At 67.2% G+C, this 57671-nt stretch carries 57 protein-coding genes (2 of these 57 running past the window's edge); 34 read left to right on the forward strand and 23 right to left on the reverse strand.

Translation table 11 applies throughout. From position 1 onward, the window contains the following. On the reverse strand, positions 1-582 hold the 5' portion of the coding sequence (cas3, locus tag M8C13_RS06905) for a CRISPR-associated helicase Cas3' (RefSeq protein ID WP_252479633.1). 1689 nt of this gene lie to the left of the window's left edge; only the first 582 of its 2271 coding nucleotides appear in the window; the start codon lies at positions 580-582; its stop codon lies off the left edge, out of view. A gap of 605 nt (positions 583-1187) precedes the next feature. Between cas3 and M8C13_RS06910 the strand changes: the two genes are divergently transcribed. The 3 genes from M8C13_RS06910 to M8C13_RS06920 all read left to right on the forward strand — a co-directional run bounded on the left by M8C13_RS06910 (position 1188) and on the right by M8C13_RS06920 (position 3317). Continuing rightward, complete coding sequence (locus M8C13_RS06910; protein ID WP_252479634.1) at positions 1188-1352, forward strand: hypothetical protein; 165 nt, start codon at positions 1188-1190, stop codon at positions 1350-1352. A gap of 228 nt (positions 1353-1580) precedes the next feature. After that, positions 1581-2105: a hypothetical protein gene (locus M8C13_RS06915; protein WP_252479635.1), complete on the forward strand. Its 525-nt coding sequence runs from the start codon at positions 1581-1583 to the stop codon at positions 2103-2105. Between the two features lie 669 nt (positions 2106-2774). Next, a complete protein-coding gene (locus M8C13_RS06920; protein WP_252479636.1) occupies positions 2775-3317 on the forward strand; it encodes a formyltransferase family protein in 543 nt (180 codons plus the stop codon). 1289 nt (positions 3318-4606) lie between these two features. Here the strand turns inward: M8C13_RS06920 and M8C13_RS06925 are convergent. Further along, entirely contained in the window at positions 4607-4807 is a 201-nt protein-coding gene (locus M8C13_RS06925; RefSeq protein ID WP_252479637.1) for a hypothetical protein, read from the reverse strand. Positions 4808-5058: 251 nt separating this feature from the next. Here M8C13_RS06925 and M8C13_RS06930 point away from each other — a divergent pair, with 251 nt between their 5' ends. Continuing rightward, entirely contained in the window at positions 5059-5451 is a 393-nt protein-coding gene (locus tag M8C13_RS06930; RefSeq protein WP_252479638.1) for a hypothetical protein, read from the forward strand. Then, positions 5438-7978, forward strand: coding sequence for a BTAD domain-containing putative transcriptional regulator (locus M8C13_RS06935; RefSeq protein ID WP_252479639.1), 2541 nt, complete (start codon positions 5438-5440; stop codon positions 7976-7978). Before M8C13_RS06930 ends, M8C13_RS06935 begins: the two co-directional genes overlap by 14 nt. A gap of 57 nt (positions 7979-8035) precedes the next feature. Here the strand turns inward: M8C13_RS06935 and M8C13_RS06940 are convergent, their stop codons facing one another. The 3 genes from M8C13_RS06940 to M8C13_RS06950 form a co-directional block, all read right to left on the reverse strand. Beyond that, on the reverse strand, positions 8036-8251 hold the full coding sequence (locus M8C13_RS06940) for a hypothetical protein (protein ID WP_252479640.1): 216 nt from the start codon (positions 8249-8251) through the stop codon (positions 8036-8038). Between the two features lie 120 nt (positions 8252-8371). Next, entirely contained in the window at positions 8372-8512 is a 141-nt protein-coding gene (locus tag M8C13_RS06945) for a hypothetical protein (protein ID WP_252479641.1), read from the reverse strand. Positions 8513-8670: 158 nt separating this feature from the next. Continuing rightward, positions 8671-9612, reverse strand: a complete 942-nt coding sequence (locus M8C13_RS06950) for a hypothetical protein (protein WP_252479642.1) — start codon at positions 9610-9612, stop codon at positions 8671-8673. Between the two features lie 9 nt (positions 9613-9621). Between M8C13_RS06950 and M8C13_RS06955 the strand changes: the two genes are divergently transcribed. After that, the gene (locus M8C13_RS06955) at positions 9622-9897 is read left to right on the forward strand and encodes a hypothetical protein (protein ID WP_252479643.1); all 276 of its coding nucleotides are present in this window, start codon (positions 9622-9624) and stop codon (positions 9895-9897) included. A gap of 86 nt (positions 9898-9983) precedes the next feature. Here M8C13_RS06955 and M8C13_RS06960 read toward each other — a convergent pair whose 3' ends face one another. Continuing rightward, a complete protein-coding gene (locus tag M8C13_RS06960; protein WP_252479644.1) occupies positions 9984-11261 on the reverse strand; it encodes a hypothetical protein in 1278 nt (425 codons plus the stop codon). Positions 11262-11413: 152 nt separating this feature from the next. Between M8C13_RS06960 and M8C13_RS06965 the strand changes: the two genes are divergently transcribed. Next, on the forward strand, positions 11414-11803 hold the full coding sequence (locus M8C13_RS06965) for an RIP homotypic interaction motif-containing protein (RefSeq protein WP_252479645.1): 390 nt from the start codon (positions 11414-11416) through the stop codon (positions 11801-11803). Between the two features lie 463 nt (positions 11804-12266). On the opposite strand, the gene M8C13_RS06970 is transcribed toward M8C13_RS06965, so the two are convergent. Beyond that, positions 12267-13007, reverse strand: coding sequence for a PP2C family serine/threonine-protein phosphatase (locus M8C13_RS06970; RefSeq protein ID WP_252479646.1), 741 nt, complete (start codon positions 13005-13007; stop codon positions 12267-12269). A 545-nt stretch (positions 13008-13552) separates the two neighbouring features. Between M8C13_RS06970 and M8C13_RS06975 the strand changes: the two genes are divergently transcribed. Further along, entirely contained in the window at positions 13553-15778 is a 2226-nt protein-coding gene (locus tag M8C13_RS06975; protein ID WP_252479647.1) for a pentapeptide repeat-containing protein, read from the forward strand. A 197-nt stretch (positions 15779-15975) separates the two neighbouring features. Here the strand turns inward: M8C13_RS06975 and M8C13_RS06980 are convergent, their stop codons facing one another. The 4 genes from M8C13_RS06980 to M8C13_RS06995 all read right to left on the reverse strand — a co-directional run bounded on the left by M8C13_RS06980 (position 15976) and on the right by M8C13_RS06995 (position 19407). Further along, positions 15976-16299 carry a hypothetical protein gene (locus M8C13_RS06980; RefSeq protein WP_252479648.1) on the reverse strand — a complete coding sequence of 108 codons (324 nt, stop codon included), beginning with the start codon at positions 16297-16299 and terminating at the stop codon, positions 15976-15978. Next, positions 16292-16753 carry a hypothetical protein gene (locus M8C13_RS06985; protein WP_252479649.1) on the reverse strand — a complete coding sequence of 154 codons (462 nt, stop codon included), beginning with the start codon at positions 16751-16753 and terminating at the stop codon, positions 16292-16294. Before M8C13_RS06985 ends, M8C13_RS06980 begins: the two co-directional genes overlap by 8 nt. A gap of 447 nt (positions 16754-17200) precedes the next feature. Then, a complete protein-coding gene (locus M8C13_RS06990) occupies positions 17201-18094 on the reverse strand; it encodes a phosphotransferase (protein ID WP_252479650.1) in 894 nt (297 codons plus the stop codon). After that, entirely contained in the window at positions 18091-19407 is a 1317-nt protein-coding gene (locus M8C13_RS06995) for an XRE family transcriptional regulator (RefSeq protein WP_252479651.1), read from the reverse strand. Before M8C13_RS06995 ends, M8C13_RS06990 begins: the two co-directional genes overlap by 4 nt. A 575-nt stretch (positions 19408-19982) precedes the next feature. Here M8C13_RS06995 and M8C13_RS07000 point away from each other — a divergent pair. The 9 genes from M8C13_RS07000 to M8C13_RS07040 all read left to right on the forward strand — a co-directional run bounded on the left by M8C13_RS07000 (position 19983) and on the right by M8C13_RS07040 (position 24590). Further along, on the forward strand, positions 19983-20195 hold the full coding sequence (locus tag M8C13_RS07000) for a hypothetical protein (protein ID WP_252479652.1): 213 nt from the start codon (positions 19983-19985) through the stop codon (positions 20193-20195). 245 nt (positions 20196-20440) lie between these two features. Continuing rightward, positions 20441-20584: a hypothetical protein gene (locus M8C13_RS07005; RefSeq protein ID WP_252479653.1), complete on the forward strand. Its 144-nt coding sequence runs from the start codon at positions 20441-20443 to the stop codon at positions 20582-20584. Positions 20585-20925: 341 nt separating this feature from the next. Further along, complete coding sequence (locus M8C13_RS07010) at positions 20926-21300, forward strand: hypothetical protein (RefSeq protein WP_252479654.1); 375 nt, start codon at positions 20926-20928, stop codon at positions 21298-21300. 20 nt (positions 21301-21320) lie between these two features. Continuing rightward, the gene (locus M8C13_RS07015; protein WP_252479655.1) at positions 21321-21755 is read left to right on the forward strand and encodes a hypothetical protein; all 435 of its coding nucleotides are present in this window, start codon (positions 21321-21323) and stop codon (positions 21753-21755) included. After that, on the forward strand, positions 21752-22108 hold the full coding sequence (locus tag M8C13_RS07020; RefSeq protein WP_252479656.1) for an RNA polymerase-binding protein RbpA: 357 nt from the start codon (positions 21752-21754) through the stop codon (positions 22106-22108). Before M8C13_RS07015 ends, M8C13_RS07020 begins: the two co-directional genes overlap by 4 nt. Next, positions 22105-22914: a hypothetical protein gene (locus M8C13_RS07025; RefSeq protein WP_252479657.1), complete on the forward strand. Its 810-nt coding sequence runs from the start codon at positions 22105-22107 to the stop codon at positions 22912-22914. The genes M8C13_RS07020 and M8C13_RS07025 overlap by 4 nt, the downstream gene beginning before the upstream one ends. Then, the gene (locus tag M8C13_RS07030) at positions 22907-23251 is read left to right on the forward strand and encodes a hypothetical protein (protein ID WP_252479658.1); all 345 of its coding nucleotides are present in this window, start codon (positions 22907-22909) and stop codon (positions 23249-23251) included. Before M8C13_RS07025 ends, M8C13_RS07030 begins: the two co-directional genes overlap by 8 nt. A gap of 56 nt (positions 23252-23307) precedes the next feature. Beyond that, on the forward strand, positions 23308-24132 hold the full coding sequence (locus tag M8C13_RS07035) for a DddA-like double-stranded DNA deaminase toxin (protein ID WP_252479659.1): 825 nt from the start codon (positions 23308-23310) through the stop codon (positions 24130-24132). Beyond that, positions 24129-24590, forward strand: a complete 462-nt coding sequence (locus M8C13_RS07040; RefSeq protein WP_252479660.1) for an Imm1 family immunity protein — start codon at positions 24129-24131, stop codon at positions 24588-24590. The genes M8C13_RS07035 and M8C13_RS07040 overlap by 4 nt, the downstream gene beginning before the upstream one ends. A gap of 360 nt (positions 24591-24950) precedes the next feature. On the opposite strand, the gene M8C13_RS07045 is transcribed toward M8C13_RS07040, so the two are convergent. From M8C13_RS07045 to M8C13_RS07060, 4 genes are all read right to left on the reverse strand, one after another. Continuing rightward, the gene (locus M8C13_RS07045) at positions 24951-25235 is read right to left on the reverse strand and encodes a hypothetical protein (protein WP_252479661.1); all 285 of its coding nucleotides are present in this window, start codon (positions 25233-25235) and stop codon (positions 24951-24953) included. A gap of 181 nt (positions 25236-25416) precedes the next feature. Continuing rightward, positions 25417-26295, reverse strand: a complete 879-nt coding sequence (locus M8C13_RS07050; RefSeq protein ID WP_252479662.1) for a hypothetical protein — start codon at positions 26293-26295, stop codon at positions 25417-25419. 330 nt (positions 26296-26625) lie between these two features. Continuing rightward, the gene (locus M8C13_RS07055) at positions 26626-27885 is read right to left on the reverse strand and encodes a helix-turn-helix transcriptional regulator (RefSeq protein WP_252479663.1); all 1260 of its coding nucleotides are present in this window, start codon (positions 27883-27885) and stop codon (positions 26626-26628) included. Next, positions 27833-28387, reverse strand: a complete 555-nt coding sequence (locus M8C13_RS07060; protein ID WP_252479664.1) for an NUDIX hydrolase — start codon at positions 28385-28387, stop codon at positions 27833-27835. The genes M8C13_RS07055 and M8C13_RS07060 overlap by 53 nt, the downstream gene beginning before the upstream one ends. Positions 28388-28898: 511 nt before the next feature. On the opposite strand from M8C13_RS07060, the gene M8C13_RS07065 reads away from it, so the two are divergent. The 11 genes from M8C13_RS07065 (at position 28899) to M8C13_RS07115 (ending at position 42474) form a co-directional block, all read left to right on the forward strand. Beyond that, complete coding sequence (locus tag M8C13_RS07065; protein WP_252479665.1) at positions 28899-29339, forward strand: phosphoribosyltransferase; 441 nt, start codon at positions 28899-28901, stop codon at positions 29337-29339. After that, positions 29336-30406 carry a hypothetical protein gene (locus M8C13_RS07070; protein ID WP_252479666.1) on the forward strand — a complete coding sequence of 357 codons (1071 nt, stop codon included), beginning with the start codon at positions 29336-29338 and terminating at the stop codon, positions 30404-30406. The genes M8C13_RS07065 and M8C13_RS07070 overlap by 4 nt, the downstream gene beginning before the upstream one ends. Positions 30407-30627: 221 nt before the next feature. Beyond that, positions 30628-31386, forward strand: coding sequence for a hypothetical protein (locus tag M8C13_RS07075; RefSeq protein ID WP_252479667.1), 759 nt, complete (start codon positions 30628-30630; stop codon positions 31384-31386). Further along, positions 31383-32732 (forward strand): hypothetical protein, encoded by a 1350-nt coding sequence (locus M8C13_RS07080; RefSeq protein ID WP_252479668.1) that lies wholly within the window; start codon positions 31383-31385, stop codon positions 32730-32732. Before M8C13_RS07075 ends, M8C13_RS07080 begins: the two co-directional genes overlap by 4 nt. Before the next feature lie 247 nt (positions 32733-32979). Continuing rightward, positions 32980-34506 (forward strand): hypothetical protein, encoded by a 1527-nt coding sequence (locus tag M8C13_RS07085; RefSeq protein WP_252479669.1) that lies wholly within the window; start codon positions 32980-32982, stop codon positions 34504-34506. A gap of 490 nt (positions 34507-34996) precedes the next feature. Further along, on the forward strand, positions 34997-35932 hold the full coding sequence (locus M8C13_RS07090) for a hypothetical protein (RefSeq protein ID WP_252479670.1): 936 nt from the start codon (positions 34997-34999) through the stop codon (positions 35930-35932). A 63-nt stretch (positions 35933-35995) separates the two neighbouring features. Beyond that, positions 35996-37471, forward strand: a complete 1476-nt coding sequence (locus M8C13_RS07095) for an APC family permease (protein ID WP_252479671.1) — start codon at positions 35996-35998, stop codon at positions 37469-37471. A gap of 66 nt (positions 37472-37537) precedes the next feature. Continuing rightward, a complete protein-coding gene (locus M8C13_RS07100) occupies positions 37538-39478 on the forward strand; it encodes a primary-amine oxidase (protein WP_252479672.1) in 1941 nt (646 codons plus the stop codon). 69 nt (positions 39479-39547) lie between these two features. Next, positions 39548-40285 carry a DUF3558 domain-containing protein gene (locus tag M8C13_RS07105; RefSeq protein WP_252479673.1) on the forward strand — a complete coding sequence of 246 codons (738 nt, stop codon included), beginning with the start codon at positions 39548-39550 and terminating at the stop codon, positions 40283-40285. Further along, on the forward strand, positions 40285-40914 hold the full coding sequence (locus M8C13_RS07110; protein ID WP_252479674.1) for a DUF3558 domain-containing protein: 630 nt from the start codon (positions 40285-40287) through the stop codon (positions 40912-40914). Before M8C13_RS07105 ends, M8C13_RS07110 begins: the two co-directional genes overlap by 1 nt. A gap of 222 nt (positions 40915-41136) precedes the next feature. Further along, positions 41137-42474 (forward strand): hypothetical protein, encoded by a 1338-nt coding sequence (locus M8C13_RS07115; protein ID WP_252479675.1) that lies wholly within the window; start codon positions 41137-41139, stop codon positions 42472-42474. Positions 42475-43247: 773 nt separating this feature from the next. Here M8C13_RS07115 and M8C13_RS07120 read toward each other — a convergent pair. After that, positions 43248-43775 carry a hypothetical protein gene (locus tag M8C13_RS07120; protein ID WP_252479676.1) on the reverse strand — a complete coding sequence of 176 codons (528 nt, stop codon included), beginning with the start codon at positions 43773-43775 and terminating at the stop codon, positions 43248-43250. A 225-nt stretch (positions 43776-44000) separates the two neighbouring features. Here M8C13_RS07120 and M8C13_RS07125 point away from each other — a divergent pair, with 225 nt between their 5' ends. Then, entirely contained in the window at positions 44001-45875 is a 1875-nt protein-coding gene (locus tag M8C13_RS07125; protein ID WP_252479677.1) for a hypothetical protein, read from the forward strand. A gap of 146 nt (positions 45876-46021) precedes the next feature. On the opposite strand, the gene M8C13_RS07130 is transcribed toward M8C13_RS07125, so the two are convergent. Beyond that, on the reverse strand, positions 46022-46255 hold the full coding sequence (locus M8C13_RS07130) for a hypothetical protein (RefSeq protein WP_252479678.1): 234 nt from the start codon (positions 46253-46255) through the stop codon (positions 46022-46024). Between the two features lie 32 nt (positions 46256-46287). Here M8C13_RS07130 and M8C13_RS07135 point away from each other — a divergent pair, with 32 nt between their 5' ends. The 4 genes from M8C13_RS07135 to M8C13_RS07150 all read left to right on the forward strand — a co-directional run bounded on the left by M8C13_RS07135 (position 46288) and on the right by M8C13_RS07150 (position 52233). Then, positions 46288-47877 carry a hypothetical protein gene (locus M8C13_RS07135; RefSeq protein WP_252479679.1) on the forward strand — a complete coding sequence of 530 codons (1590 nt, stop codon included), beginning with the start codon at positions 46288-46290 and terminating at the stop codon, positions 47875-47877. Positions 47878-47981: 104 nt separating this feature from the next. Next, positions 47982-49622: a hypothetical protein gene (locus M8C13_RS07140; RefSeq protein ID WP_252479680.1), complete on the forward strand. Its 1641-nt coding sequence runs from the start codon at positions 47982-47984 to the stop codon at positions 49620-49622. Then, positions 49619-51814, forward strand: coding sequence for an integrase (locus M8C13_RS07145; protein ID WP_252479681.1), 2196 nt, complete (start codon positions 49619-49621; stop codon positions 51812-51814). Before M8C13_RS07140 ends, M8C13_RS07145 begins: the two co-directional genes overlap by 4 nt. Continuing rightward, complete coding sequence (locus M8C13_RS07150; protein ID WP_252479682.1) at positions 51811-52233, forward strand: hypothetical protein; 423 nt, start codon at positions 51811-51813, stop codon at positions 52231-52233. Before M8C13_RS07145 ends, M8C13_RS07150 begins: the two co-directional genes overlap by 4 nt. 114 nt (positions 52234-52347) lie before the next feature. On the opposite strand, the gene M8C13_RS07155 is transcribed toward M8C13_RS07150, so the two are convergent. From M8C13_RS07155 to M8C13_RS07165, 3 genes are read right to left on the reverse strand one after another with little or no spacing between them, the layout of a single operon-like run. Further along, complete coding sequence (locus tag M8C13_RS07155; RefSeq protein WP_252479683.1) at positions 52348-53688, reverse strand: NB-ARC domain-containing protein; 1341 nt, start codon at positions 53686-53688, stop codon at positions 52348-52350. 11 nt (positions 53689-53699) lie between these two features. Then, a complete protein-coding gene (locus tag M8C13_RS07160) occupies positions 53700-54104 on the reverse strand; it encodes a PadR family transcriptional regulator (protein ID WP_252479684.1) in 405 nt (134 codons plus the stop codon). 48 nt (positions 54105-54152) lie between these two features. Beyond that, a complete protein-coding gene (locus tag M8C13_RS07165; protein WP_252479685.1) occupies positions 54153-54479 on the reverse strand; it encodes a plasmid pRiA4b ORF-3 family protein in 327 nt (108 codons plus the stop codon). Positions 54480-55151: 672 nt separating this feature from the next. On the opposite strand from M8C13_RS07165, the gene M8C13_RS07170 reads away from it, so the two are divergent. Further along, positions 55152-55682 (forward strand): hypothetical protein, encoded by a 531-nt coding sequence (locus tag M8C13_RS07170; protein ID WP_252479686.1) that lies wholly within the window; start codon positions 55152-55154, stop codon positions 55680-55682. Between the two features lie 46 nt (positions 55683-55728). Here M8C13_RS07170 and M8C13_RS07175 read toward each other — a convergent pair whose 3' ends face one another. The 3 genes in view from M8C13_RS07175 to M8C13_RS07185 are tightly spaced (each overlapping or abutting the next) and all read right to left on the reverse strand, a layout consistent with a single transcriptional unit that may run on beyond the window. Further along, the gene (locus M8C13_RS07175; RefSeq protein WP_252479687.1) at positions 55729-56448 is read right to left on the reverse strand and encodes a hypothetical protein; all 720 of its coding nucleotides are present in this window, start codon (positions 56446-56448) and stop codon (positions 55729-55731) included. Beyond that, positions 56445-57575, reverse strand: coding sequence for a hypothetical protein (locus M8C13_RS07180; RefSeq protein WP_252479688.1), 1131 nt, complete (start codon positions 57573-57575; stop codon positions 56445-56447). The genes M8C13_RS07175 and M8C13_RS07180 overlap by 4 nt, the downstream gene beginning before the upstream one ends. Then, a protein-coding gene (locus M8C13_RS07185; protein WP_252479689.1) for a S16 family serine protease crosses the window boundary here: on the reverse strand, positions 57572-57671 show its end. It continues 1094 nt past the right edge of the window; 100 of the gene's 1194 nt are visible here — the last part of the coding sequence; its start codon lies beyond the right edge, outside the window; its stop codon occupies positions 57572-57574. The genes M8C13_RS07180 and M8C13_RS07185 overlap by 4 nt, the downstream gene beginning before the upstream one ends.

Raw genomic sequence — 57671 nt, forward strand, 5'->3', positions numbered from 1 at the left:
CACCTTCCAGTCCGCTGACGGAGCGATCTGCGGGCCGCCCAGACCGCGCCGGTACGCGCCGGTGTCGAGATGATCGGCATCGACCAGCGCGGAGAACACCATCCGGATGCCCATCTCCAGCAACAGCTCCGCACCAGGGGCCAACCACGGCTCGGGGATCAGGAACGGGCCGTTGAGGACCTTGGCTGCTTCGGGCACCTCGGCGAGGAACCGCCGCGTGGTCTCGGGTTCATCCGGCTGCTCGGCCCGCTCAACCTTGTCCTGGATAGTGGTGCAGTCGCGGAGACCACCGTGGTGACCCAGAACCGCCATCGCGCACACGTCCGCGGTTTGGGCCAGCAGCCGGGCACCGAGTTCCTTATGGTCGATGCCCACCGGCCTGGACGTGCCGGCCACCAAAGCCAGCTTGGCCTGCCACGCCCGCCCAGCCTTGCCCGCGTCATGGAACAGCCCCAGCGCGTAGGCCAGGTCGCCTGCGCAGAAGCCCTCAGCGAAGCACCTGGCCCACCGCGCGGTTGAACGGAGATGGTCGGCCAGGCCATGCCAGCCACTACCCGGACTATCCGGGCTATGCGCCCACATCCGCTGCTTCTCCTACAGCTCGACCACTCTCGACGCCGGGACCGTAGAGCCAGCCCCTGACAAATCTGGATAGCTCCAGGTCAGCTGCCATCTCACCAGTCCTGGACGGCCGGTGCTTGTCCGGGAGTCTGATGGTCCGGAGGGATCGGATCTGGAGTTGCGATCCGCACCGGTTCTGGAGAGCCGGTGCTGTGACTGGCACGCGGTCGCCTCGCGGCGCTGGCTGGACGTTGCGATCCTCACTAGTTCCGAAGGGCCGGTGCGGGCCTGCGGTCGGCTGGTGATCGCAAGCCCACTCGGTGGAGAAGGGCGTCGTGGTGGCCGATGCAGCGCTGGTGGCGCAGCGGGAATCTGTGCCCACGTGTCGCTGCGGAACCCGGGCCGGGATCGCGGTCTGGCAGCTGTCACGGTCAGCGCAGTCAGACCGTGACGGATCGTCGCGGCGGCGTCCGTGACGATCTTTAGCGCCGACGCCCGCAGGCTGTGCTCCCGAGCGGCGGGCCAACGGCCGGCAGTAGGGCGCACTGAGCCATCTGACCTGGGGGCCGGTTCCCGCCTTGATCCCGCGGCCGCTGGGGGCAGCCGTGGTGCATCAGGGCGCTGGGATGTTTCGCTCGGGTGAGCGAAGAGCAGCGCAGGCAGTTGGCGTCGGCCGCGCCCGTCTGCTGGAAGAACGCGAGGGCGCTTGTGCCGTGGCTATGTCCGTCGGCATCGAGCAGGACATCGAGGTGCTCACGGTGTTCGTCGACGACGGGGTGTACCGGTCCTGACGGTGTCCGCCGCGGCCCGCCGGGACTGCGGGCGTGGCTGGTGCGGCACCGGGCGGCCGAGGCCCGGCAGTCCCGGTCCCTGCCTCCCGGCCTGACCGAAGGTGTGTCCGCCGTTGGGGACGCTGATGTGCACCTGTTCGGTAGATGAGGTATAGGTGCGCCCGTTCTGAACGCAACACCTGCTCCGCTGTGGTACCTCTTCGGGCCTTCGAGGAAGGTAAGGCGGGCGTGAACGAAAAGAAGCTGCCAAGCCAGGAGATCATGCGACGCGCGCGAGTTCAGCGTGCGCCACTCGTCGTGCGAGGCATGCCCATCCAATGCTGGCGCTGCAAAAGCGACGACATGGCGGTCGTGGTCATCCACCATGACTGCTACATCGGCACCCCAGGCTACGGGTTGGTGATCACCGACGAGGAGCTCTCCCTCGCCTATGCCCGGGAGTTGTTGCAGATCGCAGCGCATCCACAGGCTGAGACGATCAAGGTCCGGTTCAGCCGAACAGCGAGCGATAGCTACCTGTCCAACGGCTGTACCGCCTGCGACTCCCTGTTCGGGGCGTCCTTCGTTTCCGCGGACCTGAACACGCTGCTCCATGAGGACGCGATCGGCACGCTTCCTGTACTGGCGACGGTGGAACGGGAGGCCCTCGAGTGGTACGTCCTTGAAGGGCTGGCTGGGACATCAGGCAGTCTCGCCCGGTGCTTTGAGGACGATGCCTTCACCAAGGTGGCTACCGACATCTCCGCAGACTGACCTGCGCCAGCCCGAACGCGGCAGCGGTCAGCACAACAAGGTCAGCGTCGTCGAGACATCCTGCCGAGTGTGAAGCCCGAGACCTGCGTGTTGTACCGACTGTGGTCGCTGCCAAGGTCTACGTCGCCTTCGTCAACGACGAACCGGTTGCCCACCTCAGGGTTCCACCAAGAGCATGGCCATCGGCCCGCACGGCAACCGCACCTACGCCATGGAGGCCCGCGGCTCCCGACTGGTCGTCATGCCCGAATGGCAAGGTGCTGGTCTGAGCGTGCGCTTCCTCGACCACATCGCCCAGCTGCACCGGCGGCGGCGTGCTGCCCGGGGCGACGGATCACCACCCTGTTCCACAGCTCCCATCCCCAGCTGTGCACAGCGCTGCGCCGCGACCGCCGCTGGCGGCAGATCTCCGCCTCCCTCTACGGCGGCGACAAGTCGCGCAGTAACCAGACCCTGGACGACCGCGGCACCGGCCTTCGCACCGGCTACGGCGGCCACTTCCGCGCCGTACAAAGATTTCGCTACTACGGAGAGGCGGCCTGCTGAACATCTACCTCTCCGGCCGCGGCGTGTTCGGCGTCAGGGCGAAAGCAGCGGCCGCCGCCGGCCACCGCATCCCCGGCACCGCCTCACCCAACCCGCAAGCCCGGCCAGGACCCGGATAACCCGTTGCATCGGGACCGGCTGCGGTCCTGGTCCTACCCCCGCCACACCCCGTGGACACCGGCAGCCGAGCTGCGGGCCCGCCACGTTCCCGAGGACACCGCGGTCATCGTGGCCGCGCACTCCCACGCCTTCATCGGCCGCGCCACCCGGGCCCGCGCCCAGGTGGCCGCGATCCGCTACCACCCCAGCCTGCCGCCACTGCACCGCGGCCGCGACGCCATCCGCTGGACCATCCGCGACGGCGAAAAAGTCACCGGCGGCACCGTCTACCACCTCACCGACCGGGTCGACGCCGGACCGGTTGCCGCCCAGGAACACGTCTTCGTCCCGCCGGGTGCGACTGCGGAGAACCTTTGGCGCGAACAGCTGGCCTCGCTCGGGGTGGAGCTGCTGCTGCGCGTGCTGCACGATCTGGCGGCCGGGCACCGGGTTGAGGTTCCGCAGTCGGAACAGCTGGCGACGTGGGAACCCGCACTGGACGCAGCTCCACTGCTCAAACCCGAGCTACCGGAGCTACCAGCAGGCCCGCCTACTGCAAGCTCGTGATCGTCCCGCAAGAAGCCGTCTACTGCCACAGGACCTCGAGCGTCAGGACGACCCCCGCGATCGTTCCCGCAATCAACATCGCCCACTTGCAGAAGAGCCGAATGGCCGTATCCAGCTCCTTGGCCCGCTTACTGGTTCTGGCTGTCCAGGACAGCGACTCAGCCGGAGCAGGCTCAGCGCGCTCGGCCGACACCAGCCTGGCGGATGGCTTTTTTCGGGCACGACGGGATGCCATCCCGCTTACTCCTTCGCCTCGCATGAACCGCAGCTGCCACCTTGGTGGGGCACTGTTGGAGGGGGAGGGTAGAGCACGCCACTAGATGTTGTCTAATCCAGTGCATCTCAGGTTTCCAGAAGTTCGCCCCCCTCTTCCGAGTGCCTGAACGCCTCCAATCCTGAGTAACTTCGTCGACGCAAGGGCCTGGCTCACGAATGAGTCAACCGCGATCTTCAGCTGCCGGGACATGTGTACAGAAATACGTAAAGATGTATTTCGAGGTCGGTCACGACAAAGCCAATTCCGGAAAGGTTAGTAATCAGTTTTGCCGCGTAGTACCTGGTCAACTTAGCGAACAAGGTTTTCGAGGGGCGAGGGGCGCATGCCGCCTGTTCGACACTTCGCCAACCAAGGGCGTCCCCGAACTGCCCGGATGCGTTGACGTTTAAGTGACAAGTTGGCTGGGTTAAGTTTGTCCACTGGACTCACGTTCGCCCATCGAGACTCATCGGGGATGACATCGGCGCAGGTGTTGAGTTGTCAAAAACGCCCGTTTTGACGCCAGAAACTCATGGCCCATAGTGAACACTGCGTCAGGGGCTATCCGGTTTCTGTCATGTCAGAAACAGAAAGAATCATGACAGACACCAGGAAGACACTCTCACCTGCATTCGCTGATAGAGGGGCAAGTCGCCGGTAATTCTGCCGCCGGGGCGTGGCGAGTGTCTGCACGGAACGCTCGGCGCCACCCGATTGGCGCAGGCGGCGTGCGGCCGTGCTGGCTCGTGACCTCGTCTGCCGGATCTGCGCCAGCGCCCGAGCAACCGAGGTCGACCACGTTCAACCCGGCGACAACCATCAAGGGGTGTGTGCAACCTGCCATGGAGTCAAGTCGGCGACAGAGGGTGCGGCGGCGAGGGCCGTCGGCGGCTAACGCCAGCTCACGCCGCCCGCTGCCCCACACCCCGGCCTGACTGGTTGAACGCCTGCCGGTGGGGGTGACTCCCCTTCCCGGTGCATCGCTACCGGATAGTTGCTGGCGCTCGGGCCGTGTACGGGTCTGGGTTCTCGGCTACAGAACGCCCAGTTCGGCTAGCCGGTATCCGACCGCGAACACACCGCCCGCCCCGGTGGCGGTGGCCAGCATCAGCTTGAGGACGCGGTAGGCGTCGGCCCGCTTCTCCTTATCGGGGCAGAGCACCGCTACACCAGCCGCGGCACCAACCGCCGCGATCACGACCACGGCGAAGCCGCCGAGCAGCCAAGCCAACATCAGCTATCCCCTTCAACCCGAGCATCAGGTGGAGGGGGAAGGAACCCAGGAACGACAGGCAACCTGCCCGGCAGCCGTAACGTTTACGCGTAAAGTTTACGGCTCCGCTGTGTCCCCTTTCCCGATGCTGCCAGCTCATACGCACCAGCACCAGCGACCTGAGCAGTCACAGGTGGGAGGTGGTTCGTGGCCGGGATGGGTCTGCCGCCAAGCACCCCAGCAAGCGTCGTCGGCGCAACGCCACTGTGTCGATGACCCGCCTACCCGCCAGCGGCCGAACCGGGCAGGCGCCTGCCTGGCCCCTGCCGGTCAACGACGACCCCGCCTTCGCTGAGCGTGAATCCGCGCTGTGGACCACGCTCTGGCGGACCCCGCAGGCCGTGGCCTGGGAACGGTTGGACTGGCTGGTCGAGCCCGCGCTGTACGTGCGCCTGGTCGCCGCCGCCGAAGCAAAGCACCTCAAGTCCGCCGCCGAGGCCCGCCAGTGGTCCGACCGGCTCGGCCTGAGCCCGCTCGCCCTGCTCCGTCTGCGCTGGGAGATCACCGAGGACGAACCCGGCGACACCGAGCCCAGCGGGAGGGAGGCGGCGGACAGCACCGTGACCGTGATGGAGGAGCACCGCCGGATGCTTGGCGAAAGCTGACCGCGTCGCCGCTTTCCTGACCCTGCCGCGCGACCTGCCTGAGCGCACCCTCGGCTGGGCCGACGGTGACCACACCGCCGCCGAGCACGCCGCCGAGGCCGCGCTACAGCTGTGGCGCGGGCGGCCCTTGCCCGGCCTGGACAGCCCGTACTTTCACTCCCAGCGTCAGCGCTGGCTCCACAACCGCCTGCTCGCGCTGGAACTGCGCGCCGAAGCCGCGATCAACCACGGCCGTGACGCCGAGATGGTGGCCGAGCTGACCGGCCTGGTCGCCGAACATCCGCTGCGGGAACGCCTGCGTGAACTGCTCATGCTCGCCCTCTACCGCAGCGGCCGGCAGGCCGAGGCGCTGCAGCACTACCAGCAGACCCGCTCCGAGCTCATCACCCAGCTCGGGGTGGAACCGGGCCCGGGGCTGCGCACCCTGCACGAGCGCATCCTCAGCTCCGATGCCGCACTCACCACCCCCGCCCGCCCGGCGGTGCCGCCCAGCCAACTGCCCCTGCCGGTGCGCGGGTTCACCGGTCGCGGGCAGGAACTGGCCCGGCTCAGCGAGCTGGCGGGCCGCGGCGCGGTCGTGGCGGTCTGCGGGCCGGGTGGGATCGGCAAGACCTCCCTGGTCTTGCAGTGGGCCCAAGCCCACCTGCAGCAGTTCCCGGACGGGCAGTTGTATGTGGATCTGCGCGGCTACAGCCCGCTGGTTCCGCCGTTGCCTCCTGCGGCCGCGGTCACCGGGTTTCTGGCCGCACTCGGCGTGCCGCCCTCGGCGTTGCCACCGCGCGAGCAGGACCAGGCGGCGTTGCTGCGCAGCCTGCTGGCGAGGCGGCGCATGCTGCTGGTGCTCGACAACGCCCGCGACAGCGATCAGGTCGCCCCGCTGCTGCCCGGCACTCCGCACTGCACCGTCCTGATCACCAGCCGGCACAGGCTGGACGGGCTGCTGGCCACCTCCGGCGCGCAGCCCCTCGTGCTGGAGGTCTTCACCCGGGCCGAGGCGCGGGAGTTTCTGGCACTGCACGCCGGAACCGACCGCGCCCGAGCCGAAACAGAAGCCCTCGAGGCGATCGTCACCCGGTGCGCCCGGTGGCCGCTGGCTTTGGCGATCGTGGCCGCCCGCGCCGCGACCCACCCCCAGTTCTCCCTCACCGCGCTGGCCGGGGAACTCCGCGAGGACGCCGACCGGCTCGACGTGCTCGACACCGGCGAGATCACCACCAGCCTGCGCACCGTCGTGGCCGCCACCTACCAGACGCTGAGCCCAGAGGCCGCCCGCCTGGCCGGACTGCTCGCCCTCGCCCCGGGCCCGGACATCGGCCTGCCCGCCGCCGCGGTGCTCGCCGGTGCGCCCCCGCGCGCCACCCGCCACGTTCTGGGCCAGCTCAGCCGGGTGCACCTGGTCCAGGAACACCAGCCTGGCCGCTACCGGGTGCACGACCTCGTCCGCCTCGACGCCGTCGAACGCGCCGGCACCGAGCACCCGGGCGCCGACCTCGCGGCCGTGCTCCGGCAGCTGTGTGAGCACTATCTGCGCGAGGTCACCGAGAAGACGGCCACCGGTGAGGCACTGGCTTGGATGGACGCCGAGCGCTCCACCCTTATCGCGGCAGCCGAGATGGCCATCAGCCGAGGCTGGTCACCACCAGCGGCAGGGCTGGCCATCGCCATCCAGCAATACCTCGACGACCGCGGGCACTACGAACAAGCACTGGCCCTGGGCCGCAAAGCCCTGACCCTCGCAGAGTCCACGGTGGACGCGCCGGTGCTCACCCTGCTCGCCCTGAGTCTGTGGCGGCAAGGAAACTTCGCCGGCTCCATCCCCATCTACCGACGTGCCCTCCACGCCGCAGGGGAGATCGGTGATAACCGCAGCCTCGGCCGCGCCCACAACGGGCTGGGCTTCGCCTACTGGCGGCTACGCGATTTCGAGCAGGCGCTGCGGTGCTTCGAGGCAGGGCTGGATGTCGGCACGCGGATCGGGGATCACTCGATCCAGGCCTACGCCCGCACCGGCATCGGCTACATCGCCCACTGGCGCCGCCAGCCCCACAGCGGACTGGCCCACCACGAGGAAGCCGTGCTGCTGGCGCGGCTGGCCAAGGATCAGGAGGTGGAATGCCACGCGCTCAACGGAATCGGCCTGGGCGCACTCGCGGTGGGGCGAGCGGAGCAGGCCCTGGAGTACTGGCAGCGGGCACTGCATCTGGCTCGCCACACCGGCAGCCCGTTCAGCGAAGCGCGAGCCCTGGTTGGCTTGGGCTGGGGCCACCAGCACCACGGCAAGCTGGACACCGCGCTGCGCTACCACCGCGCGGGGCTGGAGGTGGCCCAGACCATCGGCGACCGCTACCAGCAGGCCCGTGCCTGCATCAGCCTCGCCGACATCCACACCACCAGCGGTGACGCCGAGGCCGCCCAGCAGTGCCACAGGCAGGCCCAGCAACACGCCGAGGCGGTCGGGGTCTCCGAGGTCGAAGTCGGACTCCGCTGGATCACCACGCCAGATGTGCCGCACGACGAGCAGGGCTGACCGTGGACCGAGCGCGGCGTGCAGCCGCAGCCAGCCGGGGCCGCAGTGGTGCTGGCGCTACTGCCTCGCTGTGGCGGCCCACATGGCCTCGACGCCGTTGTCCGGTCGGCAGTCGGCGGGGAAACGCTGTGCGGCCTCGCATCGGCCCTGCTGCTGCGTGGCCTCGGTCGCGGCGTGCAGCCGCGTCAGCACCACCGCAGGCGGATCGAGGGTGAGGGGCTGGATCACCGCGGTGCTGCGGGCGAGCTCCCGCTCAGCCACCGCCTCAGCCATGCGCAGCAGGATCAGGCTTTCGGCGCAGGGCACCGGCGCGGTGACCGCAGGTGGGCTGGAGAGCAGCCGCTCGCGCAGCTGCTGTGCCAGGTGATATCCGGTCCACAGTCGATGGGAGTCCTAGCTGGCGGTCAGCGGCGAGTACTCCAGCACCAGCGGCACCGCCGCCATCCAGTCGGCGTGTGCTGCGTGCACCAGGACGCGGTTCACGTGCAGCCGTCGTAGACGAGCCACGTCCCAGTAGCGGCGCAGCTCGTTCATGTCCAGCCGGCGGCAGTGCCCGCACAGCCGTCGGCCCGTTTCGGCCGCAGATTCCGGCGGCGTCCACGACCGACAGCTACGCACCAGCGACTGAGCGCAGCCGTCACACACCAATCCCGACGGGATGGTGCCGACCGCCGCGGTCACGCCGAGCTTCGCTACGACGACGCCACCGGACGCGGCATCTCGCGCAGGTCGTTGAGCCTTTCGGCCAGGGCGTGGATTTCGCTGATGATGCGGCCGCGGTGTGGGCCACCAGGATGCAGGTAGGCCCGCCCGTCGACACGGTACTGCTGGAGCACCTCTGGGATCCCGCGCAGCAGAGCCACGAGCAGGCACCGCCCCATCAGCTGTTCCACCTCCGGTTCAGACAGTGGCTCAGCGGGGCTCGACACCAGTGGCACCCGCCGTCCCTGATCCATGTTCTTGGAGGCCGACGTCGTGGTCCGGAAAGGTGGTGCCGCGGGATCGGCGTCGAAAGCCAGGTGGTAAGTGGCGCGGCTCGCCGCTACGTCGAACGGGCTCAGGCGCACCACGGTGGCGGGGCTGCAGTCGGCATCGTGACCTTCAGCGCGGTGATCGCGTGCACGTGACCGGGGGCTGGAAAGCGTGCCCAGGGTTTGAGCGCACTGTTCGACCGCGTCGAGGACGTCCTGCCGCATACCGCCGTGCTCGTCGTGCGGGTCGAGATAGGGGCGGCCGTCCAGCTTGAGGAACTCCAGGACTTCGTGGACGAAGTCCTGGAGAACCATGGACAAGAAGTGTGCGAACCACTCCTCCACCGATGCGGTGGGCGGCAGGCCGGGCTGCCACCAATCCGAGATGGTCATGTGCTCGCCCGTAGGATCGTAGGCGCAGGGCATCTCAGGACCGGTGAGGCAGTCCGGCAGGAACTGCCGCTCGGTGTAGTGGGTCAGGCGGAGGCGGTACTCGGCACGATCGGCTACAGCGTCGGGGATCAGCTCCTCGATGTGCTGCGGCTGGATTGCCGTGTCAGCCAGCTCGTTCGCATCGTGGGCGGTGTGGCTGTGAGGTTGCTGGGCGGCGTCCCCGTCATGGTGACTCAGTGAGGAGGCGGGCTGTTCTCCGGTGGCGGTCATGGATTCTCGATGGCGGTCAGCGTCGGGCGAAGCCAGGTTGATCCGCAGCGTATCGGTGCGGCGATCCGCAAAGCCCGTGTGGGCCGACGACTGGTATCTGTTGGCCGCCTCGCGATAGCCATGGCCGGCCGCGCCTTCGGGTCACTGCTGCTCGCCCTGGCCGCGCTGGCAACCCGGGCCCGCATCAAGTGGCAGACACCGCTGCTCGGGGACATCACCGGTGACCTGCAGCTCTGCGCACCACCCGCACACCCTCCGTATCACCAGATTCGGGCAGCCCGGTGACCTCGAGCGTCTAGCGAGCTCACGGCATCGACCACCGCCAGCAGCGTCGTCGCGGCGTTGCTCGAGGTGACCGGCGGCCTGGTTGGTCAGGTCACTTTCGGAATGACCAGAGTCTCTGGGTAGGCGACCGCGGCGGTGCCAGGCAGGCTCGTCCGCTCCGCGGTTAGCAGCGCTTTGTCGGCGAGCAACATGTCGACGCTGGGCATCGTGGTGAGGACGAGCCGGGTGCCGCCAGTTCGGCTCTTTTCCACTTCGGGATACATCATCGCGTACCCCCGACTGTCGAACTGCCAGCCCAGCTTCCCGGAACGGTCCTTCTTGTAGTTGAACAACCACTCGTACGCGAACGCACCACTTTCATCGCGCATCCGAAGGACCATTCCAGTGACGCCGGACGTCGGCGGTGTAGCAAGGTCAACGCTGACCTGGAAAACGTCGCCACCCAACAAGGCACAAACCTTTGACACAGCGGCTTCAACCTGTCCACCGCAGGCCTCTCGGGAGCCAGCCTTTGAAGCCTTGGAAAGCTTCGAATAGCGGCTCCGAAGCTCGTCCAGCTCACCAGTTCGGACCGCCGGTATCTCGAACACCTCATCGATCTTGCGGGCATTCTCTGCGATGCACTCCATCTCCTCCACCGGAGCAGTCGACAGGTTGGTCAGCCCCTCGCCCGCCTCTGTTACAACCGCCGCGGTACCGACTGGAAGAACCTTGCCATCATCCCGCACGAGCTCGACATCGCCGACGATGAGCCACGGTGTCGAGTTCGACGCCGCCTGCAATGACGGGCCGATCGTGAGGGCGAAGCGATCAACAGTTCCGCCACGCACCTCGAACCTGATGTCCTTCCTCATCTCGAACGGAACGGACGGCACATCTTCACCCGACACCGGTTCCGGCAGTCTGATCGTGTACGCGGCGGAGATCCTCGCCTCGCCGCCCATCATGCGGCAGTCCTGCAGCGTGTCGGCGTGCTTCACCTTGACGATCACGGCGGTCAGCAAGGCGGGTGCGGTGCCGTTGTTCTTCAAGGTGACGTCGATCGCCGTGGCGTCGACTTCCTTCCCCGGCGTGACCTCGCCAGTGGCCACGTTCACGCTGTCGGCGGCGACCTTGCTCGGTTTCTGGACAGCGAAGGCGGACAGTTCGAGGTCCGGGCGCGCGATGGTGCGGTTGATCAGGACGATCACACCGACAAGAACGAGAACCGTGCAGACAGCGATGATCACGAACCACTTGCGCTTGCGCGGGTCCGCGAAGAAAACCTGGAGGTTGTCGTCGCCGACCTGCACGCCGGTGGAGTTGCTGACAACCGCCCTCTCGCGTTCCATCGGATCGCCCCTCGGCAGTTGCAGAATCGACATTTCTGTTCGCTGGTCGCCACCCTCGTCGCACGATCGGCGCCTTACGTTACAACTAACGGCCTGCGTTCACCCTTCTGGCCGATCCGTGTTGGCGCCAGCGGTTTTTCTGCGTTAAACATGATGCAAATCCGCAGAGCGAAGGGCGGCACTTAATGATCGAATCTGCCGATTTGGTGATGGCGGCTCTTGCCGCCGGAGCCGCAGCAGGGGTGTCGGAAACCGCGACCACGGCGGTCAAAGACTCCTACAGCGGGCTCAAGTCATTGGCAGGAAAGGTGCTGCGGCGACACCAGCCGGACAGTGACCAAGCCACGGTCGAGGGCCAGCTGGCAGATCCGGAGACCCACCGTCACGAGCTTCTGGCCGCATTGACCGAAGCCGGCGTGGCGACGCACCCGGAGTTGCTCAACGCGGCCCGACAGGTGCTGGGACTGGTCGATCCCACGGGCACGGCGATGGGCAAATACGACGTCACTGTCACGAACTGCACCGGAGTGCAGGTCGGCGGACACAACAACATGACCATCCACGTGCCGAAGTGATCCGGCCAGGCTCAGACGAGCACGGCCGCCCGGCTCAAACGACACCGTCACGGCGATGAGGCGTTCGCCGTCGGTGTAGGTCGCGGACGGCTGCCGTAGTACCGACCCGCTTCCCGTCCACAGTGGAGTGAACGACCCGAGCATGTCAAGGATCTGCGTACGGTTGAAGTCGCGTCCGAGTTCGCTCATTAACGCGAGCGCCTGTTCGAGATGTGCTCGGGCAGCGTCCAAGGTCACGAAGCGACTTCGTGCGGCTCCTAGGCGAAGAACACCCGCACACCGTGGTAGCGGCTGATGCGTTACCAGCGTGGCGAACCGAAGCCGAGTTTGATCCCGGAATGTGACTGCCAGCAACCCTGGCTGGTGATCTTCCCCAGTACCCGCAGAGCACAGGACAGAACAGGTGCTCGAGTCAAAGAAGCGATGGTCCGCTACCCCGAGGTGCGCCCACGATCACGGCGGACTAGGGACAAGCGCCCCCCCCCGCGGGGATCACGGCCAGGGCGGTGGCGTTGTCAGCGTCCTCGCCGCTCAGCCGCACAGCCTCGGCTACGAGCTGCTCGGCGCACGCCTGCGGGTCCCGGCCATACTCGGTGAACATCCCGGCGATCATCCTGTCCTCAAGTACCTTGCCGACACCGTCGGAGACCAGCAGCAACCCGAGGAAGCCCGCGTCGGTGATGGTGATGCTGAATCCGTCGCGGCGGGCAGTGGCCACGGTCGTGGTGACGATGTGGTCGTACTTGCCGGCTTCGGCGGCCTGAACGGGGCCTCCGCTGCTGCGCATGTGCTGGCCGACCGTGTGGTCGGTGGTGAGCAGCGTCAGCCCGGCAGCGTCGTAGCGGTAGCAGCGGATGTCGCCGGTCCAGGCGATCTCTACTGCGCTCTCGCCTTGCTGGATGGCCACGGCCAGAACGCAGTCGGCTTCCGGCTTGTCCGCGCTGTCGGCGGCTAGTGCGTCGGCGGCGGCCAGCATCGCGGTTTCCGCGCTCTTGGCCGACCCTGCGGTAACTGCCGCGTGCACGGCCCGGTGGGCGGCGTCAGCGGCGTCGGGCCTGTCGCCGATGCCGTCGGCCACTGCCCAGCACCATTCCCCGGTGGCGGTGTCCTCGATGTAGCCGAAGGCATCGGCGTTGTGGTGACGAGCGCCGATGTGACTGGCCGCACCGACACGCAGAAGAAGACGGTCTGTGGGTTCGGTCATGCAGGTCCCTTCTTCAGACGGGCGAGGATCATGTTCTCGTAGTTGTGGACGCGACGAAGCCCGGCGGGTTGGCCAAGGCCTGTTCACCAGTAGCGAGCAGACGGCACCGAGCACGATCGCCACGGGCGCCCCCACCAGCCGCGTGATGGCTCAGCCGCCAAGCATGCCGAAGGCGACACCCACGCCATCGCGAATCAGTCTCGACGCCGCCGGCACTTCTGCGCCAACCGAGGCGCTGACCTTCGGACTACCGAAAGGCACAGAACGCCTGTGATGCTGCTCCAAGCAGAGAGGTTCTGCATGCGTTGCGCTCTCCCTCGTCCGCGGGATTGGTGGTCCCAGGCCGACCTTGAAGCACTTGCGGAGTCCCACATCGTCCCCGCACACGCGGGCTGACAGATCAATGGCTGTTGGCATTCCCGAACCACAGATCACTGGGCAGCTCCCGCGAAGGTCCACGCCCAGCGCTGCGCCATTGGGTGTGACTTCGGGACTCAGGGGGCGTGGCACCCCCGGTCGTGATGGTGCTGGCCTAGAACTGCCCGATGCCCGATGACACCACCAACACGAGGCCTCGTTTCACACCCGACTGGCCTACCTGCACCGAGGACGCGGGACAGTGCACCGGTCGGCGGCTTGAGGGGTTCGAACAGTGCCTTGCGCACCTGACTGCAGACGACCTTGATACCGCACTCGCCCGGTTCACTCCCGGGGCCGATGTGGACCTTCGCGGCACGGCCCTGACCCCAGGGCTTCTCCACCGCCTGTTGGCGGGCATGTCCGAGGGCGGGGGCCCGGCCCCCTCCCCTCCTCGTCTTGGCCATGCAGACTTCGGACACTGCTTCTTCTCCGGTGATGGCCCACAGCACAACGACCATGCCACGCCCAGCGACCACACTGCTACCTTCAAGTTCAGCGGCGCGAGGTTCGGCGGGGACGCTTGGTTCGGCGGCGCAGAGTTCGGCGGGGCCGCCGGGTTTGACGGCGTGACATTCGGCGGGGAGGCCGGGTTCGGCGGCGCGGAGTTCGGCGGGGAAGCCCGGTTCGACGGCGCGGAGTTCGGCCGGGCCGCCGGGTTTGACGGCGCGGAGTTCGGCGGGGAAGCCTCGTTCGACGGCGTGACATTCGGAGCGGCCGCCTGGTTCGACGGCGCAGAGTTCGGCGGGGAAGCCCGGTTCGGCGACGCGAAATTCGGCGGGGCCGCCGGGTTCGGCGACGCGAAATTCGGCCGGGCCGCCGGGTTCGGCGGCGCGGACTTCGGCCAAGCCGCTTGGTTCGGCGGCGTGACATTCGGCGGGGAAGCCGGATTCATCGACGTGACGTTCGGAGCGGCCTCCTGGTTCGGCAGCGCGGACTTCGGCCAGGCCGCTTGGTTCGGCGGCGCGACGTTCGGCGGGGAAGCCGGGTTCGGCGACGCGAAATTCGGCGGGGACGCCTCGTTCGACGGCGCAGAGTTCGGCGGGGAAGCCCGGTTCGACGGCGCGACGTTCGCCAGGGACGCCAGGTTCGGCGGCGCGACGTTCGGCGGGGAAGCCTGGTTCACCGACGCGACGTTCGGCAGCGACGCCAGGTTCGGGCCGTTGGTGGCGAACACGCTTTCGGTGGATGGCGCGTCGTTCGCGAAGCGAGTCGTTGTTGAGGCGGAGACGAACAGGCTTTCGGCCGGGCACACGCGGTTTGAAGGTGGGGTGGAGCTCCGTGTGCGGTACGCGAGGATCGATGCGCGCGGCGCATTCTTCGGCGCGCCTTCCTCGCTGAGCGGCGCGCCAGCACCATTCGAGCACGCGAGCTTGGCCGTGGCAGCGGAGCAGGAACAGATCAGCGCATGGGTCGCTGAGCGGGACGGCACCGACCCGGTGAGTGTGTCCCAGCCTCGCGGAGCTGGTCTTGAGGAGTGGGTTCCGCAGCTGCTGTCGGTGCAGGAGACCGATGTCTCGCAGCTGACGTTGGCCGATGTGGACCTGCGGTGGTGCCGCTTCGCCGGCGCCCACCAGCTGGACAAGCTCCGCCTGGAAGGTCGTAGCCCGTTCAACGAGCCACCCGGTGGCTGGCAGATCGGCCTGGCCTGGCCGCCGGTGTGGCGGTGGACCTCGCGGCGAGTGCTGGCCGAGGAACACCCGTGGCGTGCCGGGCGGCGCAAGTCCGGCGGCTGGACCAAGAACCTCCCCGATTCCCATGGTGTCGTTTTCGATGTTGCTGAGCGTCCGCCGGTGGGCCCGGAGCGGCTGGTGGTGGTGTACCGGTCGTTGCGCAAGGCCTTGGAGGATGCCAAGAACGAGGCCGGGGCCGGGGACTTCTACTACGGCGAGATGGAGGCGCGCCGTCACGCCCCCTCCACCGGGTTCCTGGAACGCGTCCTGCTCACGGTGTACTGGCTGGTCTCCGGATACGGGCAACGCGCCAGCCGCGCACTCGCGGTCCTGGCCGCCACCATCGGCGTGCTCTTCATCCTGCTAACCACCTACGGCCTGCCACAGGACACCGCGCTGCAGCAGGTCACCGGCACGATCCCAGCCGCGGTGGCCGAGCGAGGGCAGCAGATCACCCTGGAGGTCAAGCCCGCACCCGCGACGCCCCCACCGCCGGACCAGCGCTGGACCCGGGACCGGATGGACAAGGCGATCCGCATCGCGCTGGGGTCGGTGGTCTTCCGTGACGCCGACCAGCGGCTTACCCCTGCCGGGGTGTGGACGGTCATGGCCGGGCGCGCCTTCGGCCCACTGCTGCTGGCCCTAGCCGCGCTGGCGATCCGCGCCCGCGTCAAACGGTAAACACGCCACTCCGCCAGCGCGCAGAGGAGCTTCGCGCGAACTCCACCAGCTAGCCTGCTCGCCATGGCCAGCCGGGTCCGCACGCTACTTGCCGCGATGGGCCTCCGGCCGAGGCCCCGCCAACCTGTCCGATGCCCAGGATGCGGAGCCACCAGGCTCATGCTGGGTGTCGACCCGAGCGGGCATCTGGTCCCGACCTACTGCTGCCCGCGGGCAGTCCGCCGGTAGGCCACGGTGCGGGCGTCCAGCTGGGTGGAGATCCTGTAGGCCGGACTGGCAGGTGTCGGCATGCACCGGTGGTCCATGCTCAGTGCCCGGTAGCGCCAGGATAGGCGGTCCGCGGCGTCTGCCGCCGCGAACAGGGTTTCCGGTGTCGGCCGCTGTTGGGCGGCCGACACCGCGCGCTGGTAGGCCGCCAGCTCCTCACACCAGGAGCTGATGGAGGTGGGCGACTCCAGGTGCAGGCCGTCCACGACCACCACGAGCTGCTCCGGCCGGCTGGGCGTCGCATCCTCAGCCATACACATTTTTGGGGGCGTAGAGCGAGAACGACGCCAGGTACTGCGCGCGTAGCCGGTCGATGGGCTTGCCCCGGAGCTTCGCGCACACCTCCAGCGCCTGGCGCAGCGCGGTGTCCAGCGCCCAGTACACGTCGGTCGACTTCCCACGGTTACCCGGCTCGGGGGAACCGATGAAGGCCAGCACCGCGCCCCTGATGTCGACCAGGACCGTGGCCAACGACACGGCCGGGTCCTCGTCGCCCTGTTCGCGGCCGGGGCCGATCCACTCGTACTTCTCGGCGACCGCGCGGCAGGTATCCAGGATTCGAGGCACCTCGGCCACGGCCGTCTCGGGCCACCCGTCAGCGTGCCGCAGCGCCGCCAAGTGGCCGGCGAGCCCCTTCTCCAAGTCTGCGGCCGCGTCCTTCAAGGCCAAGGTTTCCTTGGTGGCCGATTCCCTGCTGGTGCTCTCCATCTGGCCCCCTGGCTCGTCCGATCGGCTCATCGATCGCGCTTGACGCTAGCTGGTTACCTGGAGTAGCGGCGAGTCGAAGGCGGCCACCGCAGCACGGATGGACGACACGCGCACGGAGGCGCAGAATCGAACGTATGAGCGAACCGCACCAACCGAACCCAGCCCTGGCGCGACTGTTCTCGACACCACAGCCCGTGTGGGTCGACGTGGAGGAGCAGTACAGGCTGGCGTTCGTCGGGGACCCAAGATCAGAGCGAGCGCTCCCGGGCGCACTGCGGCTTGTCGGCCGCGAACGCGGGTGGCTGGATGCGTGGCTCCGGACTGAGGAGGGCTACTGGGTCGGCCTAGTGCGCTACCAGCTCACCCGCACCCCGGCGGGCATGGGGCCCTTGAGCCTGCGGACCGTGGAGACACGGCGGGTGCTGCGGCCCCGCTGACGCCCCCTGTCTAGGGGACGGCGTGCCACCCGCGCCACGGCCGAGGACCGCTGTGGCCGCGGAGGCAAGCGATGCGGTGGGCGGCTTGCCGCGCGTACTGACCGGGGTCTCGTTCAGCCACTTGAACGGCCATTGTGGTCATTCGCAGCTCGCGGATGTCTCGCAGCACGGCATAGCCCTCCCAGCGCGTCACATCGTGGCCGTAGGCGTCGCAGTAGCTTTTCCATTGCTCCGCGTCCAGCCACCCGGTGCTGGTGTAGGAGACGGCGGTGGAGGTGAGATCCCACTCCGGCGGGCCGAGGGCTACGCGCTCGAAGTCCAGCAGGACGGCGTGGCCGTTACCCAGCCGGGCGATGTTGCCGCGCCATGCATCACCGTGAACGACCCGGTGTGGCAGGCCCGGGGGCAGGTTGGCATACCGCTGACGAAGCTCATCCAGCCTGTCAAGCAGCCAAGCGCGATCGTCGTCGCCGGCGCTCGTCGCAGCCTGGATGCGTTCAGCCAGCCGCACGAAGGGCGCCAGCTTCGGCAGCGCGATCGTGGGCGGGGCAAGGCGGTGGAAGGCGCGTAGCGCAACGGCAACGTCGACAACAGTGCCGGGTTCGTGCGGGGGCAGTTCCTGCCAAAACGTCACCGGGCGTCCAGCGACGTTCACCGGCTGATGCAGACCGTCGAGCACGCGGACGGCGGCCACCCCGCCGTCGGCGAGCCATCGAGCTACGCCTACCTCCTTGGCCGCTGCCGCGTCCTGGTCGTGCTGGCCGATGCGGACAACGACGCCTGCCGGGAGCCGCCACAGCGCGTTCTCTCCCAGTCGAATCAGCTCTGCGCCTTGTGCGTCGAGCCCGAAGCGGCCGGCCGCTTCCTCCAGGATGGCGCGACCACTGGCCTCCGGCGGAGTCACGCCTTGACCACCGCGCCGAGCTTGCTGGTCAGCTCCGCAACTTCGCTCTTGCGCTGGTGCGGCTCGGCCAGCGTTTGCAGCGTGCGGAGATCGTCAGCCGCGCGTCGGGATCGGACCGGGCCTGTCCAGTCCAACGCCTGCCGCCCCAGTGTGGCTGCCTCGATCGGGTCGCCGGTCGCCATGATCAGGGACGCCAGCTTGATCTGGCTGATCATGCGGGATCGTGCGTGTCGGTCGTCGTGTCCGGCCACGGCGGCAGCGAGGCGGTTGCGTGCCTCGGTGGCGAATCTCCCAGCCATGGCCGTGTCCCACAGGGCGTGTCCGGTGTCGCCGTAGTGCTGGGCGGCGTCGTAGTAGGCCATCCACGGTGGGTCGTTGTGGGGACGGGCGCGGGCGAAAGCCTCATCCGCCGCGCCGACGGCTGCTGCGGCCTCTTCGACCCGGCGAAGTTTGGCCAGCGCCCGTGCCCGCGCTGTGTGGAGCATGGCCAGCTCGGTCCCGGTCAGCCGGTCTGAGCGCACTAGCGCAAGTTCGGCTTGGGTCAGCCCGGTGTCGGGATCGCCGCACCAGATGGAATGCCGGGCCATCGACGAGAGAACTTTCGCGCGCAGGTGCCAGTCTGCGCTGTCCTCGGCACAGCGCAGCGCGAAGGTGAACATGCGTCGGGCATCGTCGTGGGCGTAGCTGTCGAAGGCCATGAAAGCGGCCACGTGGGCGAGGTAACCCACAGCGGATTGCAGTTCGTGTTCGACGGCGGGCGCGCACCGGGCGTTGAGCAGTTCGACGCAGTAGCGCAACTGGGCGACAACGGCTTCCCGGATCAACCCACTGCCGTAGGTGGCGTCCCAGTTTGCGAAGACGCCCGCGAGTTCGCGAACCTCTGCGACTTCGGCCGGCCCGACTACCGAGGGTACGGGCGCGGGTTGCGGGTTCTGGAAAAGTTCAGTGGGTCTCGACTGACCTAGGGCCACTCCGGCGGTCATCCCGACTGCGGCCCGGAGGAACTGCTGACGGTCCACAGGAGCAGTAGAACGGGTACGGCGTGGTCGATGGAACCCCAGTTCTGCGTCGGTCTCGACCTGGAGGGCAGCTCGAAAGGCCGCCCTGCGGACAGCCTCGCGCGGGCGACCGATGACACCCTGTTCCAGCTTGGCGATGGTGTCGTAGGTGACCGGCGGGGCCTTCGGGTCCAGCTTGAACAGCCGTTTATTGACGAGATCGGCCAGCTCCTGGCGCGAAAGCGCCTGGTCCGGTGCGTTGGGCGACTTCATCGCCTCGCGCCGCGTGATGAGATCGAGGTTCGGTGCTGGCACGGAGTCCTCCCTGACGTGCGGTGTCCAGTTTGGCACTTTCCGTAGCCGTCCGAAACGGGCGAGCATCCGGGAAAACATCCAGAAAAGATCCAGGCTGTCTGCCACTTGACATCCAGGCTAAGTGGTGTTCCGTGATCAACGGCACTCGGTGAGGCTGGGGTATGAACAGCGCGGCAGGCCGTGCAGGCGAGTTTCCAACCAGAAGATCCGACGAGGGTTGGCGCGGTCATCGTCCCTGTTCAGCCGAGTGAGGCAAGCCAGGCTCCATGCCTGACGGAGCATCGTCCACTCGGTCCCGGCAGACGACTGACGACCTGCGAGGAGTTCGCTATGCCTGTCGATCAGGGTGCCCCGGTAACGCCGGTCCTCCCCCCGAGGGCAAAGACGTTGCCGTGCTACGACGCCTCCGACCGGAGACGGCGCATGCACTTCATTCCGGAAGGGACCGGGGGCACGCTCCTGGTGCCGCCGGGAGAGACCGCGAGGCTCGACGCCGCGGAGTTGTCGGAGCTTGCCGACCTCATGGGCGAGCACGCCCGCACGCTCCCCGAAGTGCCCACCCCTCGGGGTGGTGCGTGATGTGGCCGGTCAAACACGCGGTCTCCGTCAGCCTGAATACCCAACTGCGGGTCTACCAGTTCGGCGAGGACGCGGCGGCACTCGACCTGGCACGCAAGGACGGCGTTCGGTCCCTCCTGGGCCTCATCGTGCTCCTGGAGAAGCACCGGCCGGACGAAGACGGGTTGTGCGAGCGGTGCGCTACGGATGACCGGCCTGTCTGGCGCTGACTGCGTCGCCACCGCGACCCGGTTCCCTGTCGTGCTTACCCGCTTGTGTTCGCTGACCTCCACGACGGCCGGCATGGGCGGCACAGCCCGCCAACCCCGAGACCGCTGGCCACCGCCGCGTGAGGTCACCGCGGTAACCCGGTCGGTGCCGCCATCCCCCGCCCGCGTCCCTCTCCCACAGCTCGACGCGGGGGCGGCACCGACCGTCTAGCACCGAGTTTCCTTGAGTACGAACAGGATTGCCCATGCAGGTCTCAACCGGCCGCTACCAGGTGCCGCTGATGCTCGGGGCACCGACGGACTTCGTCCTGGGGTGCATTGTGGTTTTGGCGAGCGCCGTCGCGCTTGCCGTGACCATCACGCTCGTTGTCCGGGAGATCGGCAAGTGACCGCTGACGCGAATCTGTTGTGGTGCAACAGCTTGCGGGACCGCGAGACGCACGCGTTCACCGGGTTCGCTAGCTACACGGACCTGCCCGACCAGGCGACGTCCTATTGCGGCAAGACGTTTGACAAGACCGAGCTTGTCCCTCGCCAGGGTGGAGCACCGTGCATGGGGTGCCTCGGTGCCGGTGTTATTTCCCGCACGATCCCAGGAATCAGTTCTACGTAAGGCTTCCCGGTCGGCCGCTGTCTTCCGCCCATACCGCGGCTGGTCGGGAAAGGGGTCGTGGGCGGCTGCACGGCGCGGGTCGCCCACGGCCCCACCCAAAACGCATGAAGGATGACCATGAACAACGAGCTGGGCCGCGCCATCGCGGTCAGCGTCTGCCTGCTGGTGCCCCGCCTGGTCGAGCCTGCGGCCCTGCGCCCCTTCGAGATCGACCCGCTCATCCGGCCCGAGTACATCCTTGGCCTGCTGCTCCACCACCCGATCAACGCCGACGCAGGCGATGCGGTCTACGGATGGAACCGCATCTTCCGGGGCCGCCGGGTGGCCTCGGCCATCCGGACGTGGCACCTGATCCACGTCCACGACTACGACCAGTCCACGATCGCCCACCTGGACAGCGTTCCGGCGTTGGACGTGGGGCGCGCGCTCACCCTGGCCCGCGAGTTCCAACCCAGCTTGCCTGACCCAGTTAGTTTGATCAACAACAGCTAGATCTTAAGGGGGACAAGCAAATGAACTTCGATGTCCTAGATGCCCTACCGGCCGACTACTGCCAAGACATGATCGACAAGGCTGTCCACAGTCTGCCGATCGAGGACTTGGAGGTCGGCCTCGCCAAGCTGGACCAGATCATCGCCATGGTCGGAAGCACCTACCGCGCAATGCCGATGTACTCGTTGAGCAACAGGATCCTTCAACTCGGCCACCTCCACGAGCACCTCGTGACAGTCCTCCGTATGTGCCGCGAACAAGAATTCGACCTTCCAATCGACCTGGTGATGGCGAAGAAGGAGATGGCCGAACGTCGGGCCACGGCCGCCGAAGCCAGCAAGCCTGCCGACGAGGACGGCTCCGGCTCGGTCGACGCGCCCGCCCCAGCCGCCGCGGAAGCCGCCGAGGTCGGTAGCGAGCAGCCCAGCACGCCGGGAGCGGAAGGCGCGGAGTGAGCGACTTGCGGTTACGAGGGTGGCGACTGAGTGGCCACGTCAGCTACGAGCAGGAGTACGACGCGGGCGCGGCAACCAAGTCGATCGCCTACGACTGCCCGAAGGGCTGCACGTTCACCATCCCCTTCGCCGAGGACGCCGAGGTCCCGCCGACGTGGGAATGCCGGCATCACGGCGCCGAGAGCGCCTGCGCGGTTCGGGAGAACGAGCCGGAGCCCAAGAAGGTCAAGCCACCCCGCACGCACTGGGACATGTTGCTGGAGCGGCGAAGCATCGACGAGTTGGAGGAGTTGTTGAACGAAAAGCTGGCCGAACGGGCGGCTGAACGTCGGCCACCCAGGAGGAACCGATGAAGCCAGCACCGACACGTAAAGCACTCGCCAAGCTCCACAAGTCCGCGGCCACCTCCAGCACGAACGTGGAGCTGATCACGAAGTGCCTGCTCGGCGTCCTGGATGTCATGGACGCCACCGCAGGCACAGCCAATGACTTCGATCTGGAGCAGCTGGAAGACCTGGGCATCGAACTTGACGAAGTGCTGGGCTGGCTGACCAGCGCCTTCCCCAAGCTGGTCGAGATCGCCGTGTTGGTGCGCTCGGCTGCGGCAGAGCTGCAAATCCGCCATGACGCGGGCAACGCACCTGTGGCGAGGTCGGCGGACTGGATCGACGAGTTCCGGACCCTGAGTCGGCAGTTCACCAGCGCGGCAGCGAACCTCCAGCAGTTCAGCACCGGCACCCTCCCGGAGCCGAGGCCCGACCTCGCAGCACACCAGTTGGCCGAGCAGGGCGTCAGGTTCACGCGGCCCGAACTCGATCGGGCCTTCGCCGCGGCCGACCTCGCGCTGACCCAGGACCTGACCACGAAGGAGCTGGCCGCCGCTGAGGACGACTTCACCGAGGCCGCCGCCGAGCTGAAGCAACTGCGCGCCGGTCGTGCCCTGCGCAAGCCCACCGTGACCGTCGAGGAGTTCGGCAAGGGCCACGAGCGCTACACCTTGGCCTTGGACACCTTGGCCAGCAAGTTCAAGGAGCACGAGGCGGTTCTGGTCTCGACGGCACTGCGCGTGCTCCAGGAGATCGAACCCAGCCTGAAACTCGTGCGGCCCGGCAAGGGCCGGGGCCGCCGAGCTGCTGAGCAAGGAGCCGACGTTGAGTGATTGCCTGGACCTGTTGGACATCCCGCCCGCCCTGCTGGGCCGGGTCCTCCTGGCCATCTACACCAGCGACGAGGCGCACGCGGTAGGCAGGTCGGCAGTCGACGTGGTGCACGGTGCCCACAACCTCTGGACGGTCGGCGCTGCCGCCGGAACCCGCTCCTCCCCACCGGCCGACTCCGACGCCGAGGAAGCGGTCACCGCCCTGCGACAGCTGCTCGAACGGCGCGCGACCTTCGAGCAAGAGCTGGAGGACTACCGCGCGCTCGTCATCGAGACTGTGGAGGACTTCAGGGACCAGGTGCAGGCGCACGGCACAGCACCGGACTGGCTCTGCTGAGCACGGTCTGTCGGGCCTGGGTGTCACCATGAGGTGTCAGCCGGGGAAGGGGGGCCATGAGCGGCGACCTCGCCAAAATCATCAAAGCGCTGCACCAGGTGCTGGCCACCGTCGAGAAGGCCGAGAAGGCGATCGGCAAGGCCGATGACCTGCTAGACGACACGGTCAGGTTCTTCCGCGAGCCGCTGGCCGGTGCGGAAGTCGAGGCGGAGGTCTTCGGCCTCATCGAGCAGGGACAGATGGGGCTGCGCCAGGCCCTGCCCCTGTGCTCCCGAGCCGACGAAGCCGTAGGCCGCATCCTCGCCACCGCCAGCCCTGGCGCGGCGAGTGCCCCCGCGACGACCACCCCCAGGCCGGACCCGCCGTCGCGGAGCGTGCCCCACCCCTCCACCCTGCCCAAGCCCTTGATGGACCGCGCCCTAGACCCGGCCTGGGCGCGGGAACAGCAGGCGAAGCTGGCCGACCGCACCAGCGATACGGCCACCACCGGGTTGTTGACCGTGCCGGGCGGGGACGACCTCTACATCACCAGCGGGTTTCCCCGCCCCCAGCAAGGACAGCCACTCACTGAGGTCGACCGCGCCGAGCTTGACCGGCTCCACCGCGTTGAGCTGACGTTGCGGACCAGCGGGTTCGCCGCGACGCTGCCGGACCGTGGGCAGCTGGCCGTCACTGGCCACGTTGAGGTCAAGGCCGCCTCGATCATGCGCGAACTGGGCCTGACCTTCGGCAAGATGGCGATCAACCACACGGCGGTCTGCCGCGGCCCCTACGGCTGTGTGGAGGCTGTGCCGATGTTGCTTCCGCAGGGCTCCATGCTGGTGGTGTGGGAGCGCGGGGCGACCGAACCGATAGTCCTGAAGGGAAAGGCGACGCCGTGACCGAGACCGTGGTGAGTGCGCTGGTGAACAACCGGCTGCGGTACGCGCGCCAGCCCAGCGAGGTTGAGGCGCTGCTGGCCGAGGCGCTGTCCCCGGGCGCGGGGGTCGTGCAGTGGTTCGTCTCCGACCGGGAGGCATCCACGGGCACCGACGGCAGGCAGCGGTACTACCCGGATGTCAGGCTGTTGACCTCGGTCGGGGAGGACGGGGTGTCAGCAGCGGTGAGCTACCTCGCTCCCAAGTCCGAGGAGTTCCCGGACGGGGTGCTCGTGGACTCACTCGCCGAGCAGCTGTCGCCCGAACCGGTCGAGCTGACGTTTGACTGGCAGTCGGGCCTGACGTTTCCCGAGACGGCCGCGGTGCCGATCGCAGCGGTTGAGGAGGCGGTGCGGGAGTTCTGCCGGACCGGCGGGAGGCAGCCAACGGCGGTCCGGTGGCAGCCTGGCCAGCACATCTAGGCTCTGAGCAGCTCTCCGGCAAGCTCCAGCAGCCGAGGCCCCGACACGGCCGCCCACGCCGGGCTGGCTCAAGCGCCCCACGAACTCCTCGAGGTCAGCGGCCGTGGCGACGGTGAACTCGGCGGCGGCACCGGTGCCATTACCGGGAAGTACCCGCCGCTGGGCCCAGAGTGTGGCCACCGCCTGCACCTCCTCCTGCCGCTATACCCGCCGGCCAGGCCCACCGTGGCAGCCGGGCAGATGATCTTGCAGACTCACGAGCGCAGGCCTTGGACAGGGAGACGCTCAACAAGGTCGCAGCCGTGCACGGCAACGCGGTGCTCGCTGGTCAGATCGCCACCGCGTCGCCCTGCGGTGTGCTCAGCTCTTGGCCAGCCGGTTGACAAACTCCATGGCCTCCTTGGGCTCCGCCTGGGTCAGGACGCGGTACAGCTCGGCAGCCTCGACGCGGCGTCTGCGCAACACCAGTGTGCGCACGGCATCGTGCTCGGGCAGCGGGATGCCGTGCTTGAGGTAGAGCGCGTTGGTCTTCTCCTCCAAGTAGGTCAGCCTCTTGTCCAGCAACCGGTCCCGGCGCCGTTCTGCTCCGACGATCAGGCCGTAGCCAACGATCACGACTGCCACGATCGTCAGCGACAGCAACACAATGTCCACAGTGGACCTTTCTGCGGTTGGTCACCCGGCTTCGGGCGACGGCGAGAACTCCAGGAGTGCATGGCCACGCCCGCAAGGAGCCGGCGGGTCTGGTTACGTCGACGATCGCTTCGGCCGACGGCATGGTGACACGCCTGTGGCCCATCAGGCACGTGAGCGACTTCGCACGCGGTCAGCTCGGCAGGGGTGTCGCGGTGTCGGTGTAGCCGCCCTTGGTGTACTGCCTGAGCAACTGCGGCCCACCGGCCAGCAGCTGCGTGATCTTCTTCTCCGCCTGGGCCAGGTGCACCGCGAGCGCCAGTCGTTCGTCCTGCCGGGCGCAATCCCGCAGGCGAGCCTGCTCGGCCTCGTTCGCCTCGGCGAAGTCGTCCGGGACGGCGACCAGTTCGACCTGAGGCAACTCCAGCAGGTGCTCGACCTGTGCCGACGACGCCGTTCCGACTGTGGGGCGGTTGTCGTTCAGCGCCCGCAGATGCGAGGTCCACAGGTCCGTCAGGATCAGCACCGGCCCGCCAGCCCGAAGCACTGAAGTCAAACCTTCAGCGAGGTCCGCACCGTGGTTGCTGTCGAGGAAGCGGCTGCTCACGTCGTTGAGCCACAGCACGTGCCGTGCGGGCACCCCATCGGCGAGCACATCGCGCAATTGCGCCGGCCCGTCGGGCACGAGGACAGGCCACGACCGCACCTGGTCGCAGGCAAGCAGCGCCTCGTAGGCCGTGCGGGTCTTCCCGACCGCCGAGCCGCCAACCAACACCACCATCAGGCTCTCGTCGGCGCACCTGCCCAACAGCCCCCGCACCACTTCATCGTGACGGCGGACCACGTACCGGGGCAGGCCGGTGGGCTCCTCGTCGCCGACAACGATCGACGCGTGAACACCCAGGTCCCTCGCTGTCCACTCGGAGATCAGCCTGGCAACCGGCCGCGGCCGCGAGGCGCCTGCGACGTCGAGGTGGACACCACCGTGGATGACGCCTGCCTGCACGACAGGGCCGTGCGCAGAACCCACGTAGTTGGACGACACGCGTGCCGTCGTCCGCAGCATCATCACCTGGTGCTCCGCCGTCCACGACGCCCCTCCGGGAACTCGACTCCGAGCCGGACAAGGTCGATCGTGCCAGCATCGAGGCTCAACAAGGGCGGCTCGTCAGCCAAGGTGGAAACAGTCCGAGGTGTATTCGGGCTCAGATCGGCAATGCTCGAACTGCTGCTACCGAGCACTATTCGCTCAGGACGAATACCCCTGTATCAATCACACTGAGTAGCCGGAGGAAGCGGGCTGCTGCGAATCAGCAGGGCGGGGTCTGTTGGGACACCTGTGCCGCACCAGGAAACGCGATGAGATTGCAGGGCTGATGGGTCGCAGCGGCGAACTCGGGTTCTACTGCGCCGTAGCGGCGCCCACCCCGAAGTGGGCTGCGAGTGCAGCGAATTTTTTGTCACGGCGGCGAATGGTGCGGTTGACCAGCTTCCGCATGATCGACGGGCCCAGCGGCTGCTGGGCAGTCCAGTCCGGAGCGAGGCTACGAGCCTGGGCCAACAGGCCCAGCGCATGGGTGTCTCGGCGGAGCTGCACTGCGGCGGCGGCCAGATGCAGTCGATGCCCAGCTTCCCAGAACGCCGGCACAGCGCCATCTGCCTGGGGGACCTTGGCACCGAGCCGAAGCGCGGTTTCCGGGTCACCCTGTCGCAGGGCATGGTCGACATACTGCAGGGCAACGGTCCTCGGCCCGAAGATCGCTGCTTCGCTGGCGGTGTCTTTGCGGGTGCGCGAGGCAGTGACCTCGGCAACCCTGAGCATGTCCGCGCCGCGCGCTGCGTTGCCAGACAGCCGGGCGGCGACCGCGGCGTTGAAGATCAGATTCCCGAACACCCCGGCGTGGACTGGATCCAGGTGCAGCATCTGTGGCTGGATGCCTTCGGCGGCCTTGATCGCCACCCGCTCAGCCTCGGCAGTCCGGTTCTGCCGTATCAGCGCCCACACCGCGTAGCGCATCGAGATCGCCGTTTCGATCTCTGCCGAGTCACATCGTCGAGCGGCATCCAAAGCTCGTTCACTGGCGGTCCAGGCAAGGTCGGTCAGCCCGAATCTGCCAGCTAGGCCGGCGCCCAGGCGGTAGGCAACCGACAGGTGACGCTCTGCCACTGCCTGGGCATCGCCCCGGGTGTTGTGCACGAGGCGGCGGGCGTCGGCCAGCACACTGGGCAACAGGTGCAGCAGGTCGTGGTCGCGGCCTCCCACGTATGTTCTCCATGCGCTGTGGCCGGTCGCGGCGATCGCTTCAACGGAGAAGACTTCGACAGATTCGGCGAAATCATGCAAACCGGGGATTTCCGCGCTCGCGGTGATGGCACGTCGGAGATCATTCAGCGCCTCGGCAGTCTGCTGCTGGCTCGGTGACTCCAGGCCGAGCAACACCGTGACTGTCACATCGAGTCCCCTGGCTAGGCGCTCCACCGTCACCGAACGGCAGTTGCCGCGCTTGCCTGACTCGATCGCACTGATCGTGTCGACGCTGACACCTGACCGTTCGGCCAACTCCTCTTGGGAGTAGCTCCGGGCGCGGCGAAACAAGGCCAGGTTCTCCTCAAGCCGGGTGTGCACCATCACCTCCGCTGGGGGCAGGTTGTCCGAGGCCACGCCAGTCCGTAGTGCGTCCAGAATCGCACAGCGCCGGATGACCGTCGGCGCTGGCTCGGAGCGCGACGGCGATACGCCGCCACAGGCCTTCGCCGACGAGTGGCCGGGCCTCCTCTAGGGTAAACAGGCCCACGGAACGGATCTCAGGATCAGTCAGCGTGATCGCCTCCACCTCGGCCTCGGTGACCAGGCCGCCGTCGAAGATGAATGCGAGCCCTTCAGGCATCGGGTCGCCCTCCACGGCAGGGATGTGATCGACCGCCAGGAGGCGAAGCTCCCGCAACTGAATCCCGACTTCCTCAGCGAGTTCCCGAGAGGCGGTCTTCCAAGGGGACTCGTCGGGGTTGGTCGTGCCACCAGGGATGTCCCAGAGTTCCTTGTATGTGGTCTCCACCAGCATCACTCGTTCGGTGGAGTCCCGGAACAGGACACCGGCGGAGACCCGCTTGCGGTTGAGTGAGGCAGCGTACTCCCGATACGGCAGCAGATGGAGCTTCTTCACCGCAGCAAGGTTACAGGGCGGGCGTTCTGAATCGATAACTCTGTGTCTTACACAGAGATCGGATCTCTAGTTCTGGTCAAACTTCGCATCTCACGCGGTGGTTCTTCCTCGAATGGCCGCTAAGAATGATCATCGCAGACCCCGCATCCACCATGAACCGCAGCTCAATCGGTACTCATGTCGAGATGAGCCTGTTCTTGCCACGGGCCCCCGGCGTGCTTGACGGGGCGAAGTCGCGGCGGGTCTGTACAGGCGGCCGCCGGGCCGGGACCGAGTTGATCGGAGGGGTGTGATGACTTTGAGCTGCCTAAGGCAGAACGTTGCAGCGCAGCGGCCAAGGTCCCCCGCGGGGGCGCCTGCCCTCGCCGCTTTGCCGGCGGGTAGCCCGGGGGTACTGCTGACCGCGGCGGCGTCTTCACACCTGGCGCGCCGCAGACGTCGGGGCCGGAGCGCCTCGCGGCTGGCTGAGGAAGCGGAGCCGATCAGGATCGATGACGATGTTCTCGGGTTGATGGCACTGGAGATCGTTGCTCAGGCATGGAGCGTGGACGATGGCGTGCCAGGTGCCGCTGTCGTGGCGGTGGGTCGCGGCGGCCTGCCCCTAGCGACCCGAATCGCTGCGGTAGCCGAGTTGCCCGAGAGCCGTATCGCGATGTGGTGTCCGGCCACACCCACGATCCTGTTCGACAACCGTTCTGCTGAGTATGCGGCCCCGTCACTGACCGGCCGCCTGGTGATCGTGGCCGCCGGACTCGTCTGCAGCGGCCAGTCGATCGCCGCGGCACATGACACCGTGCGCCAGGCAGGTGCGCGCGTCACGATGCTGGTGGCCGGCGCCATCCACGAGCCGACCTGGTGGCAGCACAACAACGTCGAGCCAGCCGCGCTGCTGGCCTTCATCGGAGCCATCGGGCGATCGGTGTGGATTTCGCTGCCGGGGTCCCCATGTTGACCGCCACCGACCCACGACACCCGCTGGACACTCCCACCCCCGAGGAACAGCACCGCGCCTTGGCCGTCCTGCGCCGGGATCCGGAAACCGCACATCGGAAAGTGCTCGCGCTCTCCACCGACGTGTGCTGGCAAGAAGTGATCTCCTACTGCGGGCCGACCCTGCCGCCGCGGCGCCTGCGCGCACTCCTGCATGACCGACGCACCGACACGTTGCACAGCGCGACTGTCTTGCTCGACCAGGAGAAGATCGACGAGAACAGTCGGCAGGAGACCACCCTCGCTGCTGAGGCGAACTTCCACCCGCACAGCACGCTCTGGCCCGCCGCACAAGGTGACCTGTGGAGCGGCGAACCCCATACCCGGACTGAGGCCGGGGCCTGCTTGACGATCCAAGCGTTCATCACCGGCTTCTCCATGGCTCCTGTGGTGGTGCGGGCGTTTGCCCTGGAACGCGCGGAGCGCAAGGGCCCCATCACCCTCCGAGACTTGCCAGCCCCAGCCCGAGCTCCCTTCCAATGCCGGCTTCCCCCGGAAACGTCAGGGCCTGAAGACGTGCACCTCCACGGCAGTGTGATCACGTGGGACCGCTGGTGCCTGCACGTGGCCATGCACGACACGGGACTCGTGGTCACCGACATCAGCGCGCCCGGACAGTACGGCGCCCGGCAGTTCGTGCACGCCGCGATCGTGCGTCAAGGCACAGCCAAGGCGTACCCGGCGATGCTGGCGGCAGGCGCTGGTCTGCCGCAGAACACGTGCGGTACCCCTCCAGCGGCCGTGTTGGCTGCCTACGGGACCGCCGCCCAGATCTACGGCGGGGGGAGGCATGTCCCGGCAGTCGAGGTGAAACTTGTCCCCGCGCGCACCGTTCGGGGCCAGAGTGCTTTCGCCGGCCCGTGGCTGGTCGTGCAGACCGCCTACCGACTCACTCGGGTCGCTGGGCGACCTCTCGAGGTCACCATGGCTTGGAAGTTCGGTGCAGACGGCTCCGTGCGTGAGGAAACCGCCTTGCCTGACACCGTGCAGGACGGCGGAAAAGTTCCCTTCTCGGCGCCCGTCTATTAGTTCCGCCCGGCACCAGCGGGTCCCAATCGAGCACAGGTGTGAGAGCCACCCATGACATCGCCTCAGCGCCGCGACGCAACCGACAACAGCGACCCGAACGGTCAGCTGCACTGACTGCTGCAACCGTTGCAGCACAACCACTCCTGCCATCAAGATCCACTCACATCCAGGACTTGAACCACGTGCTTACCAATCGCAGAACGCACCGACGGAGTTCCACTGTGGACACCGGTGCCGCTGGCATCGCCACCGTGCAGCAACTCCACCCCTGCCCGAGCGCAACACCCGCGCTGACTACAGACATCGGCGTGTGGCCCGAACACCTCAAGGGGGCGAAACGCGACGAAGTACAGGCCTGGACTGCCCGTCAACTCCAGGACTGTCCTGCCGACAGGCAGCTGAGCGTGAGCCTCGAGGCCGCGACCGCGCTGGAGGCGCAGTACCGCTCGGCACTTGCCGATCCCACCGTAGACGAGCGAGTACTGGCTGAACTGGTGCGGGATCGCTCCTTGGTCTTCGGCGCCTTCGCCACAGCCAATCTCGCCATGCTCCGGAAGCAGCGCACAGTCTCCCGCCAACACCCCGCCGCAGCCACGGAACGCCCGACCGAGCAACACGGAGCTGAGCCCGTAGGCACAACGCCAGGCACCGGTGCCGTGGTACTGCCCTTTCCCACCACACAGCAAGTGCCGGCCGTGAGCAACCGGCTCCTGACACCGGCACGCGCCGCACTCGGTCTCACCGCTGCGGGCGAACGCGGCGTGTTGACGCTGGCCGGATCCATCAGTTCCGAGGACCGGCCGCTCGGCACGGCCTACCGCTGGATCACCCTGCGCCGACACGACCCGGTTCCCCAGCACAGAACACAGGCCCAAGTTCCACCGGTGGCTCACATCCAGTCCCCGCCAGGAACGCCTTCGGTCACAGCCTCGACCACGACCGACGCCTCCAGGCCCTCACACCAGTGCAGGACACCATGATCGAGAGCACGAAGCTCCACGCCACGCTCAAGGTGACACTGCACCGTGCCTTCACCCTCAATCCCCAGTTGCCCTACCAGTCCCCGGCCGCGCTGAACAACCGCCCCACGCACACGCACAGCAGCAGCGCCACACTGGCGGTGGACCGCCTCGACCACCTGCTCACCACGGTCCGCGGTCTACACCCCCACCGGTTGGATCTCACCCGCACAACGAAGATGACGCTGCGCCGAGGTGACCGCGCGTGGCAGTTGGCTGCTCCCGCAGTACGGCACCCCGAGCGCGCGCAGGCCCTGCGCACGCTCCTGAACGACAAGGCCCGATGCTTCGGCGCCATCCGCGAGGCGTACACCCAGGGTGAGGCCGAGCTGGCCTGGTCGCTGACTGAGGCCCTCACCGGCCTGGCGCGCATCACCAACCTCGGGCAGGAATGGCCCGCCGTGCTCCAGTTGGGTATCACCGCGGCCACCGCCTGCGACCACACGCGCGGTGCCGCTGCCCTGCACATCGCGTCGGCCTGGGACTACCTGCTCGACCACCCGCACGACACCGAGGGCATCAGCGCCATCCAGCATCACAGCGAGACGGCACTTGCCCTGGCCCGGGACTGCCACGACAGGGCAGGCCAGGCCGCAGCCTTCGACGTGCTAGCCCACCACGCCCACCTGCGCGGCGCCCACAGGACTTCCGCGAGACACCATGGGCGGGCGATAGCGCGGGATGCCCGCGGCGGTGACCTCCATGGCCTCGCGCAGCACGTGCTGCACCGTGCTCGCCTTCACCTGGCTCGCCGCCGTTTCGTTGAGGCCGCCGACGATGCTGCGCTGGCCGCCGGCGTGGGCGAGGTCCTCAACGAGGATTTCCTCACCGCCGCAGCGTGGCTGGCTTACACCGAGGCCCAGTGGTACCTGGGTGACCCGCACCAGGACGGCGCCCAGGCCGCCGGGCGGGCCTTGCGCATCCTCACTCCGCTCCCAGCGACTCGCCACCTCGCGCCAGCCCATGCCTGGAGCGCGCTCGGGCATGGCCACAACGAAAACCCCGCCGCCCGCGAGGAATGCGCCGCCGAAGCCAGGCTCGCCACGCTCGATGGCTCACCTCAACGGGCCCAGATCGAGCACATCCTGACCCTGACCTCGCCATCCGCGACGGAAACCAGCTACCGGCGCCCAGCACGATGCAGCTGGCGACGCCCGCCCGGGCAGCGCACCACCTTCGGTCATCCCCAAGGCGAGCTGGGCACGCTTCTCGAAGACGCCGACGCCGACATGGTCTACACGCTGCTGAACCGGCTGCCCGCCCTGCCACGACCACCGCGGCGTGAGCGCGGCCGCACTCCCACCTAGCAACCGGCACACCGATGTGCAGTCCAGCCGAGGACGTGCCGCCAAGTCCGCCCACTCCGCCGTGGCCGGCAGGAAGCACGGTGGTGCGCAACAAGAACGAACAGAGGAACACGTGAAGCCCCAGTCCCTTAAACCAGGTCCTGTGTGGAGGGTTGCGGCGGTCGCACTGTGCGCTGCGCTGACCGCCGGGTGCACACCGCCACTCGAGCACCCCGGCACGCCCACGAGCACCAACGCCCCAACCCGTGTGCTGCCCATCATCCCGGAGGAGCCCGCGCAGTGGGCCGAGCGTGCAGTGGACCCCTGCACGGTGCTGGCCCTGCCGACCGTGAAGGCGGTACTCGCCGCCACCACCGCGCCGCGGCCGGTGCGACCCCGAGAGTGCGAGGTGCCCACCAAGATCGCCCCGTATCCGCCGGCCTCCGTGCAGGTAGGCGCCGCACTTGATCACCCCTCCCGGGCGGCCCGCGCGCCGGTGACCATCGGGCACAACCCAGGGCAGCGTGGATACCTGTGGTGGAACAAACCCGACCGCGGCGGGACCGGGAAATGCGAGCTCGCCCTGCCCCTGTCGGCCACGCGGGCGCTGACCATCACCACTCCCCTGCCGCAGAACTCACCACCGCAGGACAGTCCCGCCTCGGCGTGCGCGTTGGCCGTGCAGGTCGCCACCGCCGCGCTGACCGGATTCCTCAGGCCGGAGTCCCTGACTCGCCCCGGGGCGGAGCGGCAGTTGCGCCGCACCTCCGCCTGTGAGCTCCTGCACGCCGCGATCCCCGGCACCGGTCTGCCGTTCACCCCCGATGCGGCGACATCGCAGGACCCGGACCACTGCAATGCGCACTCCCCCTCCCACGCCCGCATGCAGCTGGCATTCACCGCCGGGGACCCGGTCAAGCTGGCGCGCGAACGTCCCGGAGAGCATCGCGGCGCCAGCATCGTCCCCCTCCCCGAGGCCACGGGCGTGCCAGTGACCGAGGCGAAACGGGTCGCCTCGTCGGATCAGTGCGACCTGAGCTGGGCTAACCAGGACTCCGAGAGCACGGTCTGGTCGGTAAGTGTGCTCCACACCGCGCGGGGCGGCCAGAGCGGAGATCCCTGCGCGAACGCGACCACACTGGCCACCGCACTGCGCCAGAGGCTGGCCACCGCGCCGCAGCAGCCGCTCCCGCCCGCGCCTCCAACGCTCGGCATCCCCGCCGACCGGCCTGACGAGCAACACGACCCGTCTTGCCAGCTCGACCCGATCGCCGTTCCGACCGGCTGCGGCCCTCCCGACAGGAAGGTCAACCGGCCGAGCGACCTCAACGCCCTGCAGAACGCCCTCACCACCGATCAGGCGCCTGATCACCTGTGCCGCCTGTTGCGCGGAGCCCTCGGCGCACAGGCCGAGACTGAGGTCGCCCACGTCCCAGCACCAGGACAGCCCGATGCACGAAACTGCAGTGCTGGTCGCGCCGACCGGTCGATGGTGGCCACCCTCACCGCCGGCACCGGCCAACTGAGCGCCTACCTCTGCAGCAAAGCCAAGTCCATCACCGTGGGCAACCGCGCTGCCCTGGACTGCACACAAGAAGACAAGGTCACCCAGCAGCGGCTCCACATCACCCTCGACCCCAACAGCAAGCGGGGAGTCCTCAACTTGACGGTGGCGTTTCGGCTGCCGCGAGGTATAGCCGGTGAGCTACCGGAGAAGGGTTCTGAGGCTGCGGACTACGGCCGCCAGGCCGCTGCGATCGCCGAGGCCTTGGTGAAAGAGGTGGGCACCGCATGACCGCGGCCTCACCGACGGGGACAGCGGTAGTCCCGGGCGGCGGCTGCCCGACAACCTTCCTGTCGTATCACCACCTCGACCATCCTTGGAGCCCTGGTGACCGGCTGTGCCGCATCGGCCGGGTGGCACAGGCTCGTCCCTGCCCGTCGTTGCGCGTCTTGCTGACCGGCTTGTGGCCTCCGGCACTCCTGTCTGCAAGGGGTCGCCCGCGGTTGCGTTTCCTGCTGCCTCGAGCGTTGGCGGCGAGTGCCACAGTGCTCGCACGTGACAGCGTCGCCAATCAGCCGTGCCTGCTCGGCTCCCGCCATCGCACAACCCCGATCCAAGCCACGATCCGACCAGCAGGCGCAGACACCTGCGCTCGACCGCGGGTCCAGTGGGGGCTGTAGTGGGCACAGTCAAAACCGTTCTTGCGCAAGGGATATGGTCGGCGACGGGAGGGAAACACGCGCAGCAGCAACGACAACAGGCGCCGTGGTTCCGTTCCGCCTTGGACGATGACCATCTGGCAGAGGCAGCACGCGACCTCGCCCGCGGTCGGTGGCAGCCGGCTCAGAAGCTGCTCAACCAGAACCGGACCCAGGACGTCAAGATCCACCGGCTACAGGTGCTGGCGCAGGAAGGCTGCCGGTACAACACCGTCGAGCAGTGGGTGCAGCACACCGACGATCAGTCCGCCCACCTGCTCAAGATCTACACAGACGTCGCACGCGCGTTCCTGAAACCCGCGGACCATCAGCACATCACCGCGGCCTGGAGCCAATGCGAGAGTCATCTCCAGCACCACGGTCTCCTCGTGCAGATAGCGCAGCTCACGCTCGCGCGTGTCTTGCCGCAGGCGTGGCGGGAGCCGGCCACCGAACCGCTGCTCATCGACACCGTGTGGGCGCACTTCAAGAAACGCCTCGCTGAGCTGGCCGAGCCCGCGCGAGAGGAGTTCACCGAAGGCTACCGCCAGTATCTGGAGTACTACTCGCCACAGTGGCACGGCAGCGGCGATGAGATGTCACGGGTCGCCCGCGAACTGTGCGACCGCGCCGCGCAGGGCTCGCCCCGGCATGTGTTGCCGCTGGTCGCCTTCTGCGAACAGCTCACCGCCTCCCACCGCGAAGGCGGCCAGTCGGGGTTTCGGCGGGAAGCCGGAGCGCTGTGGAGGAAGTCCTCGGTGCGCCGCCGCGTCACTCGTGCGGTGGAGCAGTGGTGGCAGAAGCGAGCAGTCCACTATGCCACCGACGTTCGTGATGCCAACTATCTGGCCTATGGGCTGGTCCACACAGGACAGTACGAGCTGGCTTGGAAGGTGTTCGACTTCCTCGGCCCGTTCGCCATCGCGTGGCCGTGGGGAATGGACGACGACGATCCCGCCACCGCCTTCGAGGAACACCGCGAGCGCATGCGCGCCGAGGCAACCCGTCGCCAGCTCTAACCGCCACCGGATACCGCGGCCCCCAGCACCATTCCCGCCATCTACGGACCTGATGGAGTCGGCGTGTCTGTTCCCTCTAGCACAAGCTTCTCCTCCGACCTGCCACGCCGCAAGCTCGGCGGCCTGGCCGTTGTCGCTGTCGTCGTCTCGGCCTCAGCCCCGCTCACCGTCGCCGCCGGCGGCACGCCAGCCGCTTTCGCCTCCTCCGGCCTGCTGGGGCTGCCGTGGGTGTACCTGGCCGTCGGTGGACTCATCCTGCTCTTCAGCGTGGGCTACGGAGCGATGAGCCGCGATGTCGTCACCGGCGGCGGGATGTTCACCTACGTCGCCCTCGGCCTCGGCCCCGTCGCGGGGGTCGCAGCGGCGTTTACGGCCGTGCTGGGCTACAGCGCGATCCAGATCAGCGTCTACGGATTCCTCGGGGCGATGGCCTCCGAGCAACTGGCCAAGCTCGGCCTTCCAGAGTTCCCGTGGGTGATCCCGGCCTTGGTGGTGGCCTTCTTCGTCCTGATCTGCGGAGTCTCGCGTATCGAGATCAACGCCCGCCTGCTCTCGGTCCTGCTGATCGCGGAATGTCTGCTCGTGGCAGCGTTCGTGGTCAGCGCGATGGTGAATCCGGCAAAACCGGGGACACTGCTGGTGGCGCTGTCGCCCTCAGCGATGGTCAGCGGGTCGTTCACCGCGGCGCTGTGCCTGTCCGTGGCCGCCTACACCGGCGTGGAGTCAGCGGCACTGTATTCCGCGGAGTGCCGGAACCCGTCCCGGACAGTGGCACGGGCCACCTACGCGGCGATCGGCGCGATCACCATCGGCTACACGCTCATCGCCTGGGCGATGACGGCGGCAGCGGGAGCCGACAGCGTCGTCGACCAGACGCGGTCACTGGGCGCGGGCTTCCTGTTCAGTCTCGGCTCTGAGCGTCTGGGTTCCTGGTTCGGTGACGTCGGCCCGCTGATCTATCTCTCGTCCATGTTCGCCGCGCTCCTGGCGTTTTCGACCATGGTCGCCCGGTACCTCTACGCGCTGGGCCGGGAGCGGGTGCTGTGGTCGGCGCTGGGGCGCCAGAACAGCGAGACAGGAGCTCCTGTCGTGGGCGCGTTCGTGCAGTGCGTGACCTCCGCCAGCGTGGTCATCGTGTTCTGGGTTGCAGATCTGCACCCGGTGCAGCATCTGGCGGTGTGGACGGCTGGCCTGGGTGCGCTGGGCATCCTGCTGCTCATGGCGATGACCTCGGTCGCGGTGATCGTCTACTTCCGTCACCAGGTCACCTCGGTCAGCGTGTGGGCTCGCACGATCGCCCCGGCCTGTTCTGCTGTCGTGCTGGTCGTTCTGGCCTTGATCGTGCTGGTCAACTTCGACATCGTTCTGGGAGGGCACTCCGATCTGTGGTGGATCCCTCCGGTGCTGGTGTTCACCGTCTTCGTCGCAGGCATGGTCTGGGCAGGCTGGCTCAAACGCCACCGCCCAGAGGTCTATGACCAGATCGGCAGTGGCGGCACGTCGCGCCGCACCGGCCCCGCCGGATTCCTGACTCACTAAGCCACACCGCGATCGTCTCAGCCGTCCTGTTCGCCCTACGGGATCACCATCGTCAGAGGACTACCGATGCCTACCTCTCCGACTGCCGCCGTCTCTTCTCGGCACCCCGCCGATGCCCTGACCGAGCACGAGATCCGCACGGTGCGCACGCTTGTCACGGCCGCTCACCCCGACCTGGACTTGAGCTTCCCGGTGATCGCGGCGGTGCCACCGAGCATGGACGACACCGCCGCTTTCCGCGCCGGGCATGACCTCGGGTTGCGCTGGGCCACGGTGACCGCATGGCAGGCCGCCACGGGTCAGACCTACGTCGGGGAGGTGTGTCTGACCCCGCCGCGCATCACGAGCTGGGAGCTGCGGCCAGGCGTGCAGCCGGCCATCACCGGCGAAGAACTGCTGGCCCTCCAGGCAATCGTGACCTCCGACGAGCAAGCCGTGGCCGCACTGGAGCGCCACGGCATTACTGATCTGGAACTGCTGCAGTGCGATCCCTGGACCGCCGGCAATCTGCCGATCGAGGGCGTGGATCCCGCCCGGCGGATCGTGCGGGCCACGCTCTACCAGCGTCACTTCCCCGAGGACAACGGCTACGCCCACCCGCTGCACCTGATCGTCACCGTTGACCTCGCACAGAAGACGGTGCTGCACATCGAGGACCCCGGCCCTGTGCCCATTCCTGCCGAGTGCGGCAACTACATCCCCGAACACGCCCCGCCGCCCCGGACCGACATCAGGCCTCTGGAGATCATCCAGCCTGAAGGCCCGAGTTTCACCGTCGACGATGGCGTGCTGACCTGGCACCGGTGGCAGGCGCACGTCGGCTTCCACCCGGTGGACGGGTTGGTCCTCAGTGATGTGTCCATTCAGGACGGTGACCGGCGCCGTCCGGTGCTGCACCACCTCGCGCTGGCCGAGATGGTCGTCCCCTACGGTGACCCCCATCCGTTGCTGCGCTGGCGTAACGCTTTCGATGTGGGCGAGTACCACCTGGGCCGCCAGGCGAACTGCCTGCGCCTGGGCTGTGACTGTGTGGGCGAAATCCTCTACCTCAACGCGGTCATCGCCGACTACGACGGGCAGCCTGAGGTGCTCCCGAACGCGATCTGCATTCACGAGGAGGACACCGGGCCGGCCTGGCGGCACAACAACTTCCGGTGGGAGGACCAGCCTGAAGTTCGGCGCGGTCGCCGCCTGGTGATCTCGTCGTGGTTCACCGTGGGCAACTACGAGTACAACATCGAGTACTCGCTGCATTACGACGGCCGGATCGAGTGCACCGTCAAGTTGGGCGGGATTGTCCAGACCAGGGCGCTGGTTGCTGGCGAGCCGGCCGGATACGGCGGTCGGATCGCACCAGCGTTGCTGGCGCCGATTCACCAGCATTTCTTCGTCTTTCGTCTCGTCCCGGAGATCGACGGTCCGTGCGTCACCGTGGACGAGGTCGACGTGGTGGCGGACCTACCGGGGCCCGATAACCCCTTGGGTAACGCATTCCGGGTCCGGGCCACGCTGATTGACTCCGAGGAGGTCTCTGGCCGGCTCGCCGATCCGGCCGCGGGAAGAGTGTGGCGGGTCAGCAGTGCGCACGCACTCAACGCCTACGGCGATCCCACCGCCTACACCCTGAACATCGCGCCCGCCCCTCGACTGCTCGCCGACCCGGAAAGTTCCGTGGCCGCCAGGGCCGCCTTTGCCACCAAGGATCTGTGGGTCACCCACCACAGCCTCGAGGAGTGGTATCCCGCAGGCGAGTTTCCCAATCAGAGCAACGGCGGTGACGGTCTGCCCCGCTGGATCAGCCAGAAGCGCGATCTGGCGGGCACCGCGGTGACGATCTGGCCAGTGGTCGCAACGCTGCACTCCCCCACGCCCGAGGACTGGCCGGTGATGCCGATCGTGAAGACGGGATTCGAGTTCAAGCCGACCGGCTTCTTCAACCGGAATCTGATGCTTGATCTACCAGCTGGCAACAGCAGGGACGTCAACGCCCAGCGATCGTGTCACTAACGGCTATGCGGCGGGCCGTCACTGCATAGCACAGGCGGCGGGCCCACACCTCGCTGCGACCACAGCACGGTGCTCGGCCTCGTCGTTGACCACCGCGTTCTCATCGCCGGTTCACGAGCGATCTTGCCGCCACCGTTTCTGCGTGAGCCGTTCCCGTTGCAAGACAACAAGAATCACTCGACCGAAGGACTCTGCTCGATGCCGCCCCTCCCGCCTTCGACGCCTGGCCTTCTCCGCGGGCTCTGGCACATCACCACAGGTGCGTGTGTAGCGCTCGCCCTGGCCGGATGTGCGCTCACCCCGCCCCACCCTGGAAATCCCCACGGCGCACCACCCTGGAACCAGCCCGAACTGAACATCGAGCCGTTCAAATCAGGCCCAGACCTGTGCCGACTACTCACCGACCCGCAACTCGACGAACTCGGCATCACCGTCCCGGGCAAGTACGAGAACGACATCAGGTTCGGCCCGCTCTGCCGCTGGGACGCCTCCGAGACTCCAGCGAGAATCAACTTCACACTGGCCGTCACCATAGAAGCAGGCGGCATCGATAACGTGTACCGCCGCAAAAATCAGGTCTATTCCTGGATGCCGCTCGAGATCTCCGGCTATCCGGCGGCGACCTACAGCGATACGCAGGTATCCGGCTGGTGCAAAGTAAGTGTAGGTGTCAGGAAAGACGCCTGGATCACACTCGGTGCGTACGTGCCAGGAGGGATCACACCTGGCACCGACCACCTCACCCCCTGCCTGCGCGGCCCCTGGATCACCGAACGGGTCATGACCACCGTGAAAGGCCAGCGATAATGTTCACGCAGAATCCACCTGACTCGCGCACATCCTCCCGGACAGCCGCCGCCGTCCTGGCCATCACGCTCCTGCTGGCCGGCTGCGCCGCGCCGCCGGAGTGCCCCCCAGCGCCCGTGACTTCCAGCGCGGTCCCCGCCGGCGCGGATCGAGCAGGCGCACCGCCAATCACCCAGCCCGAACTGGACATTAGGCCGTTCATCAAGGGGCCCTGCCGCCTGCTCAGCCGCCCGCAGCTCACTCAACTTGCCATCCCTGTCCAGGGTGAAGACGATTTCACGCTACTCGGCCTGGGTTGCGAATGGAATGCCACCGACACCCCGGCTGCGGCGAGCTTCTCCATGATTATCAATACTCACATCGAGATCGTCGAGCTGTACCGTCGCAAATCGTGGTACACGACATGGAAACCTGTGGAGATCTCCGGCTACCCAGCTGTGCACATGGGTGACACCGAAAACCTGGTCGGCGATTGCACAACAAGCGTCGCAGTGTCCAACATCGCGCTCGTCACCATCGACGTAAACCTGAAAAGCGGTCGCTCGGCGCCGGTTGACTACAACAACCCCTGTCCACGTGCAGTCCCGGTACTTGAGGCGGTCATCGCCACGTTGTCGGCGCGCCGGTGACGTCAACTCCAAGCCTGAACAGCCCTCCCGAGCACCAGCGGTGACGCTGCGAGCCTCCCGCTCAATCGCCTGGTTAGTGCCCACCCACTGCCCAGCGCGCCCCAGCCCCGGCCCGTGACGCTGAGCCGCTACCGCGCAGCGCACGCCCCCGACGGGTCCGCCGACGACCGTCCACTCCATCCGCGCTGATGCCGCAAGGCCCTGACCCCGTTGCAGGAAGGCATGATCAGCACCACGTTTCTCCGCAACACCCTTGACCAGACACTGCAGCGAGCGCTTGTTTTCGATCCCCAGTTCCCGTACCTCTCGTCGTCGGCCGAGCAGCTGCGCAGCACTATCGGCACAGACGCTGAAGTGGCCTTGGCCCGCATTGAACAGTTGGCGGACTTGGCTCGCGGGGCATGCGCACACCGCGAGGATCTAGCCTCCACGATGGATGCGGCGTTCGCTCGCGGGGACCGCGCCTGGACGCTGGCCGCCCCCGTCGCGACCCGCCTCGACCGCAACCACGCCCTGGCACGGCTGCTCCAGGACAAACGCCGGTGTTTCGGCGCCATCCGCGAAGCGGATCGCCTGAAGGAATTTCAACTAGCCTGGGCACTGGTGGAGGCCCTTACCGGGGTGGCGCTCGTCCACGACCTTGGACCGGAGTGGCGGGAGATGCTCGAGCTGGGCATAGTCGCCGCCTCCGCCGACCACCAGCCGCGCGCGGCCAGCGCCTTGCACGCGGCACTGGCATGGTCCCACCTGCACGACCACCCCCACCATCCCCAGCGAGACAAGGCGATCAGAGACCACAGCGCGCACGCACGCACGTACGCACGCGAGGGTCGGGATGAGGCGGCCGAGGCCACCGCGCAGGACCTGCTCGCCCACCACGCCCACCACCGCGGCAAACCCGAGGTAGCCGAAACACGCCACGCCAAGGCGATAGCGCTAGATGCCCGCCTCGGTGACCTCCGAGGCCTGACAGTGCACCTCCTGCACCGCGCGCAACTCCGCCTGCGCCAGGGCCGCTTCACCGCCGCCGCTGACGACGCTGTCCTGACCGCCGCGGTCGCCGAGATCCTGGACGCCGATCACCTCACCGCCCAGGCGCTACTGGTGCAGGCCCAAGCCCAGTGGCACCTGCACGACCCGGGCAACCTGGGCGCTTCCGCAGCGGACATGGCCTGGGACATCCTGACCCAGCTCGGCGAGTCCCGGCATCTCGCGGTGGCCTGCGCGTGGACATCGTCCTGGTGGCGCCGCAACGGTCTAGGCCCCCGAAGCCACGACATGGCCAAGGAAGCGCGGAGACTGACGCGGGAGGGCTCCCCGCAGCGGCGGCAGATCGAGCAGATCCTGGCCGGGCCGCTGCCCGCTGCGTCGCACGAGGACCACGAGACCGCTGCCTTACCGCGGTCGCAGGGACATCAGCCCAGGCCTGACAGCTTCAGCCTTCCCGAAGGCCCTTTGGCCGAGATCCTTACCGGTGCCGATCCCGCCAGGTTCGCTGCGGTCTTTCTACGGTTGGGGTCCTCGCCGGCCTCGCTCCATGATCGCCCGGACAACACGTGAGCCTCGACTGCCCACCACATGCCGCGTCCCGGCACGGTCAACACGCTGCCTGCATACCACCGGCTCAACCGATCTCCAGCACCATGCGACACGATAACAACTCCGACACTCCAAGAAGGGATCACCTTCCGTCGCAACACCATCGAGTTGGCCGCTGACGCAGCAGGTCCAATCAGAGCACGAAGACAGTAGGGCGCGGCCTGCCGGACGGATTGACTGTGCTATAACCGTTACTCCGTGATGGGATGGGATGAGATGGGAGACAGCGGCGGCATCCGAAACCACACCTGAGCAACATGAAGGCACTGGGAACAGTATGTCATATCAAAAACTGGAGGACGGTCGACTCCGCGTCAAGACGACCGAGTGGGGCTATATCGATGTATCCGAGACACTGTTTGGCGCCCGACTTTGCGAAACCCCTCTAACCAACGAATTGATATACACTCGCGGATGGCAGTATATCGCGGATACTCGACACATGGCTCTTCAGTGCGCCCTCGAGGCCGCTTACAAGTGGGATGGCCGTCCCGATAGCGAGCCGAATGGTTGGGTCAAACAGGACGGTACAGGCTGGCGTCGCACCGACGGAAGTCCAGCCACGGAGTACTACCAAGACTGACCGCCATGACAAGTGCAGCACACCTACAAGCAGACTGACGGTCAATTGAGAGCAGCCGCACGCTTCGACGCAAGCATTCGCAGCTTTGACCAAGGTAAAGGATGACGAGGACCGAAGCGGGCGAGCCGGGCAATCCACATGGACACAACCGCTATCTCACCGTGGTCGACAGCCGCTTGCCAAGCGCCAACGTCGCTCTCCCAGGAAAGCCAAAGCGCAAAACAGCCGCGTCATCTAGATGAGAATCATGGAGAATCAGCGCCTTACCATGACGCGCCCTGAATCCCTTGACATAGTCTTCAGAGAACGCAACGCCCGCATAGGCAAGCCCGTTATCATACGCCCATGTTGGGTCATGCACGATTCCAGATTCGTCCAGGCACCACGCGTGAGACAGCACTACGCCAGCACTCATCAGCGCGAAACCTTCTACATAGGCGATCCCATAACGACGGCTGTAGTCTGCGGCATTCGCAAAGCAGTACCGTTCGGGGCCCCTAGGACGCCCCTCAGGCAGAGGGGATCGGTGGCCCCAACTACCCAGCCTCAGTACCACATCTTCTGCGCAGCAAAATGTCCAGCCCGGCTCCGTGGCTTGCGCCTGCACTGACACTACTGCGCTGAGCCACTCCGCGAGCATGGCACGAGCTGGGTCGTCCTCGGTCAGACTGGTCGTCACCAACTCATTATGCCTCACGGGGCAGTTCGTGATGCGCGCATTGGAACCTGACCCCGTACCACAAATCGCGCAACAACGGATAGTCTGCGCGCAGCCCGCGGCTGACGCTATTGACCAACTCGGGTACAACAGGATTCGCCAGGGGCGAGAATCGACTTCGGTCCCGATGGGCTAAACTAGGATAACACGCCTTAAAATCCACTAGTCACACCTCATGGAGAATCGTTGAGCGGTTCGATGCAGTCGCAGCAGGGTCTCGGACTCAACGATCAGACCCTGGAGACGCTCACTTACGTACACTGGCTGGCCTCGCAGCAAGAGAAGGTGCTCCGAAACGTAGGACTGTTCCAGTTTGTGCAACCAGTCAGCGAAGGCCAGCCGCTCCAGCATGCCTCGATCCCGAACGTGCACGACATGTACGGACTGATCGTCGGGCTCGCCGTTCGGCGACTCTGGTCGATACGCAAGCGCACGGTCTACGCCCTTCATCCTCAACTGGTCTCAGAACTCGACGACAGCACTTCCGGGGAACTACCAGCAGAAATCTTCGATCGTCTGCCGCGACCGGATCCGTTGATCGTGTTCCCTCAGCCTCTTCACGTCGCGACGCCGGACGGGAAGGTTGGACATGTCATCGGGTTCTATGTCTACGGACGGCTTAAAGTCACTGGCGGTGCTCTCTGTTCAAGCGGGGAGAGAGAACGGAAGGGCTTGGGGCTTCTGTTTCTCACCAGAATCCTCGATGACCAAGGGCACCAGATTGACATTGACGTCACACGATTGACCATCCCCAGCGGGCAAGGTCACTTCACAGTGGACGACGCTGTGGACAACACCCTGAAAGCCTTCGCCTCCGAACCCGACATGCATTACATGCCCGGACGGATGCAGGCCTGGCTGACCGCGCTCACCCGAGCAGCTGTCCACGTGCTGCTGTACCTGTGCAGCGAAGATCCCGACATCGCCAAACGACCAGCCTCGGCCACCCGCGGTGTCGGCCTGGCCAAGCCCGCCGACGGCGGCAAAACGCCTAAGCCTGTCACTCTCTTCAACGTCGGCTGGCAAGCAGGGCCGGCACTCTATGAAGCCCGGCGCACTTCGACCGCCCCGCAGCAGCCCGGCTTCCACACTCTCTGGGATACCGCCCACTCTGGTCAGTCCACGGTCGTCTTCGGTCATGTCAGCCACCGACTTGATGAGCATCTCGACCACACGACGACCGAGTTGGAGACGCTGCGCTCCACCCTTCAGCAGGCCAAGGAAGAAGCTGAGACCCAGCGCGCGGCCAACATCGAGCTGACGCGGAACCTGGCGGCCAGCGAGGAAAGCGCCATGCGGCTCAGCGCCGCACGCCGGCGGCTGACACACCACGTGCTGCGTCTGCGCGCCGCCGCGGCAGCCGTGGGTAGCCCTGACCATCTCGAGGCCTTGCAGCGCCAGCGTCGGCGGAGCCTTGATGACCTCGAGGCCGCGCACCAGGTGATCGACGACCTCACCAGGGATCTGCAACACGCCCTCGATCAGCTCTCCCGGCCCCGCCGAGAACACGTCCCGGACGAGGCCCTGCTTCCCAGCGCGCCGACCACGCCCGCTGCGGACATCGCGGCCTATCCCGAAGACTCGTCATGGGAAGGCATTCTCCAGGCCGCGGAGTCGTTGCCCCATCTGTGGATGAGTCCCGCGCTCGGCAAGATCGCCGCCGGTTTGCCGACGCGGCCGGATTGGCTGAGGACGACCTGGAACACGCTGACCTCGCTGTCTGCCTACGCCCAGATGAGGACGCAGACACGCGCCGCGGGCGGCTCGCTGGCCTCCCTGCGGAACTTCCGCGCCTACCTCCTTGCCGAAACCAGCGGTCTGAAGATCTCCGCAGCTCAGGTGGCAGGCTTTGAAAGCGACACTGTCCTTGGCAACAGCCGCCTGCGGGCACAGCGGCAGTTCCCAGTTCCCTCCGAGGTCGACTCCAGCCCACGAGCGCTCTATGTCTCCCATGTGCGCATCGGCCAAACTGCGCCGTTTCCCCGGCTGTACTTCCTCGACGTCGCCGAACTCGACTTGATCTGCATCGGCTACCTCGGGCCGCACCTGTCCACCCGATGAGACCCACACCCCGCGGCACGGCCACTTGCCCCTCGGCGAAGGGTCCGATCGCCGGTGGCGCGATCGCAGTCGTGCAGAACTCGCGGTTGTCGTGAGCGCGCTGGTGGGTCAGCGGCCAGATGGTGCACGGCAGCGTGAGGTCAGTATCAGCTGGGATTGCTCCACCACGGCAGGATCGGCGGCAGGTCACTGAGTCCGCGGGCCGGCTGCTTCGGCAGGGGGGACTCGTCGTCATCACCGTCCCAGCGGCGGCCGTATTGGTCCGGGAGGCTTCCCCAGCCCCAGTAGGGAACCGGGTGCTCGGGCGTCCTGCCGAGCTCGTCCAGGGGGTCGATGCGCTGGTCCGCCACGGTGCAGAGGTGAGCCCAGCTGTCGCCCATGTCGGCCAGTTCCCTATTAGATGTGCGTGTTGATGCACGTCGTCGAAGGGCCGGTTGTGACGAGTTGGCGGGTGTTCTGGGTACCGCATGACGCGGTACGCGGCGGGGTACGGCGGAGGGTGCTGGAGGGCTGGGAGGATCTACCAGCACGCGAGGAAGATGTGGGGGCTCGGACGGGGGACGCGATCTTCCTGTCGCCGGACCACCGAGTCGACCCGGTCCTGAGCCTGTACGCGCAGTCGCTGGATTTCCGTAGCTATTCGGTCGAGACCAAGCGGAACTACACGACGGACATCGCCTTGCTACTGACCTTTCTGTGGAGCCGCAGGCGAACATGGACAGAGGCGCTGGCACGGGATCTGGAGGACTACGAGCATTGGCGGCGCATCGCGCCCGAGAATCCAGAGCGGATCGGCGGGTCGAAGTGGAACCGAGAACTGGCCGCGTTCTCCAGCCTGTTCGGATGGGCCGCCAAAACCCGTTGGATCACGCACAACCCGGTGGCGACGAAGCAGGTGATGGGCCGGCGTGGCGAGGTGCTGACGGTCCCGGCGGCGAAGGCGAAGGACAACAGGCCGTCGAACGTGCACTGGTTGACGCCGCGTACGTGGCGGTTGTGGACCGATGTTGGGTTGCGTGGCCACACCCGCGAGGGGGTGCCGGAGCCAGGCTGGACGGGTCGGCTGGAGGACAGGAATGTCGCGTTCGTACGACTGGTGACCTCCTCGGGTCTGCGGCGACTGGAGGCGGGGGCGCTGCTGACGTTCGAGGTTCCCAAGCTCCGTCTGTCCGGTGGCCGTTACTGCCACGGCAAGCTCGCCGCTGAGGTGACCCGATCGAAGAAGGCGCGGACGTTCTACGCCTCGGTCAGTGCGGTTGGCGATGTGGAAACCTACGTGGAGTCGTCGCGGGCGTGGGCGGTGCGGCAGGCCCAGAAGGCGGGCCGCTACGAGCGGCTGCCGGTGATGCGGATGGTTACCGAGGTCACCCGCGGGCTGAAGCCGATGGTGCGCTGGCGCGACCGGAACGACGTCCACGGCGAGACGGAGCTCAACCGGCTGACCTGGCAGGAGCGGATGCTGCTGTTCACCGACGGCCCTGACGGGCCCGAGCCGCTGTGGCTGTGGCTGAATGAGCAGGGTCGGCCGTTCCAACCACACTCGTGGGAGGGCGTGTTCCGCACAGCGAATCAGCGGTGCGAGCGCGTGCTGACGCCGGCCGAGCACCTGGGGTGGGACCCGCACAAGGTTTATGCCCCCTACGCGACTGTGCATGCCGCCAGGCACTCGTTCGCTCTGTTCATGTTGGTTGTGCTGAACGAGGTGATGGACCAGCGTTATGGGCTGACACAGGCCGAGCGACGCGATTTCAGCCTGCTCTACGGCGACCCATGGTTCATGGTTCAAGGGCTCTTGGGGCACGCATCGCGAGAGACCACCGTCGAGACCTACCTCGCTCCGGTGAGGCACCTGCAATTGCAGTCGATGCTCGCCGAGACGGAAGCACCCCCCGACGCGCCAATGCCCGACCTGGATCGGCTGTTCGCGCGCGTAGCCCGCGAGGCCGAAGGCATTCAGGACATCGACGCTCGCATGGCACCCAGCACGGGCAGCGCCGGGTGAGTCCTCGCGGACGCGCGGCGTCCCTGCCCCCGGCCAACCACAGCCGCCCCGAACTGCTCGGGCCAGACGGACTGCTCGTCCGTCACCACAACGCGGCTGGGCACGTGAAGGAGTACGACTTCTCGACTCTCCCAGTCGCCGAGCCTTTTCAGCGCTCGCTCGCCACGCTGTTCGCCGCCCGCTGCGACAGAGCCTGGAGCCGCCACATCACCTCGAAGATCAAATACTTCCATGTGGCCGCCTTCACGACCTTCCTTTCGCAGCAGGACCGGCCGCCACAGGACCTGGACGAACTCGCTGCCACGACGATGAAGCGCTGGTGGCAGAGTGTGCAGTCAACCAGTACAGGCCGGCAGCGGTTCGGCACGGTGACTACCTTGCTGCGAGGAGATGCCCGGCTACAGACAGGACCGGTGGCGGAGGAACTGGCCCGGCGCATCGGACGGCTGCCGAGCACTCGGCAGTCCTTCAGCGAAGCGGACTTCGAGCAGGTACGGGTCGCGGCGCGGCGGATGTTCCGAGCAGCACGACAGCGGATCGAGGACAATGCCCGGCACCTGGAACACTGGCGTGCTGGGGAGTTCATCGCAGACAGCCGCGACTGGGAACTCGGACAGGCCCTCGACATCCTGGCACGCACCGGCGACCTTCCCCATACCCAAGGCCCCAGTGGGCAGAAGACGCTGGCAGGGCGATACCGCCGGGTCCTGGGCGGAGCGTCCTCAGAGGTGACGTGGCAACGGCTGTTCCTGTCCCGGCCGGAGGCGACAGCGCTGGGGGTGCTGCTGATGGCCGAGTACGGCTGGAACCTGTCCGTGATCGACCGCGCTGCCACACCCCGTGCCGCCGCGGATCCGGGCCACGACGGCCACCCGACTTACCGCATCCCGCTGGAGAAGTACCGGCGCGGCGCCGGGCACCACTACGAGACCGAGAACGTCACCGACAGCGGCGCGGACTCCCCGGGGCGACTCATCACTCAGGCACTGCGGGCGACGCGATTCGCCCGAGCCCTCGCCGACAGCCTCGCCCCCGGCACCGATCATCTCATCGCCTGGCGCACTCACCGCCCCGAGAAGACCAGCATCGACAAGGAACGACCACAGCCCGTCGGCCCAATCCGGTTCGGCGTGAGCTTCTCCGACGCCAAGGAATGGGGCACGGTGGTGGGCATCGGCGTGTCGCCGTTCCAGCGGGGACGCCGGACGGTGCTGGCCGTCGAACGTGGTGAGCGAGCCCAGCACTCGCAGGAAACGCACGACCGGACCTACGTGCTGCCCGACCAGCGGGTCCAGGCCGCGGCCGTTCCAGTCATCGCGGCCGGCGCCGCGTCCGCTGTCCGCAAGGCCCGGGAGACGGTGAAGCTGGTCGCCGAGCTGAGCCTGGTCCGTGACCCCACGCACGCGGAGACCGCGACCGCGGACTGCTCCGACTCCGGCGGCAGCCCCGTCCCCACCTCGGACGGAGGCTGCGGCGCGTCGTTCCTGATGTGTCTGGCCTGCCCCAATGCCCGTGTCCACGCTGACCATCACCCCAGGCTTGCTCATCTGCACCGTGCCCTCACCCACATGCGGTCCGTGCTGCCCGCGCACGCGTGGGAACAGGACTGGGGCGGTGCCCACACGCGACTGGAGGACCTGAAGAACAAGATTGGCGATGGCGGCTGGCGGCACGCGCTGGCCCGGGTCACCAGCACTGACCGCGAGATCGTCGATCACCTACTCACCGGAGACCTCAACCCGTGACCACTGCTGCCGAACCGGACAGCGTTCGTCTTCCCCTGCCCAACCCCTGCACGCTGGTCGTTCCCGAGCACTTGATGAATGCCCAGCACGCCCACCTCAACTCCCGCTACCGCGACCCGGTCTGGCCGATGGCGCCGCTGATCGAAGACCCCAGCCAGCCACGGAAGTCGATCTATTGGGAGAAGTGCCCAGCCGCAGTCCGGGAGGAGCTGCGGCTGCTGGCCTGGACGCTGATCAACGGCGAACTGCGCCGCACGTTCCTCAAGGCCCGCGGAGCTCGCATGCGCGGACGTGTGTCCGCTGGGCAGATGCCTGCCACAGTGAACTACTGGTTTCAGTTGGCGACGTGGCTGGAGGATCGAGGCATCCGCGCTCTGGCCGACTGCGACAGGGCGGTGCTGCACGAGTACGGCGTGTTCGTTCGGGACACCGCCGCCAGTCGGCAGATGGCGGAGAAGACGCTGATCTCGGTGACGCGGTTGTGGGCCTACGACGAGTTGAGCCCGCAGGCGGCCGGGCTCGCGCGGCCGCCATGGGATGAGATCGGCTTGGACGATTACCTTCCCACCGCCACCTCCCTTGGCGGCGAGAACGACAGGGAGCCCCTGGCCGAGGAGACGATGGGCCCGCTGCTGGTCTGGGCGATGCGCGTGATTGAGGACTGGGCCGACGACGTCCTCGCCGCCTGGACCGAGGCCCGTCGCCGTCGCGAGGCCGCCAGCCGCGCACCGTCAACAACTGCGGGCTTGGCCGCTCTCATCGCCTATCTCGACGCGAAGGTCGCAGTCGGCGAAGCCCTGCCCGCCACCAAGCGCAATGGCAAGGACCGGCTGGCCTGCACCTACATCGCCGCCATCACCGGGGCCTCCGTCCACCAGGTGAGCGTTCAGAATTCGCGGCGCGGCTTGGCACGGGTTGTCGCCGAACGGCCGGGACCGTGTCCGCTGGAGGTGCCGGTGACCGGCCGCATCGCCGGGACGCTCTGGCGGGATGCCCTCGACTTCAACGAGGTCCCCGTCTTGATGCGCCATCTAGGCACCGCCGCGTTCATCGTCTGTGCGTACTTGACAGGAATGCGTCCGCAAGAAGTGCTCGGCATGCGCAGCGGGTGCTGTCCCGACCCGGTGCCGGAACCGGGAGGTTCCCCTGGACGCCACCTGATTCGCGTCCACAGCGACGATGCTGACAGGGAGGCAGGCGGCGAGTTGGCGAAACCCCATCTGATCCGCAGCCGGCACTACAAGAACGCCACTGACGAGGACGGCAACCACCTATCCGCCGGTGTTGAACGCGACGTCCCCTGGGTCGCGATCGCACCCGTAGTCCATGCGATCCGCGTCCTGGAACGCATCGTTCCCGAAGGTCATCTCCTGTTCGACCTCAACGAACACCAGTTTCGGGGCCCGCGCCCCGAAACTGGATCCCTGAAGGCGTCGGCTATGCGACGCCGGATCGAGGACTTCGTGGCCTGGGTCAACGCCGAGTCGCTCGCACACGGACTGTCCGACGAGGTCGTCCCGCCCGACCCACACGGGGCGATTGGCACCGCCCGGTTCCGGAGATCTCTGGCCTGGCACATTGCCCGCCGCCCCGGCGGCCTGGTCGCGCTCGCCCTCCAGTACGGCCACATGCGCGCTGCTCTGGCCACCGAAGCCTCCGAGGGATACGCCTCCCGCAGCAGGGGCGGCATCCACCGCATCATCGACGTCGAGACCGCCCTGGCCGTCGCGGAAACGGCCGCCGATCTGCGCGAGCACTTCGAGGCCGGCGGCGGCATCTCCGGCCCCGCCGCCCGCCGCGCGCTCGTCGAGGCCGCGAACACCCCACGGTTCGAGGGCCGCGAGGTCAAGGCCGACTTCGCCCGCAAGTTCCTCGCCCGCGATGGCGCAGTCCTCTACGAGAACCCTCACGCGCTTCTGCTCTGCCTCTACAAGCGCGACCGAGCGCTCTGTGCCAAGGGTGAGCCACGCAACGCACCCACACTGGACCGGTGCGTGCCCGGCTGCGGCAACATCGTCCGTACCGACCAACACGCTAACCGGCTCCGGGAGCGAGCAGACGCCCTGGACAAGCGCGCCGCTCACGTCCCCCAGCCAATCGGCGACCGACTTCGGGCGAATGCCGGCCAGCTCCGCAGCTACGCCGATACCCACGTCCACACTCGCACCACACGGTCAAAGGGCGCCCGGTGACCCCTGCACTCGACGAACGGCTCCGGATCCGCGTCGCGATGGCTCGCATCCTCGATGGCGTCCCTGAGCGATCCAACGGCGCGCTGACTGTTGTCGCTCTGGCGATCGAGGCTGGCGTCCCCAGGAACGCTCTCACGCAACGTCACACGGACTTGAAGGCCGAGTTCTACGCCCGCGTCGCCGAACGCACCGACGTCTCCGAAGTCGAGACCCAGCTCCGCGCAACTATTGCCCGGCTCAAACAGACGATCGCCAACAAGAACACCGAACTCGCTCAACTCCGTGCCGACGTCCCAGCACTCGTTCGGGTCGTCAATCAGCTCACGCTGGAGAATGAGCAGCTGCGCCTGGCTCTTGAACAGCCCGCACGGAACGTCATCTCGCTCCCGCTGCCTACCTCACCCCAACCCAGGCGATGACCGAACATGTCGCACCTCGGCGAGCAGCCCGAAGTCTGCTGCTACCGATCTCCACTTCCTGGTGTGGTGGCCGCAACGGTTGGCCTTGGCTCAACTGGACGGCCTAAATCGGCTCTACGCGGCAGGGTTGTCGAGCCGCTGCCGCAGCACCTCGACGAGGTGAGGATCTTCCGCCCTGAGGAGTTCCTCGGCGTAGCGATGCAGAAGATCATGCAGTCGATAGGTTGTGGATGACAAAGGGATCACCAGTGCGCTGTCGCTCAGAGTTCGCAGTCCTGCCGCGGCTTCTGAGGACGTACAGTCAGCCAGGATCGAGGCTTCGCCCGCGGTGAAACGACGCCGCGACGAAGGCAGCGCGCCGAGCCGCCGGAACAGACGCGCAGATGTCGGTGCCAGTTGGCGGTAGGAGAGATCGAAGGCGGCACCGACAGCGTCGTCGGCACGGTTGCAAGCGGCCAGGCGGCCAACCTCTTCGTGCAGTTGCCGGTTGAGATCGGCGATGAGCCATGCTGGGTGCTTCACCAGGAGCGAACTCACGACGTGGACAGCTAGCGGCAGGCACGCGCAAAGATCAACCAACTTCCTGGCCTCGTCGAGTTCGGCATCGACGCGGTCGGCCCCGACGACACGTTGCAGGAGGTCGATTGCTTCATCGGGGTGCAGAGTGGCGAGGTGCATGAGGGGTGCGGCAGACCTGACCGCCACGCCAGTCAACATTGCGCGGGAAGTGATCAGCACCGTCGATCGCGAGCTACCTGGCATCAACGGGAGCACCTGTTCTGAGCCTGCCGCGTCGTCCAGGACGATCAGGAGCCTCCGCCGGGCCACCACCCTCCGGTACAAGGCGACGCGATCGTTGAGCGACTCCGGAACCTGGTCAGCCGGTACGCCGAGTGCCCGCAGCAGGCGTCCCAGCGCTTCAACAGGAGCAAGTGAGCTCTCCGGAGAGGAACCTCGAAGGTGGAGGTAGAGGCTTCCATCGGGAAACCTCGGGGCTCGGCGGTGCCCCCATGCCACGGCCAGCCCCGTCTTTCCCACTCCCGGCATCCCGCTAATGACCACGGCGGCGGGCACAGAGCGGCGACCCAGGAACCACCGGCGGCGAGGAAGCAGTGCACGGTCGAGTGCAGCGAAGTCTGCTGAGCGGCCGACGAAACCCACGGCTTCCCCGGGAAGTTGCATGGGGCGACTGCGGAGTGGCATCACACGCTTCCCGATGGCCCGCCGCATTCGTGGCGTGGCTGCGACATACCCAAGGGCGGCCAACAGCGGTGACAGGTAACCAGGAACCTCGGCGAGGTTCGCGGCCCACTCCTCCTCATACCGCTTGCACGCCCGAGGCTCTCCGAGCCGTCGTGCCGCCCAGCGGACCAAGCAGAGCGCGCATCGTGGCAGCCACTCCTTGAACTCACCCACCAGCAACGGCACCAGCACGGCCGCGATCAACCACGGCATCGCCCCACTGCTCATGACCCGGCCTCCGGTCGAGGAACGATCCGCGGTGTCGACGAACGGCCAACCTGTCTGCGCCCCTGACGATGCTCAGCCAGCATCACACGCGCCATGCCCACCCCGTCTGGGCTCAGCCGGTAGAAGCGACGGCGGGGTCCCCGGGTCGTGGGGTCGTCGGTTTCCCATTCGCTGACTACCCAGCCGAATTCTTCCAGCCGAGCCAGGATCGGGAACACGCTGCCCGTTGCCCGGTTCGCTGCCTTAGCGATCTTTAGTCCATACAGCTGCTCGTCAGGCCCGAGCAGGATTTCCAGCACGTCCAGCGTTGCCTCGGTTGCTCGTAGTCTCCGACCCATGAACTCGAAGCTACATATGTAGAGATAGATTGTCCAATGCGGCAAGCTGGTCTCCACATCCATCCATCTGTCGAGCCCCTAGCCCGAACACCCCGGGGCCACGTCGCAGACTCAACACGCAGACTTGACAGGGAAGAAGACGTAGGCGAACTGCTCGCCGGGCTGCAAGCTGGCGAGTGTGGTGGCCCGGCCCTCCGCCGTGTCGTCCGGGGCATCGTCGGCCCATCTCTCCAGCGGGCCGATGTTGGTGCCGTTGGCCAGTGTGAACAGGTGCAGGTGGGCCAGGTCCCAGCGGCCGAAGGCGAGATCGAGTGCCTCAGCGAGTTGGGCGAAGGAGTGTGTTGGCGCGGCGGCGAGGATGCGGCCGGGGCGAGGCCACAGGTCTGTACCGCGCCCCGAGATCAGCTCCACGCGGAGGGATAACCAGGTGCGCGCCACTGTCAGCTCCCCTTGTCTGTGGGATCAGAAGACCAGACCTGAGGTTACTGAGTGTGACTGCCGGATGGGGATTGAGCTGGCCGTAGGTGGGGAGTTTCTGCTGGCCGCCGGCACCGGCGCCCGGTCCGGGCCTCGCGCGCCGGGAAGTGTCACGTTGCAGTTCACCGCTGTTGATGCACGAGATCAGGCGTGCGGGCGCGATGGGGAGGATGTAGACACAACGTCAGCGGAATCGACCAGGAGGAGCACAGACACCGTGCACGCGATGTCCAGCGTCGCCAACGCTGTTGAGGACCCCGAGCGCAGCCCCTGGGCACACCCATCCGCCCAGGCCTCCTGGCCTGCCTTCTCATGACCGCCTCAGACCACGGCGCGGAGGACAGCGCAAGGCGATCCGGTGATGATGTGCATGCCGCTGCGCCCTCGCCGGATGATGGGCTCGCCATCACCGATGCACGGGCCTTGGTGGCGCGGCTCAACGGCCTGTGGGCAGGAGAGGACCCGCCCGGGTCGCTGCTGAGCCGCCAGACCATGCCACTACGGGACTGCCCGCCTTGGGGACGGCCGAGCACCCGTACAGAGAACCCGTACTGGGACGTGGTGCGGGCGTTGCCCGTGGAACGCCCGCCGGGCCGCAGCCTTGGCGACAACGGCCGTCCTGAGGTGGCGAGCTTGGTGCTCACCCGCAGCGGCACACCGCGGATCGAGTGCACCCGGGACACCCTTGTGCGCACCTACTGCTGGCCGATCATCAGCCCCGGCGATCTGGACTGGATGGCCGGTCATCTCCACGGCCGCCCGGTGGTGGACATCGGCGCCGGGACTGGCTACCTGGCCTGGCAACTGGTTCAACTCGGCGTTGATGTGGCCGCCTACGACATAGCGCCCGGCGGCAACACGTGGACCAGCGCGATCCAATACCACCCGGTCCAGCACGGGGACGCTGAGATCACCGCCTGCCACCAGGATCGCGTTCTGCTGCTGAGCTGGCCCGTGCCAGGCCCCGCGGCGATGGCCTCCCGTGCTCTGGCCAGCTACGCCGGTGACACCGTGATCTACCTAGGAGAGTGGCGCTCCGGCGCCACGGCAGACCCATCCTTCTACGACACCATCGACAGCGAGTGGCGTTTCGTCGACGACAGCGCTGAACACCTGACCTACAGCGGCCTGGGATGCCAGCTGCTGCTGTTCCAGCGTAGGTAAGTGCAGTGCTGGTCTGGACGGCCGTGAGGCTAGCTCGGGTGCGCCTCTACACGCGGGCGGCGCGGTAGGCATCCAGCTCGGCCCAGCCCCGGTGCCACAGCGGGTTGGTCACCGGGTAGGGGGTTTCGCAGTAGAGCGCGATGTGCGGCACGCGGTAGTGCCGGACCAGCTGAGACAGGACGTCGGTGGCGCGGGCTAAATCCCACCAGTAGTAGCTCCGCTCCGGGGACAGCGCCACCTCCACCGAGCACACCCAGGACCGCCCGTCCAGGCGAAGTTCGACCCGCGGCTGCAGGTACAGCGTGCGGTAGCCCAGCGGGTAGTCCACAGCGTTGTGCAGCTGCTTCACCTGGCGTCCGAACTTCTCGGTGAACGCCTCGACGTACTGCCAGTACTGGTGCGCGGGATGCTTGGTGGGGCACGGGACGATCCGCATGGTGCCGGCCTGTAGGTAGTCGTAGGCGCGGTGCGCCTTGTCCACGATCGCGGCGTGGCAGTCAGTCACCCCGGACACCAGAGCCGGTTGGTCGGTGTAGTGGCCGTGGGCATCCAGCGTCCAGGTATGGAGCAGGCCGCGTTCGCCCTCGGGTTCCGCGCGAACCCAGTAGCGCCCTGTGGCCATCTCGATCCACCCAGGGCCGGGCGTCCAGCGGGGCACGTCCGGATCCGGCACGGTGAACACCGCCGTCGCGACCCGCATCGCGGTGCGGTGGCCCAGGTACGGATGGAGCGTGTGGTGCAGGCGGCGGTACAGGCTGCGTTTCATGACCGGCCCGTTTCCTGCTCGGACTGCTGCGGGCCGGTGGCGGTACCGGTGCTGCGGTGGGGCCAAGGCACTGAGTCACCACCAGGCGCGTGGTCTCGCCTGGCGTAGTTGTGCAGGTTGTCGTGGCGGCCCAGATCAGCCGTCGTCATGCCGGTGTCCGCGCCGATCCAGCTCGTGGGCGGCGCCGGAACTGCGGGTGGCTCGCCGGTGCCGGGATCGCTGTTGAGCCACTGCCAGACCCCACCGTCCAGCTCGTGCAGACGCCCATCGGCGGCGTGGACGTAGAAGTTCGAGTCCCCGTAGTAGCCGAAGCGGTCGTGGGAGTTCCACACGCACACCAGGCGCGGGCCCAGCGTGCTGAGGTGGTCGAGGACCTCGTTGACGAGGTCCTGGTCGTAACCCTCGGCCATGCACCCAGCCAAGCCGGTGTCCAGGCCGCACAGCGGATTCGGTGTTTCGACCAGGCCACGGATGGTCTGCTCGGCCTCGTCCTCTCCCACCTGCTGCACCAGAAAGAAGACCAGTGCCTCCAGGCCACGGGTGTTGATCTTACTGGCCGCCTGGCAGGCCAGATCATGCACCAACGCGTCCAGATCAAGCGGATCGAGATCCCGTTCTTCGGCACAGGCCACCAAGCGCGGAGCTGCCTCCGATCCTGGATCTCCGCCTTCAACACCCGCGCGGATGCGATCGGATTCCTCGTCGGTGAGGTACTGGCGCAGCCACCGGATGCTCGACTCGAGGGCTTGTTCGCCCATGGCGGGAGTGAGACCTGCGTGCAGGCGGATCATGATCTCGGCCAGGATCTCCGCCAGCGTGGCGGTGCGCCATCCCTGGCTGTCCCGGTAAGAGCCGCAGGGGGTGAAGCCAGCGAAGCTAAGCAATGCCTCCCGGATGCAGCTGTTGATGACGGTGTAGAGGTGTCCGCTGGTGCTGTCCTCGGGGTCGGTAGACATTTTCGTCGCACCGGGGCGCCCTGGTCTGCTGTTAGTGGTGGCCATGTCGGTGGTCTCCTCACCGTTGTCCTGTTCAAGGGGTGTTTCGGCGGCATCGGGCAGTGGCCAGCCCTTGTGCGGCCCGGTGGCGAGCGAAGTAGGTCGCGCCCAGCCGGCGAGTGAGCCGGTCACTGGTCATCGGTGGGAAACGGGCCGCCTGAGGCCAGCGTTGCCGCGTCCTCAACGGTGCGCAGTCGGTAGGCCGCGGCGGCGTACCAGGCGCCGGTG

Origin of the sequence: Crossiella sp. SN42, assembly GCF_023897065.1 — a bacterium.
Taxonomy (GTDB): Bacteria; Actinomycetota; Actinomycetes; order Mycobacteriales; family Pseudonocardiaceae; genus Crossiella.

Coding starts and splice junctions, on each gene's coding strand:
- M8C13_RS06910 (WP_252479634.1), top strand. CDS start 1,188: ATGTTTCGCTCGGGTGAGCGAAGAGCAGCGCAGGCAGTTGGCGTCGGC.
- M8C13_RS06925 (WP_252479637.1), bottom strand. CDS start 4,807: ATGTTGGCTTGGCTGCTCGGCGGCTTCGCCGTGGTCGTGATCGCGGCG.
- M8C13_RS06930 (WP_252479638.1), top strand. CDS start 5,059: ATGACCCGCCTACCCGCCAGCGGCCGAACCGGGCAGGCGCCTGCCTGG.
- M8C13_RS06940 (WP_252479640.1), bottom strand. CDS start 8,251: ATGGCTGAGGCGGTGGCTGAGCGGGAGCTCGCCCGCAGCACCGCGGTG.
- M8C13_RS06945 (WP_252479641.1), bottom strand. CDS start 8,512: ATGAACGAGCTGCGCCGCTACTGGGACGTGGCTCGTCTACGACGGCTG.
- M8C13_RS06950 (WP_252479642.1), bottom strand. CDS start 9,612: ATGACCGCCACCGGAGAACAGCCCGCCTCCTCACTGAGTCACCATGAC.
- M8C13_RS06955 (WP_252479643.1), top strand. CDS start 9,622: ATGGCGGTCAGCGTCGGGCGAAGCCAGGTTGATCCGCAGCGTATCGGT.
- M8C13_RS06960 (WP_252479644.1), bottom strand. CDS start 11,261: ATGTCGATTCTGCAACTGCCGAGGGGCGATCCGATGGAACGCGAGAGG.
- M8C13_RS06965 (WP_252479645.1), top strand. CDS start 11,414: ATGATCGAATCTGCCGATTTGGTGATGGCGGCTCTTGCCGCCGGAGCC.
- M8C13_RS06970 (WP_252479646.1), bottom strand. CDS start 13,007: ATGACCGAACCCACAGACCGTCTTCTTCTGCGTGTCGGTGCGGCCAGT.
- M8C13_RS06975 (WP_252479647.1), top strand. CDS start 13,553: ATGCCCGATGACACCACCAACACGAGGCCTCGTTTCACACCCGACTGG.
- M8C13_RS06980 (WP_252479648.1), bottom strand. CDS start 16,299: ATGGCTGAGGATGCGACGCCCAGCCGGCCGGAGCAGCTCGTGGTGGTC.
- M8C13_RS06985 (WP_252479649.1), bottom strand. CDS start 16,753: ATGGAGAGCACCAGCAGGGAATCGGCCACCAAGGAAACCTTGGCCTTG.
- M8C13_RS07005 (WP_252479653.1), top strand. CDS start 20,441: ATGCAGGTCTCAACCGGCCGCTACCAGGTGCCGCTGATGCTCGGGGCA.
- M8C13_RS07010 (WP_252479654.1), top strand. CDS start 20,926: ATGAACAACGAGCTGGGCCGCGCCATCGCGGTCAGCGTCTGCCTGCTG.
- M8C13_RS07015 (WP_252479655.1), top strand. CDS start 21,321: ATGAACTTCGATGTCCTAGATGCCCTACCGGCCGACTACTGCCAAGAC.
- M8C13_RS07025 (WP_252479657.1), top strand. CDS start 22,105: ATGAAGCCAGCACCGACACGTAAAGCACTCGCCAAGCTCCACAAGTCC.
- M8C13_RS07035 (WP_252479659.1), top strand. CDS start 23,308: ATGAGCGGCGACCTCGCCAAAATCATCAAAGCGCTGCACCAGGTGCTG.
- M8C13_RS07065 (WP_252479665.1), top strand. CDS start 28,899: ATGGCACTGGAGATCGTTGCTCAGGCATGGAGCGTGGACGATGGCGTG.
- M8C13_RS07080 (WP_252479668.1), top strand. CDS start 31,383: ATGATCGAGAGCACGAAGCTCCACGCCACGCTCAAGGTGACACTGCAC.
- M8C13_RS07100 (WP_252479672.1), top strand. CDS start 37,538: ATGCCTACCTCTCCGACTGCCGCCGTCTCTTCTCGGCACCCCGCCGAT.
- M8C13_RS07110 (WP_252479674.1), top strand. CDS start 40,285: ATGTTCACGCAGAATCCACCTGACTCGCGCACATCCTCCCGGACAGCC.
- M8C13_RS07115 (WP_252479675.1), top strand. CDS start 41,137: ATGATCAGCACCACGTTTCTCCGCAACACCCTTGACCAGACACTGCAG.
- M8C13_RS07130 (WP_252479678.1), bottom strand. CDS start 46,255: ATGGGCGACAGCTGGGCTCACCTCTGCACCGTGGCGGACCAGCGCATC.
- M8C13_RS07135 (WP_252479679.1), top strand. CDS start 46,288: ATGCACGTCGTCGAAGGGCCGGTTGTGACGAGTTGGCGGGTGTTCTGG.
- M8C13_RS07155 (WP_252479683.1), bottom strand. CDS start 53,688: ATGCCGTGGTTGATCGCGGCCGTGCTGGTGCCGTTGCTGGTGGGTGAG.
- M8C13_RS07160 (WP_252479684.1), bottom strand. CDS start 54,104: ATGGATGTGGAGACCAGCTTGCCGCATTGGACAATCTATCTCTACATA.
- M8C13_RS07175 (WP_252479687.1), bottom strand. CDS start 56,448: ATGAAACGCAGCCTGTACCGCCGCCTGCACCACACGCTCCATCCGTAC.